The 57374-nt window shown below is 55.1% G+C and carries 54 protein-coding genes and 1 pseudogene (2 of these 55 only partly in view); 27 read left to right on the top strand and 28 right to left on the bottom strand.

All coding sequences use genetic code 11. The features are described 5' to 3' along the window. Together ABTW00_RS09840 and ABTW00_RS09835 are read left to right on the top strand one after the other, a co-directional pair. Window positions 1–1269 carry the 3' portion of a TcfC E-set like domain-containing protein gene (locus ABTW00_RS09840; protein ID WP_433640434.1) on the top strand. The gene continues 1425 nt to the left of window position 1, outside the view, so the window shows 1269 of its 2694 coding nt (coding positions 1426–2694); the start codon falls outside the window, past its left edge; its stop codon occupies window positions 1267–1269. Then, complete coding sequence (locus ABTW00_RS09835) at window positions 1266–2426, top strand: CfaE/CblD family pilus tip adhesin (protein WP_433640432.1); 1161 nt, start codon at window positions 1266–1268, stop codon at window positions 2424–2426. The genes ABTW00_RS09840 and ABTW00_RS09835 overlap by 4 nt, the downstream gene beginning before the upstream one ends. Before the next feature lie 83 nt (window positions 2427–2509). On the opposite strand, the gene fadR is transcribed toward ABTW00_RS09835, so the two are convergent. Then, window positions 2510–3229 carry a fatty acid metabolism transcriptional regulator FadR gene (gene fadR / locus ABTW00_RS09830; RefSeq protein WP_065356782.1) on the bottom strand — a complete coding sequence of 240 codons (720 nt, stop codon included), beginning with the start codon at window positions 3227–3229 and terminating at the stop codon, window positions 2510–2512. Window positions 3230–3440: 211 nt separating this feature from the next. On the opposite strand from fadR, the gene nhaB reads away from it, so the two are divergent. Together nhaB and dsbB are read left to right on the top strand one after the other, a co-directional pair. Next, a complete protein-coding gene (gene nhaB, locus ABTW00_RS09825) occupies window positions 3441–4994 on the top strand; it encodes a Na(+)/H(+) antiporter NhaB (protein WP_065356783.1) in 1554 nt (517 codons plus the stop codon). Between the two features lie 139 nt (window positions 4995–5133). Continuing rightward, a complete protein-coding gene (dsbB, locus tag ABTW00_RS09820) occupies window positions 5134–5664 on the top strand; it encodes a disulfide bond formation protein DsbB (RefSeq protein WP_064544837.1) in 531 nt (176 codons plus the stop codon). 267 nt (window positions 5665–5931) lie between these two features. On the opposite strand, the gene ABTW00_RS09815 is transcribed toward dsbB, so the two are convergent. The 3 genes from ABTW00_RS09815 to ABTW00_RS09805 form a co-directional block, all read right to left on the bottom strand. Further along, a complete protein-coding gene (locus ABTW00_RS09815) occupies window positions 5932–6378 on the bottom strand; it encodes a YcgN family cysteine cluster protein (protein WP_064544835.1) in 447 nt (148 codons plus the stop codon). Window positions 6379–6471: 93 nt separating this feature from the next. Beyond that, window positions 6472–7131 (bottom strand): fumarylacetoacetate hydrolase family protein, encoded by a 660-nt coding sequence (locus tag ABTW00_RS09810; RefSeq protein WP_064544833.1) that lies wholly within the window; start codon window positions 7129–7131, stop codon window positions 6472–6474. Between the two features lie 54 nt (window positions 7132–7185). Then, entirely contained in the window at window positions 7186–7467 is a 282-nt protein-coding gene (locus ABTW00_RS09805) for a YcgL domain-containing protein (protein ID WP_064544831.1), read from the bottom strand. Window positions 7468–7594: 127 nt separating this feature from the next. Between ABTW00_RS09805 and minC the strand changes: the two genes are divergently transcribed. The 3 genes from minC to minE are packed head-to-tail and all read left to right on the top strand — an operon-like array spanning window position 7595 to window position 9411. Then, window positions 7595–8302 (top strand): septum site-determining protein MinC, encoded by a 708-nt coding sequence (minC, locus tag ABTW00_RS09800; protein WP_064544829.1) that lies wholly within the window; start codon window positions 7595–7597, stop codon window positions 8300–8302. Window positions 8303–8325: 23 nt separating this feature from the next. Beyond that, window positions 8326–9138 (top strand): septum site-determining protein MinD, encoded by an 813-nt coding sequence (minD, locus tag ABTW00_RS09795; protein ID WP_064544826.1) that lies wholly within the window; start codon window positions 8326–8328, stop codon window positions 9136–9138. A 3-nt stretch (window positions 9139–9141) separates the two neighbouring features. Further along, on the top strand, window positions 9142–9411 hold the full coding sequence (gene minE, locus ABTW00_RS09790; RefSeq protein ID WP_064544824.1) for a cell division topological specificity factor MinE: 270 nt from the start codon (window positions 9142–9144) through the stop codon (window positions 9409–9411). Window positions 9412–9566: 155 nt separating this feature from the next. Here minE and rnd read toward each other — a convergent pair whose 3' ends face one another. From rnd to ABTW00_RS09765, 5 genes are all read right to left on the bottom strand, one after another. Beyond that, window positions 9567–10682 carry a ribonuclease D gene (gene rnd, locus ABTW00_RS09785; RefSeq protein WP_271447823.1) on the bottom strand — a complete coding sequence of 372 codons (1116 nt, stop codon included), beginning with the start codon at window positions 10680–10682 and terminating at the stop codon, window positions 9567–9569. A gap of 81 nt (window positions 10683–10763) precedes the next feature. Next, on the bottom strand, window positions 10764–12449 hold the full coding sequence (fadD, locus tag ABTW00_RS09780) for a long-chain-fatty-acid--CoA ligase FadD (protein WP_271447820.1): 1686 nt from the start codon (window positions 12447–12449) through the stop codon (window positions 10764–10766). Between the two features lie 207 nt (window positions 12450–12656). After that, window positions 12657–13238, bottom strand: coding sequence for a Slp/YeaY family lipoprotein (locus tag ABTW00_RS09775; RefSeq protein WP_433640426.1), 582 nt, complete (start codon window positions 13236–13238; stop codon window positions 12657–12659). A gap of 37 nt (window positions 13239–13275) precedes the next feature. Then, window positions 13276–13971, bottom strand: coding sequence for a tRNA (adenosine(37)-N6)-threonylcarbamoyltransferase complex dimerization subunit type 1 TsaB (gene tsaB / locus ABTW00_RS09770; RefSeq protein ID WP_065356786.1), 696 nt, complete (start codon window positions 13969–13971; stop codon window positions 13276–13278). A gap of 67 nt (window positions 13972–14038) precedes the next feature. After that, window positions 14039–15949, bottom strand: coding sequence for an ATP-dependent DNA helicase (locus ABTW00_RS09765; RefSeq protein ID WP_433640423.1), 1911 nt, complete (start codon window positions 15947–15949; stop codon window positions 14039–14041). A 128-nt stretch (window positions 15950–16077) separates the two neighbouring features. Between ABTW00_RS09765 and ABTW00_RS09760 the strand changes: the two genes are divergently transcribed. Continuing rightward, window positions 16078–16422: a RidA family protein gene (locus ABTW00_RS09760; RefSeq protein ID WP_064544814.1), complete on the top strand. Its 345-nt coding sequence runs from the start codon at window positions 16078–16080 to the stop codon at window positions 16420–16422. Between the two features lie 81 nt (window positions 16423–16503). Here ABTW00_RS09760 and ABTW00_RS09755 read toward each other — a convergent pair whose 3' ends face one another. The 5 genes from ABTW00_RS09755 to ABTW00_RS09735 are packed head-to-tail and all read right to left on the bottom strand — an operon-like array spanning window position 16504 to window position 21850. Then, window positions 16504–17646, bottom strand: coding sequence for an alginate lyase family protein (locus ABTW00_RS09755; protein WP_064544812.1), 1143 nt, complete (start codon window positions 17644–17646; stop codon window positions 16504–16506). A gap of 7 nt (window positions 17647–17653) precedes the next feature. After that, window positions 17654–18748 carry an ABC transporter ATP-binding protein gene (locus ABTW00_RS09750; RefSeq protein ID WP_065356787.1) on the bottom strand — a complete coding sequence of 365 codons (1095 nt, stop codon included), beginning with the start codon at window positions 18746–18748 and terminating at the stop codon, window positions 17654–17656. Between the two features lie 10 nt (window positions 18749–18758). Continuing rightward, complete coding sequence (locus ABTW00_RS09745; protein ID WP_064544808.1) at window positions 18759–19598, bottom strand: carbohydrate ABC transporter permease; 840 nt, start codon at window positions 19596–19598, stop codon at window positions 18759–18761. Between the two features lie 9 nt (window positions 19599–19607). Next, window positions 19608–20549, bottom strand: a complete 942-nt coding sequence (locus ABTW00_RS09740; RefSeq protein WP_433640420.1) for a carbohydrate ABC transporter permease — start codon at window positions 20547–20549, stop codon at window positions 19608–19610. Window positions 20550–20560: 11 nt separating this feature from the next. Further along, the gene (locus ABTW00_RS09735; protein WP_065356788.1) at window positions 20561–21850 is read right to left on the bottom strand and encodes an ABC transporter substrate-binding protein; all 1290 of its coding nucleotides are present in this window, start codon (window positions 21848–21850) and stop codon (window positions 20561–20563) included. A 515-nt stretch (window positions 21851–22365) separates the two neighbouring features. Here ABTW00_RS09735 and ABTW00_RS09730 point away from each other — a divergent pair. Together ABTW00_RS09730 and ABTW00_RS09725 are read left to right on the top strand one after the other, a co-directional pair. Further along, window positions 22366–23604, top strand: coding sequence for an alginate lyase family protein (locus tag ABTW00_RS09730; protein ID WP_433640417.1), 1239 nt, complete (start codon window positions 22366–22368; stop codon window positions 23602–23604). Next, a complete protein-coding gene (locus tag ABTW00_RS09725) occupies window positions 23604–25601 on the top strand; it encodes a heparinase II/III domain-containing protein (protein ID WP_433640415.1) in 1998 nt (665 codons plus the stop codon). The genes ABTW00_RS09730 and ABTW00_RS09725 overlap by 1 nt, the downstream gene beginning before the upstream one ends. A gap of 30 nt (window positions 25602–25631) precedes the next feature. Here the strand turns inward: ABTW00_RS09725 and ABTW00_RS09720 are convergent, their stop codons facing one another. Continuing rightward, window positions 25632–26354, bottom strand: a complete 723-nt coding sequence (locus tag ABTW00_RS09720) for a phosphodiester glycosidase family protein (RefSeq protein WP_433640413.1) — start codon at window positions 26352–26354, stop codon at window positions 25632–25634. A gap of 3 nt (window positions 26355–26357) precedes the next feature. Further along, window positions 26358–26537, bottom strand: a complete 180-nt coding sequence (locus ABTW00_RS09715) for a YoaH family protein (RefSeq protein ID WP_064544799.1) — start codon at window positions 26535–26537, stop codon at window positions 26358–26360. 91 nt (window positions 26538–26628) lie between these two features. Here ABTW00_RS09715 and pabB point away from each other — a divergent pair, with 91 nt between their 5' ends. The 4 genes from pabB to ABTW00_RS09695 all read left to right on the top strand — a co-directional run bounded on the left by pabB (window position 26629) and on the right by ABTW00_RS09695 (window position 31787). After that, entirely contained in the window at window positions 26629–27984 is a 1356-nt protein-coding gene (pabB, locus tag ABTW00_RS09710) for an aminodeoxychorismate synthase component 1 (protein ID WP_433640411.1), read from the top strand. Between the two features lie 2 nt (window positions 27985–27986). Then, window positions 27987–28565 carry a CoA pyrophosphatase gene (locus ABTW00_RS09705; RefSeq protein WP_064544795.1) on the top strand — a complete coding sequence of 193 codons (579 nt, stop codon included), beginning with the start codon at window positions 27987–27989 and terminating at the stop codon, window positions 28563–28565. 164 nt (window positions 28566–28729) lie between these two features. After that, window positions 28730–30094, top strand: coding sequence for an L-serine ammonia-lyase (gene sdaA / locus ABTW00_RS09700; RefSeq protein ID WP_064544793.1), 1365 nt, complete (start codon window positions 28730–28732; stop codon window positions 30092–30094). A gap of 136 nt (window positions 30095–30230) precedes the next feature. Beyond that, complete coding sequence (locus tag ABTW00_RS09695; RefSeq protein ID WP_433640408.1) at window positions 30231–31787, top strand: EAL domain-containing protein; 1557 nt, start codon at window positions 30231–30233, stop codon at window positions 31785–31787. 34 nt (window positions 31788–31821) lie between these two features. Here ABTW00_RS09695 and yoaE read toward each other — a convergent pair whose 3' ends face one another. Continuing rightward, window positions 31822–33381 (bottom strand): CNNM family cation transport protein YoaE, encoded by a 1560-nt coding sequence (yoaE, locus tag ABTW00_RS09690; RefSeq protein ID WP_433640405.1) that lies wholly within the window; start codon window positions 33379–33381, stop codon window positions 31822–31824. Between the two features lie 455 nt (window positions 33382–33836). Between yoaE and manX the strand changes: the two genes are divergently transcribed. The 5 genes from manX to mntP all read left to right on the top strand — a co-directional run bounded on the left by manX (window position 33837) and on the right by mntP (window position 37996). Then, the gene (gene manX, locus ABTW00_RS09685; protein ID WP_064544788.1) at window positions 33837–34805 is read left to right on the top strand and encodes a PTS mannose transporter subunit IIAB; all 969 of its coding nucleotides are present in this window, start codon (window positions 33837–33839) and stop codon (window positions 34803–34805) included. Between the two features lie 61 nt (window positions 34806–34866). Beyond that, on the top strand, window positions 34867–35667 hold the full coding sequence (gene manY, locus ABTW00_RS09680) for a PTS mannose transporter subunit IIC (RefSeq protein WP_064544786.1): 801 nt from the start codon (window positions 34867–34869) through the stop codon (window positions 35665–35667). Between the two features lie 12 nt (window positions 35668–35679). Beyond that, a complete protein-coding gene (locus tag ABTW00_RS09675) occupies window positions 35680–36531 on the top strand; it encodes a PTS mannose transporter subunit IID (RefSeq protein WP_064544784.1) in 852 nt (283 codons plus the stop codon). 54 nt (window positions 36532–36585) lie between these two features. After that, entirely contained in the window at window positions 36586–37044 is a 459-nt protein-coding gene (locus ABTW00_RS09670; RefSeq protein WP_065356793.1) for a DUF986 family protein, read from the top strand. A 379-nt stretch (window positions 37045–37423) separates the two neighbouring features. Next, the gene (gene mntP, locus ABTW00_RS09665; RefSeq protein ID WP_065356794.1) at window positions 37424–37996 is read left to right on the top strand and encodes a manganese efflux pump MntP; all 573 of its coding nucleotides are present in this window, start codon (window positions 37424–37426) and stop codon (window positions 37994–37996) included. Here the strand turns inward: mntP and rlmA are convergent. From rlmA to mgrB, 5 genes and pseudogenes are all read right to left on the bottom strand, one after another. After that, window positions 37993–38790 carry a 23S rRNA (guanine(745)-N(1))-methyltransferase gene (gene rlmA, locus ABTW00_RS09660; protein ID WP_433640401.1) on the bottom strand — a complete coding sequence of 266 codons (798 nt, stop codon included), beginning with the start codon at window positions 38788–38790 and terminating at the stop codon, window positions 37993–37995. The genes mntP and rlmA overlap by 4 nt on opposite strands. A 172-nt stretch (window positions 38791–38962) precedes the next feature. Further along, window positions 38963–39172: a transcription antiterminator/RNA stability regulator CspE gene (gene cspE, locus ABTW00_RS09655; protein ID WP_001062678.1), complete on the bottom strand. Its 210-nt coding sequence runs from the start codon at window positions 39170–39172 to the stop codon at window positions 38963–38965. A gap of 12 nt (window positions 39173–39184) precedes the next feature. Continuing rightward, window positions 39185–39329, bottom strand: a pseudogene (locus ABTW00_RS09650) (DUF2627 domain-containing protein). A 756-nt stretch (window positions 39330–40085) separates the two neighbouring features. Continuing rightward, window positions 40086–40379 carry a YebO family protein gene (locus ABTW00_RS09645; protein ID WP_064544776.1) on the bottom strand — a complete coding sequence of 98 codons (294 nt, stop codon included), beginning with the start codon at window positions 40377–40379 and terminating at the stop codon, window positions 40086–40088. A 72-nt stretch (window positions 40380–40451) separates the two neighbouring features. Then, a complete protein-coding gene (gene mgrB, locus ABTW00_RS09640) occupies window positions 40452–40595 on the bottom strand; it encodes a PhoP/PhoQ regulator MgrB (protein ID WP_064544774.1) in 144 nt (47 codons plus the stop codon). 168 nt (window positions 40596–40763) lie between these two features. Here mgrB and ABTW00_RS09635 point away from each other — a divergent pair, with 168 nt between their 5' ends. Next, window positions 40764–41003, top strand: coding sequence for a YobH family protein (locus tag ABTW00_RS09635; protein WP_064544772.1), 240 nt, complete (start codon window positions 40764–40766; stop codon window positions 41001–41003). Window positions 41004–41053: 50 nt separating this feature from the next. Here ABTW00_RS09635 and kdgR read toward each other — a convergent pair whose 3' ends face one another. Next, a complete protein-coding gene (gene kdgR / locus ABTW00_RS09630; RefSeq protein ID WP_064544768.1) occupies window positions 41054–41845 on the bottom strand; it encodes a DNA-binding transcriptional regulator KdgR in 792 nt (263 codons plus the stop codon). 176 nt (window positions 41846–42021) lie between these two features. Between kdgR and ABTW00_RS09625 the strand changes: the two genes are divergently transcribed. Further along, entirely contained in the window at window positions 42022–43395 is a 1374-nt protein-coding gene (locus ABTW00_RS09625) for an MFS transporter (RefSeq protein ID WP_064544766.1), read from the top strand. Here ABTW00_RS09625 and ABTW00_RS09620 read toward each other — a convergent pair. Beyond that, window positions 43392–44009, bottom strand: a complete 618-nt coding sequence (locus ABTW00_RS09620; protein WP_433640397.1) for a helix-turn-helix transcriptional regulator — start codon at window positions 44007–44009, stop codon at window positions 43392–43394. The two genes, ABTW00_RS09625 and ABTW00_RS09620, sit on opposite strands and share 4 nt — an antisense overlap. A 614-nt stretch (window positions 44010–44623) precedes the next feature. Between ABTW00_RS09620 and pgaA the strand changes: the two genes are divergently transcribed. From pgaA to pgaD, 4 genes are read left to right on the top strand one after another with little or no spacing between them, the layout of a single operon-like run. After that, window positions 44624–47071, top strand: a complete 2448-nt coding sequence (gene pgaA, locus ABTW00_RS09615; RefSeq protein WP_433640395.1) for a poly-beta-1,6 N-acetyl-D-glucosamine export porin PgaA — start codon at window positions 44624–44626, stop codon at window positions 47069–47071. A gap of 8 nt (window positions 47072–47079) precedes the next feature. Beyond that, window positions 47080–49095, top strand: a complete 2016-nt coding sequence (gene pgaB / locus ABTW00_RS09610; RefSeq protein ID WP_433640393.1) for a poly-beta-1,6-N-acetyl-D-glucosamine N-deacetylase PgaB — start codon at window positions 47080–47082, stop codon at window positions 49093–49095. Then, window positions 49088–50416, top strand: coding sequence for a poly-beta-1,6-N-acetyl-D-glucosamine synthase (gene pgaC, locus ABTW00_RS09605; protein ID WP_433640391.1), 1329 nt, complete (start codon window positions 49088–49090; stop codon window positions 50414–50416). Before pgaB ends, pgaC begins: the two co-directional genes overlap by 8 nt. Further along, window positions 50416–50844: a poly-beta-1,6-N-acetyl-D-glucosamine biosynthesis protein PgaD gene (pgaD, locus tag ABTW00_RS09600; RefSeq protein WP_433640389.1), complete on the top strand. Its 429-nt coding sequence runs from the start codon at window positions 50416–50418 to the stop codon at window positions 50842–50844. The genes pgaC and pgaD overlap by 1 nt, the downstream gene beginning before the upstream one ends. Window positions 50845–50895: 51 nt before the next feature. On the opposite strand, the gene htpX is transcribed toward pgaD, so the two are convergent. From htpX to ABTW00_RS09580, 4 genes are all read right to left on the bottom strand, one after another. Continuing rightward, window positions 50896–51780, bottom strand: a complete 885-nt coding sequence (htpX, locus tag ABTW00_RS09595) for a protease HtpX (protein ID WP_064544759.1) — start codon at window positions 51778–51780, stop codon at window positions 50896–50898. 193 nt (window positions 51781–51973) lie between these two features. After that, entirely contained in the window at window positions 51974–54022 is a 2049-nt protein-coding gene (gene prc / locus ABTW00_RS09590; protein WP_064544757.1) for a carboxy terminal-processing peptidase, read from the bottom strand. Window positions 54023–54041: 19 nt separating this feature from the next. Beyond that, on the bottom strand, window positions 54042–54734 hold the full coding sequence (proQ, locus tag ABTW00_RS09585; RefSeq protein ID WP_064544756.1) for an RNA chaperone ProQ: 693 nt from the start codon (window positions 54732–54734) through the stop codon (window positions 54042–54044). A gap of 97 nt (window positions 54735–54831) precedes the next feature. Continuing rightward, window positions 54832–55329, bottom strand: coding sequence for a GAF domain-containing protein (locus ABTW00_RS09580; RefSeq protein WP_064544754.1), 498 nt, complete (start codon window positions 55327–55329; stop codon window positions 54832–54834). Between the two features lie 143 nt (window positions 55330–55472). Between ABTW00_RS09580 and yebS the strand changes: the two genes are divergently transcribed. Then, window positions 55473–56756: a membrane integrity lipid transport subunit YebS gene (yebS, locus tag ABTW00_RS09575; RefSeq protein WP_065358329.1), complete on the top strand. Its 1284-nt coding sequence runs from the start codon at window positions 55473–55475 to the stop codon at window positions 56754–56756. Then, window positions 56725–57374: the beginning of a PqiB family protein gene (locus ABTW00_RS09570; protein WP_271448056.1), read on the top strand. It continues 1984 nt past the right edge of the window; 650 of the gene's 2634 nt are visible here — the first part of the coding sequence; its start codon is at window positions 56725–56727; the stop codon falls past the right edge of the window. Before yebS ends, ABTW00_RS09570 begins: the two co-directional genes overlap by 32 nt.

The following is a 57374-nucleotide window of genomic DNA, read 5'->3' as shown; positions in this document are numbered from 1 at the left end:
ATCAACGTCAACAGCTCAATGCTGCTGGCAGGCTGGAATATGACCCTCAGCTACATGCGTACGGAAAACCATACCGACGACAGTACCTGGCAGAATAACCGCTCGTTCAGCGACAACGTCCTCACGCAAACCACCGGCCATTCGGTGTCAAAAACATGGCAACTTAGCGCCTCGCGCGCCTGGAGCGTGGGCGATTGGGTGATGAACGGCACTCTTGGCGTGTTTAAGCGTGACGACGACGGCTACGACAGCAGCGACAACGGTATGTATCTCTCATTTGCCGTTAACCAGGCCCCGCGCGCTGATTCACGCTACCGCAGCCAGTCTTCCCGCCTGAACGTGGATTATCGCAACAGCAAAGACGACGACGCCCAAACCACTTACCAGGTCACTCACGACTGGTATTGGGATGAACAGGGCCACAAAGAACTCTCCGTGGCGGCGGGCGGCATCAACAGCGACACGGTAGACGCCTCCATCAGCGGGCGCATAGAGGGTGACTACGGCAACCTGAACGGCACGCTGTCAGACAGCTACGATAACCAGCAAAACGACCACACCACCGCCATCAGCGGGTCGTACAGCTCGTCCTTCGCGCTGGGCCGCCACGGCCTACAGTGGGGCGCTGCGGGTTATGGCGAACCGTCGTCAGCGGTGCTGGTACAGGTGGACGATATTGAAACCGAAGATAACCAGCAGAGCGCGGTGGCGCTCGACGCACGGGCGGGCGGCAGCCGTTCGGTCACGCTCGGCGGCGGCGCTAAGGCGCTGTTCCCGCTGATGTCGTATGAATTAACGGATGTGAGCGTCAACGAAGGCCGCACGGCGCACGAAGGTGCCACCACCACCATCGTAAGCGGCGCGGGTGAAAGCAACGTGATGCTGCTACCAGGCAAAATGCAGGTACACAACGTGGCGGTAGAACAGCGCTTTGGTTATGTCGGCCGCCTGCTGCTGCCGGATGTCGCGCGGCAGAATCTGGTGCAAGGCCTCAACAGCCGGATGCTGCTGCTCAGCCAGGACGGTGGGTTTACCGCTGAAATGGCAAGCCAGGCCAGCGCGCTGTACCTGCTTTCCGGCAGCCGCTTTTACACCTGCCCGCTGGTGGTGAAAAAACAGCGCAACGTGGTGCGCTACGTGGGCGATACCCCCTGCCGGGAGATTAACGAAAGCGACCTGCCGCAGGCGGTGCATGACAATGCGCTGGCGAAACTCAAACGTGACGGCGGAACAAAAACAGCGCTACAACGCGGAGCAGAATTCAGATGAAAAAAATCATCACCGAACGCACTCGGGCATCATTGATTGGGGCCATGCTCACGGCATTCATGCTGATAGCCCCCGTCGCACACGCGGAAAAGCAAGAACCGGGCCCGCGCTCGCTCACCCTCGAACGTACGTTCGATCGAATGAACATGCCTTCGCAGGATATCAGCCTGTGGGCCAGGGAATCTGGCGGCTACGATACGGATCAACGCAGTTTATGGGGGCGCAACAGCTGGGTGTGCAAAAGCAACTCAAGTTCAGAGCATGGCAAATGCAATACCAAGCCGGTCTGGTATGCCAGCGGTACAACCACAATTCCGTTGCTTTTTACCGAAAAACGCAGCGGCATGCGGGTTGAGCTGAATTTAAAGGGGTATCTGGAAAAATATGCCCATGACGGCGCCTGTGACTGGGGCGGACACTACCAGGTTTATGGCGCAGCAGCCGTTAGTTGCAGCGGCATTGATATTTATGCCGAATCCGCACTGACGGTGTACATTCCCGCCAGCGAGTTGAAAAAAATCCCGGTTGGCGGCCTGTGGGAAGCCTCGCTGTATATGAAGCTGATGCAATGGGATCCCCAAAAGTCACTGGGGGACTGGAACGCCTGGATCACCTTAAAGGTTATTGACCCCGATCACGTGGATATCTACTTCCCGGCGTTCGGCACAGCCTCGCCGTTAATGGAACTGAATCTCCAGCCCAAAGGCGCGCCGGACGGCAACGCCTGGGCTTCAGACTATACCCTGCTGGATATGTGCCTGTACGACGGCTACAACGTCAACAGTACCCGCTACGATGTGCTGATTAAAGACGAAGGTGCCCCCGCGCCGGGGCGAAAAAGTGGGGATTTTTCCCTCTACCGGGACGGCGCCACCAAAGGGCCAGAGGTGGACCGCATTGATTTCCATCTGAAAATGAAAAGCCCGCAGAGCGGTTCAATGATTGATGTGGTTAACAACGAAGGCATGACCTGGAACGATATTAATCAGGATTATATTCGCCCGGTGCGCCTGCCTTCTATCACCGCGCCCGTGCTGTGCGCGCCGGCGCCGCTGGCGTTTATCGTGGATAAATTCAACGTGATGGATAAATCGGCCGGGCACTACACCGGCACCGTAACCGTGGTGTTCACGCCGACGCTGCCCACGGTGGACTAAGCGCGTTATTGAACCGCCCGGATAAGGTGCGGCAAAGCTCATACCGGGGGCGAGCCCCCGGTTAATGGCGTCAGACGGTTTGATTAACGCCCGTGAATCGCTAAATCACCCGGCAGATTTTTCTGCATCCGGTGCCAGATCTCGCCGCTTTCGTGCCCGTAGCGGCGCACCGTCTCATAGACCTTCTCGTACTCACCCTTCTCGCACAGCTCAATCAGCTTGTGATAGAAGCCCAAACCCAGCGCTCGCGCTTCCGGGCTGGAGAAATAGTGACGCCCCAGACGGGTGTACAGACCTTTCATACCGTTGAGGATCAGGCCGTAGATAGGGTTGCCGGAGGCGAACGCCAGGCCGCGGAACACGCTGTAGTCCAGCTCGGCAAAAGCGTCGGCATGGTCGGCAACTTCGCGCGTTGTCGCCAGCACTTCCAGCGCTTTTTCCGGGTGCTGACGGAATGCGGTACGGATATAGATAGTGGCAATATTGGTACGCACGGACAGCAGATTATCAATCAGCTGCGGCACGCTGTCATGATCGAGACGCGCAAGCGTTTCCAGGATATTCAGCCCGGACGTCTCCCAGAAATTGTTGACCTTCGTCGGTTTTCCGTGCTGAATCGTCAACCAGCCGTCTCGCGCCAGGCGTTGCAACACTTCACGTAAGGTAGTACGGGTAACCCCAATTAATTCAGAGAGTTCGCGTTCAGCCGGAAGAATCGACCCAGGTGGAAAACGGTTATTCCAGATGCTTTCGACAATATACTCTTCCGCGAAACCCGCCGGGCTTTGCGCCTTAATGACCATAGTAAAAATTCCATTACACAGCGTTGCAATTGGACTCATCATACCAGAGCCAACATTGAGCAGATAGCAGGGCAACGGAATTAAAAAGGGATCGCCGTTTCATTTTTCATATTTCTTTCGCGGGTGGAAAAGGCACTTGTCGGGGGAATTCTGGCGGTATATCTGTTTTAATGGTAAAAAATGACATCTTTTCAGGAGGAAGACGCTTGTCATGGAAATCTCTTACGGCCGCGCTCTGTGGCGCAATTTTCTTGGTCAGTCGCCAGACTGGTACAAATTACTGCTAATTATTTTCTTAGTCATCAACCCGCTGGTCTTTCTGATCAATCCGTTTGTCGCCGGATGGCTGCTGGTGGTGGAGTTTATCTTCACGCTGGCCATGGCGTTGAAATGCTACCCGCTGATTCCCGGCGGGCTGCTGGCCATCGAGGCCGTATTTGTCGGCATGACCTCCGCCGAACACGTGCGCAACGAGGTCGCCGCCAATCTGGAAGTCCTGCTGCTGCTGATTTTTATGGTGGCGGGCATCTACTTTATGAAACAGCTGCTGCTGTTCATCTTTACCCGCCTGCTGCTGACCATTCGTAGCAAACGACTGCTGTCGCTGGCCTTCTGTCTCGCCGCTGCGTTCCTGTCGGCATTTCTCGATGCCTTGACGGTTGTCGCCGTAATCATCAGCGTCGCGGTAGGCTTCTACAGTATCTATCATCGGGTGGTTTCCGCGCGTCCGGACGATGATGACCTGCTGGACGACAGCCATATTGATAAACACTCGCGCGTGGTGCTGGAGCAGTTTCGCGCGTTCCTGCGCAGCCTGATGATGCACGCAGGCGTCGGGACGGCATTAGGCGGCGTCATGACGATGGTCGGCGAGCCGCAGAACCTGATTATCGCCAAGGTCGCGGGCTGGCACTTCGGTGAATTTTTCCTGCGCATGTCGCCGGTCACCGTCCCGGTCTTTTTCTGCGGCCTGGCGACCTGTCTGCTGCTGGAAAAGTTTAAAGCCTTCGGCTACGGCGCCGAGCTGCCCGAACCTGTTCGTCAAATTCTTCATGATTTTGACGAGCGTAGCCGCAAACAGCGCTCGCGCCAGGAGAGCATGCGCCTTATCGTTCAGGGGATTATCGGCGTATGGTTGGTGCTGGCGCTGGCGTTACATCTGGCGGAAGTGGGGCTGATTGGCCTGTCGGTGATTATCTTCGCCACCTCATTTACCGGCATTACCGACGAGCACGCGATCGGTAAAGCGTTTACCGAAGCGCTGCCGTTTACCGCGCTGCTGACGGTATTTTTCGCGGTCGTGGCGGTGATTATCGATCAACATCTGTTTGCGCCGATTATCGACTTCGTGCTGCAAGCGTCACCGCACGCCCAACGTTCGTTGTTTTATCTGTTCAACGGTCTGCTGTCGTCGATTTCCGATAACGTCTTCGTGGGTACCGTGTATATCAACGAAGCCAAAACGGCGCTCGATAACGGCGCCATCGACCTGCGCCAGTTTGAGCTGCTGGCGGTGGCTATCAATACCGGTACTAACCTGCCCTCCGTCGCGACGCCAAACGGACAGGCGGCATTCCTGTTCCTGCTGACTTCCGCGCTTGCGCCGCTCATTCGTCTTTCCTACGGCCGTATGGTGTGGATGGCGTTGCCGTATACGGTTGTGTTAACGCTGGTCGGCCTGCTGTGCGTTGAGTTTACCCTGCAGCCGGTGATTGACTGGATGATGAGTAAGGGAGTATTAGGACTTCCGGTAATAACCCACTAATATAGCGGCGTTTATCAATGCCCGTCGGTTTTACCGCGGGCATTGCACCATCATTTACGAATTATTGCGTATAGCCAGATGGCAGGGCTATCGTTTTCGTTTACACTGCGTTTTCTAAGCACGTTCCAGGGAAATGATTATGTTGCGATATTTAAACCAGAGCTCACGTGGCCGCAGTGCCTGGTTATTACTGGCGTTAACCGCTTTTGCGCTTGAATTAGTGGCATTATGGTTCCAGCATGTAATGCTGTTAAAGCCGTGCGTCCTGTGTATTTACGAGCGCTGCGCGCTGTTTGGCGTAATGGGCGCCGGGATTGTCGGCGCCATCGCACCGAAAAGCCCGCTACGCTACGTGGCGCTGCTGATCTGGCTGTACAGCGCCTTCCGTGGGCTGCAGCTGGCCTGGGAGCACACGATGATTCAGCTGCACCCGTCGCCGTTTATGACCTGTGATTTCATGGCCCGTTTCCCGACCTGGCTGCCGCTCGATAAGTGGCTGCCGCAGGTGTTCGTTGCTTCCGGCGATTGCTCTGTGCGTCAGTGGGAGTTCTTGTCGCTGGAGATGCCGCAGTGGCTGGTGGGCATTTTCGCCGCCTACCTGATCGTCGCGGTTCTGGTGGTGATTGCTCAGCCGCTGAAACCAAAACGCCGCGACCTGTTTGGCCGTTAATCGTCTCTTGCGCCAGCTGCGATATTATCGCGGCTGGCGCCTCTCCTACCACATTCCCGCCAGCGTCCCAATGCCGTAACCGGCGACCAACACCAGCCCCCAGCCGCCCAGATTGATCATTACCGCAAGCACTAAGAGTTTTATTGAATTACGCATGTCTATCCCCACACCGGTGCCGATAATATCTCTATCGGCAGCGTGCAGGAATTAAGCAGTGATTTTATTCAAGGACGCGTAAAAAGAGAGAATGAAATAATAAATCGGACTTTAGTCAGCCCATTCTGGTTTATTTAAGATATGGTCTTGCCAGTCACGCACTTCTGACTCCTTCACCGCAATATGGCGCACGGAAATACGCTCACCGTGCATTGCCGCTTTCGAGCCGGCGATAAGCGGATGCCACTGCGGCAGCGGTTGACCTTCCGCCAGCAGGCGATAGGCGCAGGTGTGCGGCAGCCACTCGAAGGTGGGCAGATTATCGCGGGTAAGCTTGATGCAGTCCGGCTCATAATCGAAACGACGTTCGTAGTTACGACACTGGCAGGTCTTGATATTCAGCTGTTTGCAGGCCACGTTGGTGAAGTAAATTTCGTCGGTGTCTTCATCCATCAGCTTGTGCAGGCAGCACTGACCGCAGCCGTCGCACAGCGACTCCCATTCGGCATCGGTCATGTCGTCAAGGGTCTTGCTCTGCCAGAAAGGTAATTCGCTCATCGGGATGTCCACATCAAAATTCAGGGTGCTTCTTATAACCAGTCTGGCACAGGGATGCAAGTTTTGCCGCCCGATTGGGGCGGCAAGCAGCGATTACAGCACGCGGGTCGTCAGAGAATAGCCGTTAAACAGCACTTCCAGTTCATCACCACCGTGGAGTGGGCCGACACCTTCCGGCGTACCGGTCAGCACCACGTCGCCCGGTTTGAGGGTGAAGAAGCGGCTCATGTAGGCAATCAGCGGCACGATTTTGTGGATCATATCCGCCGTCGTGCCCTGCTGACGCACTTCGCCGTTCACCTTCAGGCCCAGCGAGGTATTTTGCGGGTCGCCTTCGAAGGCTGCAGCCGGGATAAAACCGGAGATCGGGCAGGAATTATCAAAGCCTTTCGCTTTTTCCCAGGGTTGCCCGGCCTTTTTCATTTTACTCTGGACGTCACGCAGCGTGAGGTCCAGCGCGACACCATATCCCGCAATAGCCTGCAGGACGTGATCTTCCGTTGCCTGACGCAGCGTCGCGCCAATCAGCACCGCCAGCTCCACTTCATGGTGCACAGACCCCAGGCCCTGCGGCAGAATCAGCGGCTGGCGTAAGTCGCAGAGTGCGGTTTCTGGCTTAATAAACAGCACGGGCTCTTCCGGCGTCGCGCTGCCCATCTCCTGGATATGCTTTGCATAATTACTGCCAACACAGACAACTTTGCTTACCGGGTAATCCAGCAGCGCACCCTGCCAGTTATGATGTTGATACATACTTTTCCCTTATTTGTTGTGTAACCAGGAACAGACATTAGCCGCAAGCGAAAATTATTCGCCCTTATTTTTGGCGTCGGCCAGATGCTGCTTCAACAGATTTTCAGGCGGCGGTGGCATCTGTAAATAATAGCCCTGATCTTTTAACGCCTGTTTTACCTTTTCCAGATCGGCATTGATAAGCTTCTTGCGGCCGTCCAGCGGCAACAGCATCGCCAGCTGCGGCTGACCGAAGCCCTGCATCAGTTCTTCAGGGACGCGAGAGAAATCGTCTTTTTTTTCGACATACAAATAGGTTTGATCACGTTTAGAACTACGATAAATCACACAAAACATACTTTATACTCGGAATTAGGACTGTGGTTACTTGCTTGAATATATTAGTGACTATAACATGACTGATAGTCTTCGGAATATCGCCGCGCACGAAGCAGCGATAAATAGCAAATTGAGTAAGGCCAGGATGTCAAACACGCCAATCGAACTTAAAGGCAGTAGCTTCACCTTATCGGTGGTCCATTTGCATGATGCAAGACCCGAGGTTATTCGTCAGGCGTTAGAAGACAAGGTCGCCCAGGCTCCGGCTTTTTTCCGTCATGCCCCGGTTGTGGTCAACGTCAGCAACCTTGAAGAGTTTACCCAGTGGCGCGCGATTCAGCAGGCGATTATGGCTGCCGGTCTGCGTATCGTGGGCGTCAGCGGCTGCAAGAATCCGCAGTTCAAAGCGGCTATTGATCAATCGGGCCTTCCTTTACTGACTGAAGGTAAAGAAAAAGTTGTTCGTGCCGCCCCCGTTGAGCCGACCAAGCCCGCTGAACCCGAGCCAATTGTTAGTCCGATCACAAAAACGCGAATGATTGATACGCCAGTACGTTCCGGTCAGCGCATTTATGCACCAAACTGTGATCTGATTGTGACAAGCCACGTTAGTGCAGGCGCTGAGCTGATTGCCGACGGTAACATCCACGTTTACGGCATGATGCGTGGGCGCGTTCTGGCGGGCGCCGGCGGAGACCGGGAAGCACAAGTATTTTGTACCCACCTGGCTGCGGAGCTGGTCTCCATCGCCGGGGAATATTGGCTGAGCGACCAGATCCCAGCCGAATTTTATGGCAAAGCGGCGCGTCTGCGGTTAGACAACAGCGCTTTGACTATTCAACCGTTAAATTAATCCCTTTTTAACAAGGAATTTCTATGGCACGCATTATTGTTGTGACTTCAGGTAAAGGGGGCGTGGGTAAGACCACCTCCAGCGCGGCCATCGCGACTGGTTTGGCGCAGAAGGGAAAGAAAACGGTCGTTATCGATTTTGATATCGGTCTACGTAACCTTGACCTTATCATGGGCTGCGAACGTCGCGTAGTGTATGATTTTGTTAACGTTATTCAGGGCGATGCCACGCTGAACCAAGCATTAATCAAAGATAAACGGACCGAAAATCTCTATATTCTGCCGGCTTCGCAAACGCGTGATAAAGATGCGTTGACCCGCGAAGGCGTCGAGAAAGTCCTCGACGAGCTGAAAAAGATGGAATTCGACTTCGTGGTCTGCGACTCCCCTGCGGGTATCGAGACCGGCGCGCTGATGGCGCTGTACTTCGCTGACGAAGCTATTATCACCACCAACCCGGAAGTCTCCTCGGTACGCGACTCTGACCGTATCCTGGGCATTCTGGCGTCTAAATCTCGTCGCGCAGAAAATGGTGAAGAGCCGATTAAAGAACACCTGCTGCTGACGCGCTACAACCCAGGTCGCGTGAGCAAAGGCGACATGCTGAGCATGGAAGATGTGCTGGAAATCCTGCGCATTAAACTGGTTGGCGTTATCCCGGAAGATCAGTCCGTCCTGCGCGCCTCAAACCAGGGGGAACCGGTTATTCTGGATACCGTGTCCGACGCAGGCAAAGCCTACGCCGACACCGTAGATCGTCTGTTGGGAGAAGAACGTCCTTTCCGCTTCATTGAAGAAGAGAAGAAAGGTTTCCTCAAACGCCTGTTCGGAGGATAAATTATGGCATTACTCGACTTTTTTCTCTCACGGAAAAAGAATACCGCCAACATTGCTAAAGAACGCCTGCAGATCATTGTCGCGGAACGCCGCCGCAGTGATGCAGAACCGCACTATCTGCCGCAGTTAAGGAAGGATATTCTGGAAGTGATTTGCAAGTACGTGCAGATTGACCCAGAAATGGTCACGGTGCAGTTAGAGCAAAAAGACGGGGATATTTCGATTCTGGAACTCAACGTCACGCTACCGGAAGCGGAAGAGTCAAAATCCTGACTTTCGGTGGTGTAAAAAAGGCGCTAGTGATAGCGCTTTTTTTGTGTCCGGAAACCGCGTGTAGGTCTGATAAGCAAAGCGCCATCAGGCAGCGCCTCGCACAATGATTGTATTGCCGGATGGCGACGTTGCCTTATCCGGCCTACAGGCAGGATTTAACGCGGATACTCTGCCAGCAACTTATCCAGCGCGCCGGACAGCAGCTCGCCGCGCCAGCCGGAAATCATTTCCGGTGCGGTGTGACGTGGCTTCAACTGCCAGTGCCAGTTCAACAGCTGGTTAATCTGGCGACGCGAGGCGAGCATCTCGGCGCTGACGTCGTTCGCCTGCCCCACTTCCTGCACCAGCGCCTTAATCTCTTTAAACGCTTTGCGATAGCCCGGCATATCCATCAGGTTCAGCAGCGGCTCCGGTAGCGCGTCATCAGGCAATGCCTGCGCTTTCTCGACCAGGCTAATCAACGTTTTGCCATGGAAACGAATTTCGCTGCCCGATAGCCCCAGGCTATCCAGCTCTCCCAGGCTGCCCGGCATATAGCGCGCTACGCTCCACAGGTGCTCTTCACGTACCACGAAATTCACCGCCAGGTCGCGCTCGCGTGCCTTGCGCAGACGCCAGTCGGCCAGCAGTTGCAGACAGGCCAGCTGGCGGGTACGCAGCTGCCAGGCATTGGTAATATCACGCCACGCTTCGCGCGGGTCGGTCACTTCCTGACGACGCTGCTGCATCAGCTGACATTCATTCAGCGCCCAGGCCAGACGCCCCTTCTGCTCGGTTTCCGCCATCAGCTTGTGGGCGATAGGCAACAGATACCAGACGTCCGCCGCCGCGTAGTCGCACTGACGCGAAGTCAGCGGACGCGCGAGCCAGTCGGTACGCGACTCGCTCTTATCCAGCTCCACGCCAGAATATTCAGCGACCATCGCGGCAAAGCCCCATGACATCGGGCGACCGCAGAAAGCAGCCAACACCTGCGTGTCGATCAGCGGCTGCGGCATGGCGCCGAAAACGTTCATAAAGACTTCTAAATCTTCACTGCCCGCGTGCAGGAACTTGGTGATGTTGCGGTCCTGCAGAATCGCCTGTAGCGGTGACCAGTCGGTGATATCCAGAGGATCGATCAGCGCCGTACGCTCTCCATCGAAAAGCTGAATCAGGCCCAGCTGCGGATAGTAGGTGCGCGTGCGGACAAACTCGGTGTCCAGCGCGACGGCAGTTGTCTGACCAACGCTATCGCACAAGCTGCGAAGCGCGTCATTGGTAGCGATCATCTGATAGTTCAAATCATACTCTCTTATTTTGTGCCAAAAAAAACGCCAGCAGAGCTGGCGTTAGGCATCATGACTCGTGACTTATCCCTTATTGTCCACTTTGGCGCGGGCTTCGTCACGTAATTCTCGTCTTAAAATTTTCCCGACGTTGGACTTCGGTAATTCCTGACGGAATTCAACCAGTTTTGGCACTTTGTATCCGGTAAGCTGACGGCGGCAGAAGGTAATCAGCGCCTCTTCGGTCAGGCTTTCCTCTTTTTTGACGACGAAGATCTTCACGGCTTCACCGCTATTGCCGGACGGTACGCCGACGGCGGCCACTTCCAGTACGCCGGAGTGCTGCATCACTACGTCTTCAATTTCATTCGGGTAGACGTTAAAACCTGACACCAGAATCATATCTTTTTTGCGGTCAACGATGCGCAGGAAGCCTTCCTCATCCATTACCGCGATATCGCCGGTATGCAGCCAGCCGTCTTTGATAATTTCAGCGGTGGCGTCCGGACGCTGCCAGTAACCTTCCATCACCTGCGGGCCCTTCACGCACAGCTCGCCCGGCTGGCCAACGGCGACTTCGTTATCGTCATCGTCCACCAGCTTTACCTCAGTCGAGGGCACCGGCAGACCAATGCTGCCACTGTGGTAGTCGATATCATGCGGGTTGACGCTCACCAGCGGCGCACATTCGGTCAGGCCGTAGCCCTCCAGCAGATACTGCCCGGTCAGTTTAACCCAGCGATCGGCCACAGAATGGTTCACCGGCATTCCCCCACCCGCCGACAGATGCAGCGTGGAGAAATCGAGCTGCTGGAACTCTTTATTGTTCAGCAGCGCATTGAATAGCGTATTCACGCCGGTCATGGCGGTGAACGGGTATTTTGCCAGCTCCTTCACCAGACCCGGAATATCGCGCGGGTTAGTGATCAGAATATTCTGCCCACCCAGTTCGATAAACAGCAGGCAGTTCATGGTCAGCGCAAAGATGTGATACAGCGGCAGCGCGGTGATCACCACCTCTTTCCCTTCGTGCAGCAGAGGCCCGTAGGTCGCTTTCACCTGTTCGAGGTTGGCGAGCATATTGCGATGGGTCAGCATCGCGCCTTTCGCCACGCCGGTCGTACCGCCGGTATATTGCAGGAAGGCCACATCATCCGCCTTCACCACCGGTTTCACATACTGTAAGCGGTAGCCGCTATGCAGCGCGCGACGGAAGGAGATCGCATCCGGCAGATGGTATTTCGGCACCAGACGTTTGATGTATTTGACGACAAAGTTAACCAGCGTCCCTTTGGCGGTCGAAAGCTGATCGCCCATGCGGGTCAAAATCACGTGCTTAACCTGGGTTTTATCAACCACTTTTTCCAGCGTGTGGGCAAAGTTGGAGACGATCACGATCGCCTGCGCGCCGCTGTCGTTCAATTGATGTTCTAGTTCGCGTGGGGTGTACAGCGGGTTGACGTTGACCACTATCATCCCGGCACGCAGGATGCCGAACAGGGCAACCGGATATTGCAGCAGGTTAGGCATCATCAGCGCGACGCGATCGCCCTGCTTCAGCCCCAGCCCTTGTTGGAGGTAAGCGGCAAAGGCGCGGCTGCGCTCCTCGAGCTTACGGAAGGTCATCACTTCGCCCATATTGACGAAGCCGGGCTGATCGGCAAAGCGTGTTGCCGCGTGTTCAAACAGTTCCACCAGGGATTGATAACGGTCAGGATTGATCTCTGCCGGAACATCGGCAGGATAACGGTTGAGCCAAACCTTTTTCAAAGCATCACCTCTAAAATACGTATTCGTCGTCATCGCAACCCCAAATGATAAACTTTCATTAACATTATATTAACTCAGCGTACCAGTTTAAGAATTAATCAGAATTAAGGTTGCGAAGCGCGTCACTCTTTATTTTTTTTATATCCATTACAACGAAGAAACAGCGGACTAGCCGCTGTTTCTTTTTTGTCTGCTTTTGCACAGATCTTATTCAGTTACGACGTTCCGAACTTCCGCAGGGCCGGGGTTATACCATCCCCAACCGCCGTAACCGTAATTCCAGGGGTGCGGGCCAAAGACCCACGGATCGATAGGCTGCGGTGGCATCACCACCTGCTGGGTAACGCGCCAGCGTTTATAGCCGGTGGCCTGAACGTGCAGGAAATTGTACTTCGTGGTACCCACTTTCCCTTCCACGGTGCCGACAATCGGGCCGACCACCGTCACCAGTTGGCCACGGAAATCGACCGGGTCAAGGAAGCCGTTAACATCGGCATAGATACGCCCACGGGAGGCTTCGCCGAGGATCGGACGCGCGCCGCTGTCGAGCGGAACGGTAGCGATTTCCAGACGGGTGTGGCCCTGCTGGTTCTCAATACCTACAACCGTGCCGCCAAAGCGCGATTCCTGGCCGACATACAGCTGCGGTGCCGCCATAACCCGAACCAGATCCTGCTGCGGCGTTGGACTACTGCCCTGAATGGCATCCGGCACGCTGACGCAGCCGCTTAACGCGAATGCGATAAGCCCTGCAATGGCGCCACGAACGACGTTTTTTTGACCTGCCATGATGCTGCTCCTGGACTCACTATTTATCTGCTTAGAGTCATTCGCGACCGGGAAGTTTCTTCCACGCCACTTCATTGCGCAAATAAACCGGCTCCGCTTTCTCAACGGCCACCGTTTTCCCCTGCGCGAGCAGCTGGCAGGCGATTGGCAGCATGTCTTCCGCCTCAGGCAGGCTCACGCCGCCGTCGTTCAGGGTCACGTTCGCGCCCTGCGCCATCTCCGGCCATGCCGCCCAGCCGGTGCCAACGGTCGCCCATTCGCCGCTCAATTCAGCTAAACGCTGCTGTACCGCTTCCGGCTTCAGCACCGCTTCGGTTTCTTCACCGCGCCATACACCTTGTTCGTCACGCTGGTACTCTGCCCAGTAGACCTCGCCCATGCGCGCGTCGATGGCGGCCAGCACGCGAGTTGCGCCCTGCTTACGCCAGGCGCCCTGCGCCATGGTGGCCAGCGTCGATACGCCAATCATCGGCAGCTCAGCGCCGAGCGCCAGCCCCTGCGCAATACCAATACCGATACGCACGCCGGTAAAGCTGCCCGGCCCACGGCCAAACGCCAGCGCGTCGAGATCGGTGAGGCTTACGCCGCTTTCAGTAAGAATATCCTGCACGATGGGCAGGATTCGTTGGGTGTGTTCCCGAGGACAAAGCTCGAAATGAGCACTGGTGCTACCTTCATTCCACAAGGCAGCCGAGCAGGCTTCCGTGGCGGTATCAATAGCCAGAATTCGCATGGTTAGTCGCGCTCTCGCAGTTACGGATCAACAAAATGGCGCGCATCTTACCACACTTTGCGCCGCATTACCGCGTCGATGACAGCGCCAGAAAACGTACGGCTCGTCGAATATCGCGGGTGCGCGGCGCGGGCGGCAGGCTGGCAAGGAAGGTCGCGCCATAGGGGCGCATCACCAGGCGATTATCGCAAATCACCAGCACGCCGCGATCGTCCACGTCGCGAATCAGACGCCCGACGCCCTGCTTGAGGGTAATCACCGCATCCGGAAGCTGGACCTCTTCAAACGGATCGCCGCCGCGCAGGCGGCAGTCTTCCATCCGCGCTTTGAGCAGCGGGTCGTCCGGCGAGGTAAACGGCAGTTTGTCGATGATCACCAGCGAGAGCGCATCACCGCGCACGTCTACCCCTTCCCAGAAGCTACTGGTCGCCACCAGCAGCGCGTTACCGGCGCTAACAAACTGTTGCAGAAGCTGGCCCTTGCTGGTTTCCCCCTGTAACAAGACCGGCAACGTCATCGTTGCGCGGAACTGTTCGGCGAGATCGCGCATCATGGCGTGCGAAGTACAGAGCATAAAGCAGCGGCCATCGTTGGCCTCAATCAGCGGTTTGAGCATCGCCGCCAGATGGCGCGCCGCACCCGGTTGATTCGGCAGCGGCAGATTGCGCGGCACGCATAACAGGGCCTGGCTGGCATAGTCGAACGGGCTGGGTAACAGCAGCGAGCGCGCCGCTTCAATGCCCAGGCGCTCGGTGAAATGGTGCAGATCGTCATTGACCGACAGCGTCGCCGAGGTGAAAACCCAGCTGCCCGGTTTGGCCGCCATCACCTCTTTAAATTTATCGGCCACGGTCAGCGGCGTCAGCGCCAGCGTAAAGTGGCGCGAGTTGCATTCATACCAGTAGCTGTAGCCGGGCTTATTGATCTCTTTTAAGCGTTTCAGACGCGCACGGTACAGCGTGGCGCGCTCGAAGGCGGCGTCGAGCAGCGCAGAACGGCCCAGCGAGAGTTTCGCCACGTCGTAGCACAGTTCGAGCGCGTCATCGAGCAGCAGCAGCGCGCGCTGTACGGCGCTGTCGGCCAGCAGGTCGCGAAGGTTGCCGCGATAGCCAGGGTCGCCGACCTGCAGGCGAAAATCCTGTGTCGCCTGCGCCAGGCGATCGGCGCATTTTTGCAGCTGCTGGGTATCTTTCAGTTCGGTACGGTAGGCAATCACCACATCTTTCGCCAGGTCCAACAGCTGGCGGCTGGAGAGCGACTGACCAAAATATTGGCTGGCGATATCCGGTAGCTGATGGGCTTCATCGAAGATCATCACGTCGGCCTCGGGGATCAACTCGCCAAAACCGCTCTCTTTCACCACCATATCGGCAAGGAACAGATGATGGTTGACCACCACGACATCGGCGTCCATCGCCTTTTTACGCGCCTTCACCACGAAACATTCCTGATACTGCGGGCAGTCGCTGCCCAGGCAGTTATCGTTGGTGCTGGTGACCAGCGGCCAGGCCTGGGAATCCTCGGCAACGCTCACGCAGGTGCTGATGTCGCCATCAACAGTTTGGTTCGCCCAACTGCGCAACAGAATGACGTCGCTCAGGGTGTTCACCGGCAGATCGCCGCCCGCCAGCGTCTGCTGTTCCAGACGCTCCAGGCACAGGTAGTTTGAGCGCCCTTTCAGCAGCGCCAGCTTGCCGGTATAGTCCAGCGCTTTCGAAACGGTGGGTAAATCACGGCTGTAAAGCTGATCCTGTAGTGCCTTCGAACCGGTGGAGATAATCACCTTTTTGCCCGAACGTAGCGCGGGAGCCAGGTAGGCGTATGTTTTACCGGTACCCGTACCGGCCTCAACCACCAGCGGCTGACCTTCGTCAATCGCCTGAGCGACGGCGTGCGCCATCTGACGCTGCGGTTCACGCGGTTTAAAGCCGGTTATCGCCTGCGCAAGCTGGCCGTCTGCTGCAAAATCGTCCGTCACGTTACCCCCTGGAAAAATTCCCAGTGATTATGTCAGGCCAGTCCAGGTTATGCCAGCCTAAGCCGTGACGTCGCGGCGACAATGTGGCAGTCTTAGCGCATCTACGTGATGTTAAAAAGGAAAGGAAAATGACGATTGTCCGTATTGACGCCGAAGCGCGCTGGTCTGATGTTGTGATTCATAACCAGACGCTGTACTACACCGGCGTGCCGGCAAACCTGGATGCCGACGCGTTTGAGCAAACGGCTAACACGCTGGCTCAGATTGACGCGGTGCTGGAAAAGCAAGGCAGCGACAAGTCACGCATCCTCGACGCCACTATTTTCCTCGCCGACGGGGATGATTTCGCGGCGATGAACAAAGCGTGGGATGCCTGGGTCGTGGCGGGCCATGCGCCGGTGCGCTGTACGGTGCAGGCTAAGCTGATGAACCCGAAATATAAAGTTGAGATTAAAATTATCGCTGCAGTATAAGCTCCCGTAGGCCGGATAAGGCGGTACGCCGCTATCCGGCAACGTCCGCCAAGTGGCCTGATGGCGCGACGCTTATCAGGCCTACAGTCCCGGGCACCACATCAGCTGTTCTTTCAGCTGGAGCGTCTCCTGCGGCAGGCACTTCAGCGCTTCACGATAGCTCGCCGCCTGCTTCGGATAACCCCGTATCGATTGCAGCAATACCCGCAGCGCGCTATCCCAGACGATGCCCTGTAAGTCACTGTAGGGCCACAATTCGGGTTCACGGATAAACGGCACCAGATAGTCAATCCCCTGCTTCACCCCGCGTCCGTCACGGATGGTATTCCAGCGATCGAACTCCACGTGTTCGGCGTAGCGGTTAAGCAACAGATGCGCCTCAAGATTAAACAGCGAATAGTGGAACGGAATGGTACGTTCCAGCTCCATCGTCTGCTTGCCGTCCTGGTCAATTTGCGCCGCCATGCGCTGGGTTATCCCCTGCTCAATAATGCGCGCCGCCAGCCCCTTATCGCCGTAGAACAGCGCATTCACCGTGCGCTGCGCGTCGTACCAGGTGCCGTGGTTGTTGTGCCAGACGTATTCAGAGTGACCAATTTCGCTGTAGTACATCCAGTGGTTAAAATCACGGAACCACTGGTGCAGGCCGATAATATCGTCAGTATCCAGCACGCTTGCGCCGTTAATCAGCCCGATCGTATCAACCACCATCCACAGCAGGCGGGTATCGATAAGCCCGGTGCCGCGCCCGGAGACAATTCCCGGAATCGCCTGGCCGTAGTTGAGGTGCGGGTTCATCCGCGTATCGCCATCGAGGAACCAACAGCGAATCTGTTGCGCGGCAGCCTGCGCATACTGGCGCTGGCCGGTGAAGTACCACGCCAGCCCCAGCGTCAGGCAGCGCTCGCACATACGGATAATGCGCGAAGTATCGGTGTCGTTGTTTTCGCACTGCGGGTTGATATGCCCGTCGCGACGAATATAGGGCAGCCCATTGGGCCGCCGTGGATTCGGCCACCAGTAGGTGCCGAGACTGTAGTAATCGTGGGCATCGCCGCTCGCCGGACGCAGCTTTTTATGCACCACGCTTTCTGGCGGCTCGCGCCGCAGCTGATCGGCCTCCGCCACCAGTTTGCTCAGCGCCAGTTGCAGCGGAGAGAACGGCTGCTTCAAACCCGCGCGCGCATTTTCCAGGCAACTTTCATCCAGGGTGTACAGCTTCATTGCCACCTTACTCGCCCTCCAGGCACGCTATGCGTTGGCCGCTTTGCGCATCGAACAGATGCACGCCGGAGAGCTTCGGCTGCAGCCAGATGTTGTCGCCCTCTTTCACCGCCAGGCGCTGCTTAAAGACCGACGTAAAGGCACCGCCGCCGGTATCGCAAAACAGCTGCATATCCGACCCGGTATTCTCCACCGCCGTGACCTTCGCGGCCAGCGCGTCATCCCGCGCTTCGTTCACCACGTTGACCTGTTCGGGGCGAATAGCGTACACCACCTGCTGACCATTTTTCACCTGTAACCCTGCGGGTAACGCCAGCAGCGAGCCATCCTTCAGGCGCAGGCTGGTGGTCGCGCCGTTGATCACGACTTCGCCCGGCAGCTGGTTAATTTCCGGCGAACCGATAAAGCCCGCTACGAACAGGTTCGCCGGCTGGTCATACAGCTCAAGCGGGGTACCCGCCTGCTCGATACGCCCATCGCGCAGCACGACGATCATCTGCCCCATGGTCATCGCCTCGATTTGATCGTGGGTGACGTATACCGAGGTCGTTTTCAGTCGACGATGTAGTTCGCGAATCTCGCCGCGCACCTGGGTACGCAGCTTGGCATCCAGGTTGGAAAGCGGTTCATCAAACAGGAACACCTGCGGCTTACGCACAATCGCGCGCCCCATCGCTACGCGCTGACGCTGGCCGCCGGAGAGATCCTTCGGCAGGCGCTCCAGCAGCGGTTCCAGCCCCAGTAATGCAGCGGCTTCATCCACTTTTTGCTTAATTTCAGTTTTCGGCAAACGCGCCATTTTTAGCGCAAAACCCATGTTTTCGCGTACCGTCATTTGCGGATAGAGCGCATAGCTCTGGAATACCATCGCGATATCACGCAGCTTAGGCTCCACTTCCGTAACGTTGCGCTCATTAATATGCACTTCGCCGCCCGAAATCTCCTCCAATCCGGCAATCATGCGCAGTAGCGTGGATTTACCGCAGCCGCTCGGCCCCACCAGCACGCAGAACTCACCGTCAGGGATAGTCAGCGACACATCTTTAATCACGTGCGCATCGCCATAAGATTTACGCACGCTGTTCAGTACAACGGATCCCATTGGTAGCTCCTTATCCTTTGACCGCGCCGGACATGATCCCGCGGTTGAAATGTTTTTGCAGACCCAGATAAACGATGATGCTTGGCAGCATCGCCAGTAGCGTAATCGCGATGAAAATGTTCGGCGTGATGCTCTCGTCGGTACGCAGCGTGCCGAGGATCACCGGAATCGTGTTCAGGCTGTCCTGGTTGACCACAATCAGCGGCAGCAGGTACTGGTCCCAAATCATAATGAAGCCGAACGTCACCACCGTCCCCAGCGCCGGTTTCACCAGCGGCAGAATCACGTGGAAGAAAATCTGCCATTCGTTAGCGCCGTCAATGCGCGCCGCTTCCTCCAGCTCTTTCGGGATAGCCGACATAAATTCGGTCAGCACGAAGATGGAGAAGGCCCAGCCCACCACCGGCAGAATCATCCCGAGGTAGCTGTTGTAGAGCGAGGCATCGATAAACGGCAGCCGCCAGTTGATGATCATGTACAGCGGAATGGCGATCACCTCTTCCGGCAGCATCATGGTCGAGAGGATCACCAGACTGACCAGCGCCACGCCGCGAAACTTCTTGCGAGCCAGCGCGTAGGCCGCCAGTGCGCTCACCGATACCTGCAAAATGGTGCCGAAGAACACCACCAGGATAGAGTTCAACAGATACTGCCAGACGCCAATGTCCTGCCAGGCAAAGATAAAGTTCTCCAGCGAGAACTGGTTCGGCCACGCCAGCAGTTCGCCCGGTTTAACCGGCGCACCGCTGAACGCGGTGGCCACGATCCCCCAGAACGGCCCGACGAAGACAATCAGCAGCAGCGCGTAGATGCACCAGCGTCCTGCGGTATCCCAACGTTTACTTAACATCACGGCTCCTTAGTAACGTGCGATACGTTTTTTCAGCGTCAGATGGCAGATGGTTAACACCACCGTGAAGGCGAACAGCAGGAACGACACCGCCGAAGCGTAGCCGTAGTCAAACTGTTCGAAGCCCAGCTTATAGATGTGGGTCATGATCATCTCCGTGGCGTTAGACGGCCCGCCGCCGGTCGTGGCATACACTTCGGCAAACACGCGGAAACCACGAATAAAGGAGAGCATCAGCACCACCGACAGCGCCGGAATCATCCCCGGTAGCGTGACGTAGCGCAGTCGGTTCCACCAGTTAGCACCATCCACGTTTGCGGCGTCATACAAGTCACGGCTGATACCGGCCAGGCCGGCGATGAAAATGACCATGTTGTACGGCACCGCTTTCCAGATATGCAGCAGCATGATGACGCCCAGCGCCTGATCGGAGCTGGCGAGGAAACCCTGATCGGCAACGCCGAACCAGCTGAGAATATGGTTCACCACCCCGTTCGGCGTTGGGTTGAACAGAATGCGCCACATTTCGGCGACGATTGCCGCACTGGTGACCGCCGGCAGGAAAATGGCGGTACGAATAAAGCGCAGGTGGCGCGCTGGACCTTCCAGCAGCATGGCCAGGAAAAAGGCCAGTATCGCCGCGGCAAACATCGTCACCAGCACGTACAGCAGCGTGTTAATCACCGCCGCGTGCAGCTCAACGTCGGCAAACGCGCGGGTAAAGTTGGCGAAGCCCACCCACTCGTCCGGCTGATTAAAGTTGACCTTGTAAAAGCTCATCACCAGCCCCTGAATCATCGGGATGAACTTAAACCAGCTGAAGATCACCAGCGCCGGGGCGAGAAATAGCCACGGAATCAGCGCTCGCTTACGTTTTGCCGTCAGCCAGCCGGCGGCGTCAGGCGAAGCGGATTGCTTTAGCGGCGCGGACTTCGTCTCATGCAGCGTCATCACATACTCCTTTACTTAGCCAGCACGTTTTGTTTTGCCAGCTCGGCGTTCACCTTGCCGTCAATCGCCTTCAGCTCGGCGCTGATATCGCTATTGCAGTCGGCAAAGATACGGTTGAAGCCGTCAGCGGCCACCTGACGCACCGGCGTCCAGTTCGGAATTTGTGGCACGTAGCGACCCTGTTCGTTGTATAGTCTGGCAAAGGTTTCCCAGCGATCGTCCTGGTAAACGGCCTTCACATCCACGTTTTTGTTCACCGGCAGACGCACGACTGGAATATGCTGGCTGCCTTTCCCCATGCCGATCTCCTGGCCTTCCGGCGAGATCATGAATTCGATAAATTTGCGCGCGGCCTCTTTCTGCTGGCTGCTCTTCATCATAAAGACGGTGGTCCCTTCTGCGAGGGTTGCTTCGCCTTTCGGGCCGACAACCGGCACGACTTCAAATTTGTCTTTGCCCGGATCTTTATCAAACAGCGCAATATGGTACGGGCCGCTGAAGAACATGCCGCTCTGACCGGAACGGAAGGAAGGAATCACGTCGGCAGTGGTGGCGTTGATCGCCCCCGGCTGCGTGACTTTTTCGCACATCATGGTGCGCATGAAGGTCATTGCCTGCGCCACTTCCGGGGTATTCAGCGAGGCGCTGAAGGTACCGTTGTGTTCCTTAACGAAGTCGCCGCCCGCCTGCCAGATAAAGCTGCTCATAAACCAGCTGGCGTAGCCACGGGTCGTGGAGGCCGGAACGATAAAGCCGTAGGTATCGTTTTTACCGTTGCCGTCAGGGTCCTGCGTGGTAAAGGCTTTGGCCAGCGTTTGAATATCATCCCAGCTTTTTGGCTGCGGCAGGCCCAGCTTTTCGCGCCAGTCCTTACGGACAAACAGGGCGAAGGTTTGCGCCGAGGTTGGGACGCCGTAGTATTTACCATCGATATAGCGGGTACTGTTCCACGCGGTGGGATACAGCTGGTCGCCGCCGTTGATGGTTTTCGGGTCAATCTCATCAGCGATACCCAACTGGATAAACTGCCCCAACGACGCGGCGTCGTTGAAGATCAGGTCAGGCAAGGCGTTACCCGCAGCGGCACGTGCCAGGCGCTGTTCGAAGTCGGTCGTCGCGTTGAAATACTCAATTTTAATGCCCGTTTTTTGCTCGAACGTCTCGGCCTCCTGTTTGTAGATATTCTTCGAGTCGTTACTTGCGCGGATCCAGACGTTAAGCGTGGTGGCGGCATAGCTCTGACCTATGCCAAGCCCCAAAGCGGAGAGAAGTAATAATGAACGTAATTTATTCGCAGACATGATGGCATATCCTTTTATTGTAGGGCACAACGGTAAATAAATTCGCACCGACCGTTTTGAGAGCCAGCCGGCATTAATACAACATAGGTAAAAATTTATTTTCGAATATTAAATAGAAAGATATTTTCTAATACAACGGGGCAAAAAAGAAATCCTATTTCAAAAACGTAAAAAGTGAATCAGATCACACACAGAAGTGACAGAATAAGTGACAAAAATTATTTATCATTTAATATCATCAAGATATGATTTTACAAGCATTGTTTAGAAAATCAAAAAAAGTAGAAAACCAGCCAGAATCGTGATCTTCATTGCATTAAATGCGTCATTTTTCATCCATCACAATAAGCATGATGAATATCACAAAAAAATTCACTTTGTCTTTTACACTGCACGCCATCCTATTTACACAATTATTTTTGTTAATTAAAAACCCTGCCTTTTGCGTATTCTTAAATACGCAATGGGGTAGTTCTCTTGTTATCTTTTCTCATATTTGCAGAAGGGTTATCACTATGAGTTCAATACCACGCCGAGGTATATTAGGCATTGCCTTACTCTGTTCCGGACTCAGCGCTTCGCTGTACGCTGCCGAACCGTATACGCTGGATGCGAAAGATCTGACCTTCAGTCGCCAGCAGATCGCGGCAAAAGATCCGCTCTTTATGCAGGCCGAAAGCGCGTTGCTAAAAAAAGCCGACCTTGCGCTGAAGCACTCGCTGTTTTCGGTGATGGATAAAACACTGGTGGCGGCCAGCGGCAACAAGCACGATTACTACAGTTTCCCGCCCTACTGGTGGCCGAATCCAGACACCAAAGACGGCCTGCCGTACATCCGTAAAGACGGGCAAACCAATCCCGATGCCAACAGCGATGCGACTGATAAAAACCGTCTGGTGAAGATGAGTAACGATGTCTCCACGCTGGCGCTGGCCTGGTATTTCTCACAGGACGACCGCTATGCGCAAAAAGCGGCGCAGCAGATTAAAACCTGGTTCCTCGACCCGAAAACCCGTATGACGCCCAATCTTCAGTATGCCCAGGCGATCCCCGGCATCAATACCGGTCGCGGCATCGGGATTATCGACAGCCGGGCGCTGGTTGATGTGGTTGACACTATTGCCATTCTGCAATCCTCCGGTGCGCTCAGCGACAAAGACGTGGGCGAGTTGAAGCAGTGGTTTGGCGATTTTTATCACTGGATGACCACCAGCCAGAATGGCTTTGAAGAAGAAAACTGGCATAACAACCACGGCACCTACTTTGATATGCAGGCCGCCACTTTCGCGCTGTTCAGCGGAAAAACCGAGGAAGCCAAAAAACGGCTGTACGTGACCCAGCTGCGGCGTATCGCCGGGCAGTTTGACGTGGAAGGCCGCCAGATGGCCGAGCTGGAACGCACCCGCCCGTGGCACTACAGCAACTTCAATCTCGATGCCTATAGCCGTCTTGGCCGCCTGGGTGAAAAGGCCGGCGTCGATATCTGGAACTTTACCCTCGACGATCACAGCCTGCGCAAGGGTTATCACTACATTGCCGGGTTTATCAACAGCGATACCCCATGGCCGTGGAAAGATCTCGACAAAATGGACGATAAAAAAGCGCTGCGCAACATGGCAACCGCCGCGCATGCCTGGCCGGAAGATGCGTTGTTCCGCGAGAAAGCCCTGTGGCTGCGGGCAAAATATCCTGATGACATCACCACGCTCATCGCCCCTCTTAACGTGCCAACAGAGGTCAGGGATAACCGATAATGAAACAATTTTCTGGGCTATGGCCCGATATTGCCAGACGTGCAGCCGGCAATAGCGGCCTGATTGAACGGCTCATCAAGGATGCACAACCGGCGCTGAATGCCGAGGTGCGTATTCCGCAAAGCGGAATTGCCACCTGGAATCTGTACTATTTTTGCCCGCATCATGGGGTGCGGCTTATCTGGCAGCCGGACTCACCGCACCGTCATTGTTGCCCTGTCGATGGTGAAGCCTTCAGCGGCGAGCCGTGGGACGGCGCGTGGTGGCGAGAAATGAATGGGCGTAACGCCAGCGCCTGTCAGCAGCTCGGGCTGCTGTGGCAGCTCACCGGAGAGGAGATGTATCGCGATAAAGTGCGCACGCTGCTGATGGGCTACGCTGACGTGTATCCCGGCTACGAGATACACGGCGGTATTCCCCACAACGGTCCGGGAAAGATGAACGCGCAAACCCTGTGTGAAGCCAACTGTATTCTGGATATGGCGCTGGGTTACGATTTTATTCAGCACAGCCTGACCGACGTCGAGCGGGAACATATCTGCCGCAACCTGCTGCGCTGCGCGGCGACGTTTTTACAGGCGCATCGTAGCCCGCAAATTCATAACCACGAGGTGAAAATCAGCGCCGCGCTGGGCGTGCTGGGTTTTGTGCTGGAAGATGAAGATCTACTGGAGTTCGCCGTCAACGCCCCCTATGGGCTGCGCTGGCAGCTGGAGCACGGCCTGCTGGCGGAAGGGCTGTGGTTCGAAGGCTCGGTACACTATCACTACTATGCATTACAGGGCTTTTTCGCCTTTGAAAAACTGGCGCGGAACACCCGCTGGAGTCTGCTCGACGGCCCGTGGTACCCACAAATGCTCAGCTTCCCGCTCTCGCTGCTGCTGCCGGATGGCACCTTCCCGCGGCTCAACGACTGCATCGCGGGGCAGGAGAAACTGCACCACCGGGATCTCTACGAATTCGCCTGGTTTATCTGGCGCGATCCGCAGTACGCGGCCGTTTTGCACTTCACCCATGCGCAGCCGGACGAGAGGGAAACCCTGCTATGGCGTGACTGCCCGTTGCCAGAAACCACGCCGGACCCGATCCCTCAGCAGTCGCTGTTTGCGCCGGGCGCGGGCCTGACGCTCTGGCGTCGGCCGCAGCAACAGCAGGCGGTGCTGATTAAACACAGCCCGTGGGGCGGCGAGCATGACCATTATGACAGGCTCAGCCTGATGCTGTGGCAGCGTGACGGTTGGCTACTGCCGGATCTCGGCACTACCGGCTACGGTGCCAGAATGCATTACGACTATTACAAGAACAGCGCCACCCATAACACGTTGACGGTGAATCAGACCAATCAACCTCCCGCCAATGCGGCGGTGCTGGGCTGGCACATGGGCGACGATTATCTGTGGCTGGATACGGAAGTGGATTGGGGACAAGAACCGCCGCAGCTTAACACCCATACCCGCGTAGAGTGGGACGTCGAGGCCTGGCGCGAAGTGCGTTTTCGCCGCCGCCTGCTGTGGCTGGACGACGTGCTAATCGACCTTTCCATGGTCGATAACCCACACCGCCAGCAGCTTGACTGGACGCTGCACCTGGCCGCACGGGCGCTCGATCAAAGCGGTACGCCGATGCCCTTCTCGCTCAGCGGCCCGCTGCGGCACATGGCAGAGTCAACCATGACGCCGTTGCATGGCTGTCAGCCGCGCCATTTTGCCCGCGAAGGCGATACCGTGGCGCTATGGCTGGCCGGTGACGGCGAACTGTGGCAGGGGCTGGCGCCGGATAACCCGGCGGTACGCGACCTCAGCTATCTGGTGATGCGCAACCATCTGCCGCAGGCGCGATTTGTCTGTCTGTGGGATCTGGCCACGCAATCGCCGCTTACCGAGGTCAACGTGCACCATACGGCAATCGGCACGCAGCTCTCATTCTGGCGCGGTGAACGTGTCGCCCACGTCACCCTGTACGATGACCCGGCTTTGCCGCCGGATATTCTTTTCTGACCCACCGCCTTCCGGCAACGGAAGGCGCGCTTACCGCTTCTCGACGGTTATCATGCTGACGAAAGGATAGTACTGCCAGGGAATCGAGCCGCCCTGTTGGTACATTTTAGAAATGGTGCCGTCGAGGTAGAGCATCTGCCTCACGTTGAGGCGCGACTGTGCATAACAGGCAAAATCGTAGAAATTGGTTTCCCGCTCGCTCAGCATAAACACCACCTTACCCTCCGAGGTGATGCCGACGCCGTTGCGCAGCTTACGCGAACTGGCCGATGGCTTCAGCCGCCAGTTAATCACGCCGTTTTCGATCAGCATCGGCCCGGACTGGACCGCATAGTCCATTCCTTTGGTGGATTTCAGCTCATTGATGCTGACGATCCCCGCCTGCTGCCCGCGTAGATAAAACACGCCGCCGGGCTTAATAAAAAAATTCCCGCCGCCGGAGGCGCGGTTCACGGCCACCTTCTGCTGGCCTTTTTCGATATACAGCCCCAGCGGCACATGGGCTTTATCGTAAATGCCGCCGTTCATCGCCATCTGCACCCGACCCTCGTCGTTTATGGCGTTCAACAGCCCGCGTAGCGAATCGTAGGCTTTGCCGTTAGGTTGGCGCCAGTACATGGCAATGCGTTCGTGCTGGGCATCGACGGTGTAACTTTGCAGCGTGAGCTGGGGGTCTGTGAGTTGGCACGCATCCTGCGCGACTGCCGCCAGCGGCGCTATCGCCAGCAACAGGGGTATCATCCGAAAGGTCATCGTTTACTCGTCTTCATCCTCAAAACGGGCGACAATACGTTCGCCGGTATGCGTCGCGCGCAGCTCGTCAGCCACCAGCGCAATGGCCTGGCCGCTCGCCATTCCCTGCGACATCAGCTCCTGAATACGCTCGACGGCTTTCTGCTGCTGCTCATGGCTCAGTGAAGGTAATCCTGCAAACATCATTTACTCCTGCTACATTGTGAGCGCTTATTATTTCATGCTGCCCGATTATTAGCCATAGGCAGCGCAGACCCGGCTGGACTGAATAACGATGTTACACCCTTCAATCATGACGCTTCCCTGGCGACAGGACGCGGCGGAATTCTACTTCGCCCCGCTCAGCGCCTCTCCGTGGGCAATGATGCTGCACTCCGGCTACGCCGAGCACCCGCACAGCCGCTACGATATCGTGGTCGCCGAACCGCGTACCACGCTGCTCACCCACGGCGATATCACCACGGTTAGCACACAAGACGACACGATGACATCAACGGACGATCCGTTAGCTCTGCTACAGCAAGCGCTCGATAACAGCGGGTTTTCCCGCCAGCCGCTGGCTGATATACCGTTTACCGGCGGCGCCGTGGGGCTTTTTGGCTACGATCTGGGACGGCGTTTTGAGAGGCTGCCCACGCAGGCGCAGCACGATATTGCGCTGCCGGACATGGCGATAGGAATTTATGACTGGGCGCTGATCGTCGACCACCAGCGTCAGGTCGTCACCTTGCTAAGCTATGGCGACGTGGAAGCTCGTCTGGCATGGCTACAGCAGCAGGTTGCGCCGCCGTCGGCCCCCTTCACCCTCACCTCGGCGTGGCGGTCCAATATGAGCCGCCAGCAGTACGGCGAAAAATTCCGCCATGTGCAGGCCTACCTGCGCAGCGGCGACTGCTATCAGGTGAATCTGGCGCAACGTTTTCAGGCCACCTATCAGGGCGATGAATGGTCGGCGTTTGTCCGGCTGAACCGCGCCAACCGCGCGCCGTTCAGCGCGTTTCTACGCCTGGCTGACGGCGCGATTCTGAGCCTGTCTCCGGAACGTTTTATCCAGCTTCAACAGCAACAGATCCAGACTCGCCCGATCAAAGGCACGCTGCCACGGCTGGAAGATCCGCAGGCAGATGCTGCGCAGGCGTTGAAGCTGGCCAACTCACCGAAAGATCGGGCAGAAAACCTGATGATTGTCGACCTGATGCGCAACGACATTGGCCGCGTGGCAACGCCCGGCAGCGTGCGAGTGCCGGAACTGTTTGTGGTGGAGCCGTTCCCGGCGGTGCATCATCTGGTGAGCACCATTACCGCCGAACTCCCTGCGGCGCTTCACGCCAGCGATCTCCTGCGTGCCGCTTTTCCTGGCGGCTCTATCACCGGCGCGCCGAAAGTCCGCGCCATGGAGATTATCGACGAGCTGGAACCGCATCGTCGCAACGCATGGTGCGGCAGCATCGGCTACCTCAGCGCCTGTGGCAATATGGATACCAGTATCACTATTCGTACCGTCACGGCGACCAACGGCACGCTGTACTGCTCGGCGGGCGGGGGGCTGGTGGCCGATAGCAATGAAGATGCGGAATATCAGGAAACATTTGATAAAGTTAATCGTATCTTACATCAACTGGAGTCCTGAGCATGGCAGACCGTTCGTTGGATCTGGACGATTTTCTCTCCCGCTTTCAGCTACTTCGCCCACAGCCAACCCGCTCGGCGCTCAACGCCCGCCAGGCGGCGGTACTGATACCAATCGTCCGCCGCCCGCAACCTGGGCTGCTACTCACGCAGCGTTCCGCACGTTTGCGCAAACACCCCGGCCAGGTGGCCTTTCCCGGCGGTGCGGTGGACAGCAGCGACGCCTCGCTGATTGCCGCCGCCCTGCGTGAAGCGCAGGAAGAAGTGGCGATTCCCCCCGAGTGCGTCGATATCATCGGCGTGTTGCCGCCGGTTGATAGCGTCACCGGCTTTCAGGTCACGCCGGTCGTCGGCGTGATCCCGCCGAATCTGCATTATCACGCCAGTGAAGATGAAGTGGCGTCGGTGTTTGAAATGCCGCTGGCCGAAGCGCTGCGTCTGGGGCGCTATCATCCTCTTGATATCCACCGCCGCGGTAATTCGCATCGCGTCTGGCTCTCCTGGTATCAGCACTATTTTGTCTGGGGCATGACCGCTGGCATCATTCGTGAGCTGGCGCTACAAGTGGGCCTGAAGCCCTGACTATACTCTTCATGACCGCCGGTTTTCAGTATTAGTAAAATCACGGCTATTCATTAGTTAAATTCATGTGAATAGTTAAGCTGAACGCCGGCTTCCCTCATACACTATGCGCAGTGATTACATCGTTGCCGCAACGGCGCGGCAACCCTGTCAGGAGTGTTAAAGTGATTAGTATATTCGACATGTTCAAGGTGGGGATTGGCCCCTCATCTTCCCATACTGTAGGGCCGATGAAGGCTGGCAAACAGTTCGTCGATGACCTGGTCGAAAAGGGACTGATTGATGACGTGACGCGCGTTGCCGTCGACGTCTACGGTTCCCTTTCCCTCACCGGTAAGGGCCACCATACCGATATCGCCATTATTATGGGGCTGGCGGGCAACCAGCCGGATACCGTGGATATTGATGCGATCCCCGCGTTTATTCGCGACGTCGAAACCCGCGGGCGTCTGCTGCTGGCCAATGGCCGCGTCGAGGTCGATTTCCCGGCGGATGACGGCATGCGTTTTCGCAGCGAGAACCTGTCGCTGCACGAGAACGCCATGCAGATCCACGCGTGGGCGGGCGATACGCTGGTCTACAGCAAAACCTATTACTCTATCGGCGGCGGCTTTATCGTTGATGAAGAACACTTCGGCAAAGAAGCCAGCAACGCGGTAACCGTCCCCTACCCGTTTGCCTCCGCCACCGAAATGCTCGGCTACTGCAAAGAGACCGGCCTGTCGCTGTCCGGCATGGTGATGCAGAACGAGCTGGCGCTGCACAGCAAGCAAGAGATTGAAGACTACTTTGCTAACGTCTGGCAGACCATGCGCGCCTGTATCGACCGCGGCATGAATACCGAAGGCATTCTGCCCGGGCCGCTGCGCGTGCCGCGTCGCGCGTCCGCCCTGCGTCGTATGCTGGTGTCCAGCGACAAGCTCTCTCACGACCCGATGAACGTCGTGGACTGGGTGAACATGTTCGCGCTGGCGGTCAACGAAGAAAACGCTGCCGGCGGCCGCGTAGTGACCGCGCCAACCAACGGCGCCTGCGGCATCGTCCCGGCCGTGCTGGCCTATTACGATCACTTTATCGAGCCGGTCACCCCGGATATCTACATCCGCTACTTCCTGGCCTCCGGAGCGATTGGCGCACTGTATAAAATGAACGCCTCAATTTCCGGCGCGGAAGTCGGCTGTCAGGGCGAAGTGGGCGTTGCGTGCTCAATGGCGGCGGCGGGCCTTGCCGAGCTGCTGGGCGCCAGCCCGGAACAGGTTTGCGTGGCGGCGGAAATTGGTATGGAGCACAATCTGGGGCTGACCTGTGACCCGGTTGCCGGTCAGGTGCAGGTGCCGTGTATCGAACGTAACGCCATCGCGTCGGTGAAAGCCATCAACGCCGCGCGCATGGCCATGCGTCGTACCAGTGAACCGCGCGTGTCGCTCGATAAGGTTATCGAGACGATGTACGAAACCGGTAAAGATATGAACGCGAAATACCGCGAAACCTCCCGCGGCGGCCTGGCCATTAAAGTACAGTGTGACTAATCACACTTTTCACCCACCCCTAATACGGGTGGGTGAATTATTCCCTTCTTTTCCCTCACAATGTTCGCTTGCCACTACACTTGCCTTTACAGCACTGGTATTTTCAATATCACTCTATCCGCACTGAGCATCGGACATGCAAACAGCACAATGGATTATCAGGAAGTATCTCCGTAAGCGAATCGCTGTTTGCGTGATTATCGCGGTGGGTGCCTTTGCATTTACCCTGGGGACGCGATTTATTTCGCAGCGTAGCGTAAATCAGCAACAGATCGATGCGCTGACATCCCATTCCGTCGAACGTCTGAATAAAATATTACGGCCGGTGGAAACGCAGCGTCAGGCAATGCTGGCGCTGGTTGGCCAACCCTGTATGGCCATCCATCTTCCGTTGCGCAAACTGGCGGTTACCCTACAGACGGTACGCTCAATTGCACTCATAAAATCGGGACAGCTGTACTGTTCCAGCGCGCTCGGCGCGCGCGATGTGGCCGTCCATTCCCTGCAGCCGCAGTTGCCGACCCGCCAGCCGCTGCTTGCGCTGACCACCGATCATTCCCTGCTCAAGGGAACGCCGATACTGATTCAATGGTATCCGGCATCTGCCGACGGACAGGACGGCGTGCTGGTGTCGATTAACATTGATCTCATCAGCAATATTATTCTTGAACCCTCCCCACCACTGATTAACCACATCAGTCTCAACGTGGGCGGGCACCATTTTCAGCATGAGGCCGGGATTACCGATGCGCTGGTCAGCGACGGTGACATCGTCTATACCCGCGCCTCGACGGCGTTTCCTTTTAGCGTCACCGCCCACAGCCCCGGCGCCGACCAGTTGGCCTTGCGCAATCTGGTCTCCGAGCTGCCGCTGGCTATCATTATGAGCGTGCTGTTTACCTGGATTGCCTGGCTGGCCACCGCCGGGCGGCTCAGCTTTTCGCGGGAAATCAATATGGGGATCGCAGGCAAGGAGTTCAGTCTGTACTGTCAACCGCAGATGGATGCCCGCATGCAGCGTTGTGTCGGCGTCGAGATCCTGCTGCGGTGGCACAATCCCAGAGTCGGCTGGGTAGAACCGGACGTTTTTATCCCGATTGCGGAAACGCAAAACCTGATTATTCCACTCACTCGCTATGTGATTAGCGAAACGGCGCAAAAACTGCATCTTTTCCCTAAAGACAGCGAATTCCAGATAGGCATTAACGTTGCCGCTCCCCACTTCAAGAACGGTCGTCTGCTGAAGGATCTACATCAACACTGGTTTAGCCGTCAGCCCATTCAGCAGTTAACGGTCGAACTAACCGAGCGCGATGCTCTGCACGATGTGAACTACGAAGTGCGCAGCGACCTGGGGAATCACCAGATCAAGCTGGCGATCGATGACTTTGGTACCGGCAACAGTTCCCTATCCTGGCTCGAGATGCTGCATCCCGATGTACTGAAGATTGATAAATCCTTCACCAGCGCCATTGGCACCGATGCGGTGAATTCAACGGTCACGGACATCATTATCGCGCTGGGGCAACGGCTGAACATCGAACTGATTGCGGAGGGCGTGGAGACCCGCGAGCAGGCGCAGTATTTGCAGCGTCACGGCGTCCACTTGTTACAGGGATATCTGTTTTCAGCGCCGATGCCGCTGGCGGATTTTCCGCAGTGGCTGGCCGAGCAGGAAAGCAGAAAAAACTAGCCCGGCGTCAACGTTGACGCCGGGCTACCGGGTATTACTCTTCTTCGTCGTGCGCGGAAACCAGCTTCACGACGCGCACCTGATCGACGCGATAGCTATTGGCTTCGGTCACGGTGATTTGCAAGGACGGCAGTTCAACCGTCTCCCCTACCGCCGGAATCTGACCGTTTACCGCAATCACCAGCCCCGCAACGGTCGCGTAGTCGTTATCTTCATCGACCAAATTATCGAGATCCAGGGTCTGCTGTAATGCATGCAGGTCCGTGGTGCCTTTCACCAACCAACCTTCACCATCGGCCACGATTTCCGGCGTTTCATCGGCATCCGGGAACTCACCGGCAATGGCTTCCAGCACGTCAAGCGGCGTCACCAGCCCCTGAACCACACCAAACTCGTTGGTCACGATGACGAAACTCCCGCGCGCCCGGCGCAGTACGCCCAGCAGGTTAATCGGGTCGAGAGTATCCGGCACGATAATCGCCGGGGTCGCCGCGGCAATAGCCAACACGTCTTCGCCCGCTTCCAGCGCTACCAGCAGCTCTTTGGCGCGGACAATACCCACAATTTCATCCAGCTCACCGCGGCATACCGGGAAGAGGCTATGCGGCGATGACAGCAGCTGTTCGCGAATTTCATCCGCGCTCAGATCGGCATCAACCCAGCTAATTTCACCGCGCGGCGTCATGATGCTGCGCAGCGAGCGCGAGGCCAGGGTCAGCACGCCGTTAATCATGTAGCGTTCTTCTTCGACAAATGCCCCTTCCGGCACCGGCACGTTCGGCTGGTGTCCTTCTTCCTGAGCGGCGCTCACCGGCTTGCGATTCCCCATCAGGCGCAGAATGGCATCGGCAGTACGCGCACGCAGCGGCAGCGTCGATTGATGACGGATAAAGTTCCGGCGCGCAATCTGGTTAAACAGCTCAATGATGATCGAGAAGCCAATCGCTGCGTACAGGTAGCCTTTCGGAATATGGAAACCGAAACCTTCCGCGACCAGGCTCAGGCCGATCATCAGCAGGAAGCTCAGACAGAGCACCACCACCGTCGGATGCTGGTTGACGAAGTTCGTCAGCGGTTTTGACGCCAGTAACATCACGCCCATAGCAATCACCACCGCGGCCATCATGACCGGCAGATGGTTCACCATTCCGACCGCCGTAATCACCGCATCCAGCGAGAACACGGCATCGAGCACCACAATCTGCATGACCACGACCCAGAAGCTGGAATAGCCTTTGCCGTGGCCCGAATCGTGCTGACGGTTTTCCAGACGCTCGTGCAGCTCCGTGGTCGCTTTAAACAGCAGGAACAGGCCACCCACCAGCATAATCAGGTCTCGCCCGGAGAAGGCCTGCCCCCATACGCTGAACAGCGGCGCGGTCAGGGTCACCATCCACGAAATCACGGAAAGCAGCCCCAAACGCATGACCAGCGCCAGCGACAGACCGATAAGACGGGCTTTATCTCGTTGTTTAGGCGGTAGTTTATCGGCAAGAATCGCGATAAAGACCAGGTTATCAATGCCGAGAACGATTTCCAGAACGACAAGCGTCAACAATCCGGCCCAAATTGACGGGTCCATTAACAGTTCCATAAACCACTCCAACGAGAGACGTGACGAGTCATCGCTATGTCATGTTTAAGCGAGACGATACCGGATGATAGAAAAGCGTGGCGCGAGGGGCCAGGAAGTGTGCCGCAAGAGCGGTTAATTGCGAAAAGGCGTCGGTGACGATCCATACTACGGGCTGATGCCCTATACTCCTGTGTGATTAAACGGATATACAACATAGCAAAAACAAATGACATTTTGGCAGAGATTTACGAGTCTTTGCAAAATGTAAGGTAATTTTTTGCAGCCTGAAATAATTGTCGGCCTTTAACTAAATTACGGATCTTCATCACATTAATTATTCTTTCACTGTCTAAAATAATTCTCGGTAATTATTGGTTTATCTCTCTAACCCTTGTCTGAATCGATTCGGTAACGACATCGGCTCAAAATGTATCAGGTCTACTGATGCACACGATAATAAAAGGAGGTAGCAAGTGACGATTGCTATTGTTATAGGCACACATGGTTGGGCAGCAGAACAACTGCTGAAAACGGCAGAGATGCTGTTGGGTGAGCAGGAGAATGTTGGCTGGATCGATTTCGTGCCTGGCGAGAATGCAGAAACGTTAATCGAAAAATACAACGCGCAGCTGGCAAAGCTTGATACCAGCAAAGGCGTGTTGTTCCTGGTCGACACCTGGGGCGGTAGCCCGTTCAACGCGGCAAGCCGTATCGTTGTCGATAAAGAAAACTATGAAGTGATTGCCGGCGTCAACGTCCCGATGCTGGTCGAAACCTTCATGGCCCGTGACGACAACCCGAGCTTCGACGAACTGGTTGCTCTGGCCGTTGAAACCGGTAGCGAAGGCGTGAAAGCGCTGAAAGCAAAACCGGTTGAAAAAGCCGCTCCGGTCGCGGCCCCTGCCGCACCGAAAGCCGCTGCGCCAGCGAAACCAATGGGCCCGAACGATTACATGGTGATCGGTCTGGCGCGTATCGATGACCGTCTGATTCACGGCCAGGTTGCGACCCGTTGGACCAAAGAGACGAACGTGACCCGCATTATTGTCGTCAGCGATGAAGTCGCTGCTGATACCGTGCGTAAAACGCTGCTCACTCAGGTTGCACCTCCTGGCGTAACGGCACACGTTGTCGATGTCGCCAAAATGATCCGCGTCTACAACAACCCGAAATATGCGGGCGAACGCGTTATGCTGCTGTTCACTAACCCGACAGAAGTGGAACGTGTTGTAGAAGGCGGTGTGAAAATCACCAGCGTCAATATCGGCGGGATGGCTTTCCGTCAGGGTAAAACCCAGGTGAATAACGCCATTTCCGTTGATGAGAAAGATATCGAAGCGTTTAAGAAACTGAACGCACGCGGTATCGAGCTGGAAGCCCGTAAGGTCTCCACCGATCAGAAACTGAAAATGATGGATCTGATTGCCAAAGCGGAAAAATAACCGTTCTGGCCCGTTTTTTAGCTTTCACACTTAAGTCTGTATAAGCAATAGGAGAAGTACAATGGAGATTACCACTCTTCAGATTGTGCTGGTGTTCATCGTCGCATGTATCGCGGGTATGGAGTCGGTACTTGATGAATTTCAGTTCCACCGTCCGCTGGTGGCCTGTACGCTGATCGGTGCCGTTCTCGGGGACATGAAAACCGGTATTATCATCGGTGGTACCCTTGAAATGATCGCACTGGGTTGGATGAACATCGGTGCGGCAGTAGCACCGGATGCTGCCCTGGCCTCAATTATCTCTACCGTTCTGGTTATCGCCGGTCACCAAAGCATCGGCGCGGGTATCGCGCTGGCGATTCCGCTGGCCGCAGCAGGCCAGGTTCTGACCATCATCGTTCGTACTATCACCGTGGCTTTCCAGCACGCGGCGGATAAAGCGGCGGAAAACGGTAACCTGACCGCGCTCTCGTGGCTGCACGTCTCTTCCCTGTTCCTGCAGGCAATGCGTATCGCGATTCCGGCGGTTATCGTCGCTGTTTCTGTCGGTACCAGCGAAGTTCAGGGCATGCTGAACGCGATTCCGGAAGTGGTAACCAGCGGTCTGAACATCGCCGGTGGTATGATCGTCGTAGTAGGTTATGCGATGGTTATCAACATGATGCGCGCAGGCTACCTGATGCCGTTCTTCTACCTCGGTTTCGTCACCGCGGCATTTACTAACTTCAACCTGGTTGCTCTGGGTGTGATTGGCGCAGTAATGGCCATCCTCTACATCCAGCTGAGCCCGAAATATAACCGCGTAGCCGGTGCCCCAGCTCAGGCAGCTGGCAATAACGATCTCGACAACGAACTGGACTAACAGGTGAGCGAAATGGTTGATATGACTAAAACTACCACCGAGAAAAAACTCACTCCGAGTGACATTCGTGGCGTGTTCATTCGTTCTAACCTGTTTCAGGGTTCATGGAACTTCGAACGTATGCAGGCGCTGGGCTTCTGCTTCTCCATGGTTCCGGCGATCAAACGCCTGTACCCAGAGAACAACGATGCGCGTAAACAGGCTATTAAGCGTCACCTGGAATTCTTTAACACCCATCCGTACGTAGCCGCTCCAGTACTGGGCGTTACGCTGGCGATGGAAGAACAGCGCGCTAACGGCGCAGAGATTGACGATGGTGCCATCAACGGTATCAAAGTTGGTCTGATGGGTCCGCTGGCAGGCGTGGGTGACCCGATCTTCTGGGGTACCGTTCGCCCGGTATTCGCTGCACTGGGTGCAGGTATCGCGATGAGCGGCAGCCTGCTGGGTCCTTTGCTGTTCTTTATCCTGTTTAACGCAGTCCGTCTGCTGACCCGTTACTACGGTGTCGCCTACGGCTACCGTAAAGGTATCGATATCGTTAAGGATATGGGCGGCGGCTTCCTGCAGAAACTGACTGAGGGGGCATCCATCCTCGGCCTGTTTGTCATGGGGGCGTTGGTGAATAAGTGGACGCATGTGAACATCCCGCTGGTGGTATCAACCATCACCGGTCAGGATGGTCAGACTCGCGTCACCACCGTGCAGACTATCCTCGACCAGCTGATGCCGGGTCTGGTACCGCTGCTGTTGACCTTCGCCTGTATGTGGCTGCTGCGTAAGAAAGTTAACGCCCTGTGGATTATCGTTGGCTTCTTCGTCATCGGTATCGTGGGCTACGCAATCGGCCTGCTGGGTCTGTAATATCTGCTGTACGCCGGGGGCCTGTGCCCCCGGTTTTTTTTATCTGGAGGCTTAATGACAATAACGGATCTGATACTGGTTCTTTTCATTCTCGCGCTGCTGGCATTCGCCATTTACGACCAGTTCATTATGCCCCGCCGTCATGGCGTTACCCTGCTCTCGGTTCCCCTGCTGCGCCCTGGACGCGTAGACAGCGTTATCTTCGTGGTGCTGATTGTCATTCTGGTTTATAACAATGTCACCCATCACGGCGAAATCATCACCACGTGGTTATTATGCACGCTGGCGCTGATGGGCTTTTATCTCTTCTGGATCCGTAGCCCGAAGATTATTTTCAAAACAGAAGGCTTTTTCTTCGCTAATGCGTGGATCAAATACAGCCGAATCCAGAAAATGAATTTATCCGAGGATGGCGTGCTGGTGATGCAATTAGAGCAGCGCCGTCTTCTTGTTCGGGTCAAAAATATTGACGACCTGGAAAAGATCTACAACCTTCTCATTAATAATCAATAACTTAAAATATAGCCATCACTATAACTGGATTATTTTTACACAGCAGAGTTATAGCGTTGGCTATGTTTATTCCCACAAACCCTACCCTATTTATTAACCTCTTGATTACGCAATAAATCTAAATGAAAATCGTTATCATTAAAAGGCGAAATATACAATACCAAGAGTTGTTTTATATTCTAAAAATATGTTAAGGTTGCGCCCGTCGTTGGGGAGTAGCTGATTTCCACTAGCTGGAAATGTACGTGTCAACATACTCGTTGCAAAACGTGGTGCGTACGGATTACATCAGTAGTCAAGCGAGACCATAGACGCATTTTCTGCTGATTACTGGGGGCAGGAATGTGTCGTATGGAAACTTCCCGGTCTGGACACGCTCATGAATTTAACCGCCACTATCCTCCTTGCCTTAGGTATGTCGATGGATGCATTCGCTGCATCGATTGGTAAAGGCGCCACCCTGCATAAACCCAAATTCTCTGAAGCGCTGCGTACCGGTCTGATCTTTGGCGTCATCGAAATGCTTACCCCGCTGATCGGCTGGGGTCTGGGCATGCTGGCCAGCCAGTTCGTGATGGAATGGAGCCACTGGGTAGCCTTTATTCTGCTGGTGTTTCTCGGCGGGCGTATGATTATCGAGGGCGTGCGCGGTAATGATGACGACGACGAAGAAAAAGAAGCGCCGCGTCGCCATGGCTTCTGGCTGTTGGTCACAACGGCGATTGCCACCAGCCTTGATGCAATGGCCGTCGGTGTTGGTCTGGCATTCCTGAAGGTCAATATTCTGACCACCGCGTTTGCCATCGGCTGCGCCACTTTTATGATGTCAACGCTGGGTATGATGGTCGGCCGCTTTATCGGCCCGCTGCTTGGCAAACGGGCCGAAATTCTGGGCGGGGTCGTGCTTATCGCCATCGGCGCGCAGATCCTCTACGCGCACTACATGGGCTAATCTGCCTCACGGCGCCAGGCGTGAATCGCAAAATCCGTCTGGCAGCCAAACTGCGTCTGCTGCTGCAACGTCTCCCACACTTCCGGCTTCGCCCGCCACGCGAACGGCGTCATCTGCAATAGCGTCACCGCTTCACTGCCGGTCAACTGCATCGGGTATGCCAGCGCGTCGTGGCTCTCGAGCGTAAACCCCTCAATCACTTCCGAATGCGGCGCATGCAGCTGTACTTCGTTGTAGATAAGCGCCTTTAGCTCCACGAGATGACGTGGCCCCGGCGTCACCGTAATCACCCACCCGCCAGGTCTCACGACCCGCTTAAGCTCGGACGGATTGCAGGGCGCATAAATGCGGATCACCGCATCCATACTGCTATCAGCAAAAGGCAGGCGCTGGCTGGAGGCGACGCAAAAATTCACCTGCGGATAGCGCTTAGCGCCAAATCGGACCGCCGTTTTTGACACATCCAGCCCCCAGGTTTCCTGCGTCAGCGCGGCAAACGCATGGGTGTAATAACCTTCCCCACAGCCAATATCCAGCAGCTGTTGCGGGTGAATGGCTTCCAGCTTATCGCTCACCGCATCGCGCAGCGGTTGATAGTGCCCGGCATCCAGAAAAGCGCGGCGAGCCTGCATCATCTCCGCACTATCGCCCGGATCGCGAGAACGCTTGTGCTGCACTGGCAGGAGGTTAACGTAGCCCTCTTTCGCCCGGTCAAACTGATGACGCTGTGGGCAAAGGTAACTATTGCCGCTGCGCGTGAGCGGCGCGTGGCAGAGCGGACAACTGTAGGACATAACAACTCCGGCGAGATAACAAAGGGCGAAAGTGTACCGCTATTCTGGCACGGGCGGAAGGCGACGCGAGGGTTTAAAGCGGATAGAGATAAAAATGATAAAGCCCCGCAAACGCGAGGCTTTATGTCTGATAATGTTGCGCTTGCGCGCCGCAAGATCAGTGGGTATCGAATCAGATAGCGGTTACGTTAACAGCCGCTGGGCCTTTCTGGCCGTCCTGAATTTCGAACTCAACGTTCTGACCTTCAGCCAGAGTTTTGAAGCCGTTACCCTGGATTGCAGAGAAATGTACGAATACATCTTTGCTGCCGTCAGCCGGAGTAATGAAGCCAAAACCTTTAGACTCGTTGAACCACTTAACTTGACCTTTAATCTTTGCCATTTGCAAAATTCCTTAGAGTGTTTTCTGCGCCCGCAGGCGTTTTCATAGATAAAACTGAGACATGACTGCATGAGGCACTAATATAAGGTTCGGCAGAGAAGCGGTATTCAACGTCAACGTGTTTACTCAGAACTTCTTTACTGATAATGCCATACATAAACAGAACTGTACCTCGTTTAACCCAAAACGTGTTATCACATACAACGTAAATAATGGCAAGCCATTTTTAAACGTGACTCGATCGGCCGCACAAATCCCAACAAATCATTTGCTCAAGGGCACATTTATGCCTAAGAGAACGCGCTGCCGGGGGGCTATCCGCATGCCGTAAACGTGACCTAGAGTACGGTAACGTAAGACATTTTTAACATAGACCAACTTTTTTCCTACGTCCAGAATGCCGTTACGATGACCAAAAAATTTATATCTTTAGATTAATTTCGCTATAACGTTTTCACCTGTCATTTTGATGGCCGGTTATAAGTCCATTCTTACCGCATGATGCGCTTCGAAGATGTTCGGATAATTGCTCGCGTTATTTTGCACCAAAATAATGATCGTTTTGTGACATTGCCTCATAACAACGCAATAAAAACGTTTCGCTATTACGGAGTGGATTATGCAACGTTGATTCGCCTGGTTATTAAGCACCACTACAACATTATTACGGGTGATAAAATTGCGAGTAGAAATAATACACATCAATGAGTCATGAATAACAATAACATACTGTTATGTCATCAGCCGGGATGGAAGATTGACGCTGGCGCTGGCTGATGTTTGCGCAATACCATGACGAACGTACGCAATGAGATAAGACTGGCAGAGAAGAAACGGATATGCACCAGGGCAGTGCATGAGCATTCAGTCCGGCAGCCCATCGCAGGCTGCGCGGAGTCATCACCTAAAGTTATTATCGTTCGGCAACCAGGCGAATAAAATCGTCTTTGTCGTCTTCTTTTACGTTTACCGCCTGCGGCGTCTCTTCTTCCTTTTTCTCTGGCTCATTGGCTTCGCATAAACGACGCAGCAGCGCATTTTGACGCTTTTGCTGATCGAGCAGCGATTCAAGGAGTTCGATTTGCTCGTTAGCGCGAGAACTGGCGCGATTCACAAAGAACCACAGAACCAGACCGACTAACAGTAGCAGGAAGGATAACGCCAGAGATGCCAGATTTAATGCCCCAGAACTTACAAGATCACTCATTTCACCACCTCAAAAGGAACGATCTATTCTACCACTCACATCACGGAAGGAAATGCTGCCGGCAAAAATGTTTTACCAGGGTATAAACCGGTTAATGCTACAAACGCCGCTGAAAAACTGAACGTCCTGATCGCACATCACGTTGATCATTTGTGTCCAGAGCAGCAGGCAGGCAGCAATCACGAGTATCAGTAATACCCACCGAAACTTTTTCACTCCACTCTCCGCATGAATTCTTATTCAGATATAACCAGGTTAGCATGCTAACCTTAAACCGCGGCTAACTGTAATGGCATCTCGTGCTTTTAGGAATCATAGACTTGTGTCAATCCGTAATCGCGTTACGGTAGTATTCATGAGAGAAATAATAGAAGAGGAATTATTATGCGCCTGTTAATCAGGATCATCGTTTGCCTGGTCATCATTGCGATAGGAGTACTGTTGAGCGGATATGGCGTACTGGCGGGAAGCCAGAAGACCGCGGGCGGTCTGGGGCTTCAATGTAAGTATTTGACGGCTCAAGGGTTCAGCACCGCATTTTACCTGCACGGTGATAACGGCGTGGTCGGGCGACCAAGTTGCCCGTTGCTGCGCAAAACAGCCAGCGTCGTCGACGAAGGTTAACAACAGACAAAAAAAAGCCCGGTGCATTACCGGGCTTTTTTATTTCGCGATCAGAACGGGTAGTCGTTATAGCCCATCTGCTCGGAAATTTTACGCGCAGCGGTATGCAGCATCTCCACATACTCATGCAGGCGCTCTTCAGAGAAACGCAGCGTAGGGAAAGAGATACTCAAACCGGCGATCACCACGCCAAAACGGTCAAAGACCGGCACGCCGATACAGCGCAACCCTTCTTCCTGCTCTTCGTTATCCTCGCCATAACCCTGCTTACGCACCTGTTCCAGCACGGTGATTAGCTCATCGGTGTTGGCAATCGTGCGCTCGGTGCTGCACTTATACTCAACGCCTTCGAGGATCTGACGAACTTCAGCGGTATCACGCCAGGCCAACAGAACCTTACCAATAGCCGTACTGTACAGCGGGTTACGACGCCCTACGCGGGAGTACATACGCAGGTTATACATGGAGTCAATTTTATGGATGTAGACAATGCTGTCTTCATCAAGCGCACCCAGGTGAATGGTCTCTTTCGTCAGACGAGAGAGTTCACGCATCTGGATGTCCGCGCTGCGGATCAGATCGACGTTTTGCAACGCCCGAGCGCCCAGCTCAAAAAGCTTCAGGGTCAACGAATACTTTTCAGATTCCCCTTCCTGGGCAACATAACCCAAAGACTTCATGGTTTGCAAAAAGCGATAAACGGTGCTTTTCGACATCATGACGCGCTGCGAAAGTTCAGTAATGCCAATTTCGCGTTCTTCGCCAAGCGCCTGCAGGATACCAAATACCTTTAGTACCGAAGAGACAGAATCTGGCTGCTTGTCCAAATCTGCTGCTGACATTTATCACCTCATCGCAACTGTTTTATAAATATTAGAACCGGTTTTTATTATAATTTCGCAAAGCCTCCGTAGCAATGAAACTTCTGTGACCTGGTTACAAATCTTAGACATTCAATTGATTAATCAATGCTAGAATCATTCTCTGGTTAATAATTTCCTCAAAAACAACTTTCCACATGACTAGAAACATGATTGATGGCCTGCCGCTGCCACAACGGTACGGGGCCATTTTGACGATTGTGATCGGCATTACGATGGCCGTTCTCGACGGCGCGATCGCCAACGTTGCATTACCGACTATCGCCAGCGATCTGAATGCGTCACCGGCAGCATCTATTTGGATCGTGAATGCTTATCAGATTGCGATTGTGATCTCCCTGCTCTCTCTCTCTTTCCTTGGCGACATGATTGGCTATCACCGCATCTATAAAGCGGGCCTGGTGGTCTTTACCCTCGCTTCACTGTTCTGCGCCTTCTCAAACTCGCTGGAGATGCTGACCCTGGCGCGCATTCTCCAGGGCTTCGGCGGAGCGGCATTGATGAGCGTGAATACAGCGCTGATTCGTCTTATTTACCCACAACGCCAGCTCGGACGCGGCATGGGCATCAACTCCTTTGTCGTGGCCGTCTCCTCGGCGGCCGGCCCGACTATCGCGGCGGCCATTCTTTCGTTGGCGACCTGGCAGTGGCTCTTTTTTATCAACGTGCCGCTGGGCGTTATCGCCTGGCTGCTGGCCGTACGTTTCCTGCCATCGAACGGCACGCGCAGCCAGTCAACGCGCTTCGATCTACCGAGCGCAGTAATGAATGCCCTGACCTTTGGTCTGCTTATCACAGCGCTGAGCAGCTTTGCTCAAGGAGAGTCTATTAAGCTGGTGCTGGCCGAAGTGGCTGCGCTGCTGGTCATTGGTTTCTTCTTCGTCCGCCGTCAGCTACGCCTGCCGGTACCGCTGCTGCCGGTTGATCTGCTGCGTATTCCGCTGTTTTCGTTATCCATTTGCACCTCCATCTGCTCGTTTTGCGCGCAAATGCTGGCCATGGTTTCACTGCCGTTCTTCCTGCAGACGATGGTTGGCCGTAGCGAAGTTGAAACCGGTCTTCTGCTGACGCCATGGCCGCTGGCAACGATGGTGATGGCGCCGCTGGCAGGCTATCTGATTGAGCGCGTTCACGCCGGTCTACTCGGCGCGCTGGGAATGGGGATAATGGCCTGCGGACTGTTTGCCATGGCGATGCTGCCCGCCTCACCGAGCGATCTGGATATTATCTGGCGAATGCTGCTGTGCGGTGCTGGCTTTGGCCTGTTCCAGTCCCCTAATAACCATACGATTATTGCCTCCGCCCCCCGCAACCGCAGCGGCGGTGCCAGCGGTATGCTCGGCACGGCGCGCCTTCTCGGACAGAGCACCGGCGCGGCATTGGTGGCGCTGATGTTTAATGTCTTCGGCAATGGCGGCACCCACTTGTCTCTACTGCTGGCAGGCACGCTTGCCGTCGTCGCCACGCTATTTAGCGGCCTGCGGGTAACACAGCCGCGCGCGCGCAGTTAAGCACGCTCGCCCGATGATAGCCACCGGTTGTCTAACGCGTGGCTATCATCGGGCAAGTCCAACAGCTTGTTTTTGAAAATAAACAGGCAAGCCTCATTAAAATTCTCCACGCCAAGACGTTCGGACAGCTCGGTTCGTTGGCGATAAAGCCCTCTTACCGACGTATTCAACATCTCGGCCGCTTCTTCCATTGTCATCCCCTTCATAAGCAGATGTAGCATCAGCCGCTCATCGTCGCTGAGCACAAGGTTTTCCAGCCAGGCTGAGGTTAAGCGGCGGCTTTTCATGTTCAACAGCAGCGTAAATAATGCCGTAATATCCGTCGGCTCAAGCAGGTTGCGAAAAAACAACTTCATGTTCAGCATTTCAGCTTCACGATAACGCATATCCAGCAAGATACAGGAGACCGGTTTTTTCGAGCGCGAGGCATCATGTATCAGGTAGTCATAACAATGGAGCGGTGAACGACTATCAATCAATACAGAATATTCGTCGGCACTGCCATCAAATACCTTATGATCAATCGAATCTAGCTGGATAATATCCGGAAACAACAGTTCAATGCCTCTGACGAGGTAGCTGTCTTGCGTTACTAAAAGTATAGATGTTGCCACAAATCATCCCTTATACATTAAAGCAGGAACATCCTTTCAGGAGAAAAGACAACCTCCATTGCATGGCTTATTATAATGGTGACAAACTTTTCTGATTTGATTACCTCTCTGCCCGTCATATCAAGACTCTGCAACAGGCAGGATGACAATGACTATTCGTGATTATAATTAAAAAACAACCACAGAAAAGATCCTGTTTTAGAGATTAAGAGTTTTTGTCATAAAACATCCTAAATATTGTCTGTTTACCCGTCATTTCACGACATAACCCACCTAACGCCACAGCCATCACATAACCGCATGAAATACAACAAAATAGATCATTATCAATAATTTAAAATTAAATCTAATGAACCAAAAAACCCTAATTTTGCAGTTATCTACAGATAATTCCTAAAACATAGCGGCCATTTTCGGTATATTTATCAGCAAACCTATCCGGTGTATATTAGCTTTCATTCGGCTCCATCTGAGGAAATGCTTTATTACCTAAAGGTAAGTTAGACACGTCAAAAGAACAATCTGGTTAGCGCAATTATTACCTTTTCCTGAATCAGGATTGAAAGGCGGCCACTTTTTGTCATGGACACTGGATACAGTTATGGTAAATAGATATGGATAGCTCATCCCACCACAATAAAGCACGCTATTATCGCAACTCGAAATTATCGTTTTCATTTAGCCTGATATTACTGATTCCGGGTCTGGCGTATGGTTCTCAATCCATATATGAACAACAGATTCAGCAAGCCCGTAGCGGTAATTACTCCCCGTTTCTTATCTATGTTGAACGCTATCAGCAGCATAACGCCTTAAATGCCGGACAGGTTGCGGACTGGCTACAGGTGGCATTGTGGGCGGGACGCGATCGCGAGGTTATTCAGATTTGGCAACGCTATCAGGTGTATATGCCAATTCCGGCGCGAGGGGTCGCCGCCGCCGCACAGTCCGCGCGAAATCTACAGCAGTGGCAAACTGCACTATCGCTTTGGCAACAGGCGCTCATGCTGGCGCCCGATGATGATGACTATCGTATCGGTTACATTAAAACACTGGCTGATGCACGTCAGAACTCAGCGGCGTTGAGAGAGGCGCAGCGCCTACTTACTGAGCGACAAACCCCTGAGCATCTGCAAACGCTAGCCTATGTGTATCAACGACAGGGGAAAGACTGGGATCGGTTACTAACCGATACCCTCATGCTCGCCGAATATCCACACGATAGCGCGATGCTCAACGAATGGGTTGCGGCCCTGAGCAGCAACCGGGTTGATACGCCAGCGCAAGCACACGCATCGGCGGCATCGCTCACGGTCGCCGAATCCCGGCAGGTGGATCTCAACGCGGCGGCAGAAATCGTGCGCCTTGCTGACCTACCGACCCGAACGGAACAAGAACGCTTTTTTCTGGCTCAGCAGGCACTCAGCCGCTACGACGTGTTGTTAACGCAATGGAAAGACGCTCCCGATGCACAGCAGGAGGTGATGCGTGCCCGTCTCGACCGACTGGGTGCCTTCTATGCCAACGCCGACTATTCGGCGGTGATTCGTGAATACCAGATGCTACTCGCCGCAAAGCAAACCGTGCCCGACTGGGCTATCGGCTGGGTGATTTCAGCCTATCTGGAACAGGAAAACGTCACCGCCGCCCAGACGCTCCTCGCCGAACACCCGGGCTATATACCGGACGCTGATGATGACCAGAACGAATTATTTTTCGCCCTGCTGGATACAGGCCAGTACCAAGCCGCCAGGCAATACGTTGCCCGGATAATGCAGAATACGCGCTGGGCCCGGTACGATGACGGCGACCCCATTGCCCAGCCTAACGATCGCTGGCTGACCGGACAATCACTCTACGTTCAATACCTCACGCAGAGTAACGCGTTGCCACAAGCGCAGGCGCTCTCTCGCCAGTTATCCGATTCCGCGCCCGGCAATCAAGGCCTGCAAATCGACTACGCCAACGTGCTTCAGGCTCGCGGCCAGCCCAGAGCGGCGGAACGGAAGCTCAAAATGGCGGAGGCGCTGGAACCTTCAAATATCGAACTGGAAATCCAGCAGGCCTACGTTGCGATGGATCTACATGAATGGCATCAGTTGGATCTACTGACTGACGATATCATCGCCCGCAGGCCAAAGGATCGGAGTTCGCAGAAACTGGCCAGGCTGCGCGATATTCAGCATTTTTCTGAGCTGCGCGTTAATGCTGGTAAGGGGCTGTATTCCGACAACCCCATCAGCGGTTCGCACGACCTCTCCTGGGATGCCACGCTCTACTCTCCCCCGCAGGCAGACAACTGGCGTGTATTTGCCGGCACCCGCTTTGCACAGAGCCATTTTGATGAAGGTAGTGGCTCCGCACGCCGTCTCTTTGGCGGTCTGGAGTGGCGACCGCGTGATTTCTGGGGCGAGGCCGAGCTGTCAAGCAACCACTATCACGGTACCAGCAAGCCCGGCGCACGTATCGCCGCAAAATATCAGCCTGTCGATAGCTGGCAGTTTGGCGGCGAACTTGAGCGAATCTCACGCACCACGCCCTTACGGGCGCTGCGCAATGGTATCAGCGCCAACCGCGCAGAAGCTTCCATGCATTGGTATCAGAATGAACGGCGCGACTACCGTCTTAGCGCCGCTGCCAGCGATTTTTCTGACGGCAACCGCCGGCAGGAATACAGCGTAACCGGCCAGGAACGTCTGTGGCAGAGACCGTCGATGACGCTCACTCTTAACCCAGAAATCGCGGCAAGCGCCAACAGCCGCGCGGATACCCCGTATTACAACCCCGCAAGGGATCTCTCGGCATCCGCGTCATTCACCGTCGATCACCAGATGTACCGACACTACGACACTATCTGGAGCCAGCAGATCATCGCAGGCGGCGGCGTCTACTGGCAGAAACAGCGGTCCCCAGGCGCTATCACCCTCTTAGGTTACGGACAACGCGTTCAGTGGAACAACGTCCTCGATACCGGGCTGATGCTGAATTGGGATAAACGCCCTTACGACGGCAAACGCGAAAGTAACCTCGCCGTCACCTTTGATGCAACTTTACGGTTTTAAGGATGATTATGCTGAACACACGTCTCCGTATCAGCCTGGTGATGATAGGCTGGCTGTGCATGAGTGCAGTCGCTTATGCCAAAGCAATCCCTTTCGTTGCCCCGCAGGATCGCCCACAGCTCGCAACCAGCCAACCGTGGCCGAAAAACCACTTCCTGGTGCTGGGTTATCACGACGTTGAAGATGATATCGCCGATCAGCGTTACCTGTCGGTACGCACCAGCGCGCTCAACGAGCAGATAAGCTGGCTGTTGCACAACGGATATCACGCGATCGGCGTACAGGACATTATTGATGCGCATCAATCGCGCAAGACGCTGCCGCCGAAGGCTTTTTTGCTGAGTTTCGACGACGGTTACAGCAGCTTTTATAGCCGCGTTTGGCCGCTGCTAAAAGCATGGAACGTGCCCGCGCTGTGGGCACCGGTCGGCAGTTGGGTGGACACGCCCGCCGGGCAGAAGGTCAATTTTGGCGGCTTGATGACGCCGCGTGAACGCTTTGCCACCTGGCAGATGGTGCGAGAGGTCAGCCGGTCGCCGTTGGTGGAAGTGGGGGCGCATACCTGGGCTTCACACTATGGTATTCCGGCCAACCCACAGGGCAGCCTCGAACCGGCGGTTGCCAATCGGTTCTACGATCGGCAAAGCGGCCGCTATGAAACCGACCAGCAATTCACCCAGCGCATTAGCGAAGACGTGCGCAAAGTGACCGCGAAAATAGGTGAAGTGACGGGGAAAGCACCGCGCGCCTGGGTTTGGCCCTATGGAGAAGCCAACGGTACGACGCTCGCGATCGCCAAAACGCACGGTTATCAATTGGCCTTTACGCTGGACGATGGTCTGGGCGATGCGCGTGACATTGAAAATATTCCTCGTCTGCTCATTTCCGGGAACCCCTCGCTAAAAACCTTCGCCAGCATGGTGACGCAGGCGCAGGAACCGGAAGCCGTGCGCGTGATGCAGGTCGATCTCGATTACCTCTACGATCCGGATGTTGCCCAGCAAACCCGCAACATCGATAAGCTGGTGCAGCGAGTCTATGACATGAAGATCAGCCATGTCTTCCTGCAGGCTTTTTCCGACCCGCAGGGCGATGGCAACATTAAAGCGCTCTATTTCCCCAATCGCTGGCTTCCCGTGCGCGCCGATCTATTTAACTTCGTATCCTGGCAGCTTCAGACCCGTGCCCGGGTTAAGGTTTATGCCTGGATGCCGGTGCTGGCATTCGACCTCGCCCCTTCTCTTCCCCGCGTACAACGCTGGGATCCGCAAACCGGGCGCACGCTGACCGCCACCGAGCCCTATATCAGACTGTCACCGTGGAGCCCGCAGGCGCGGCGTCAGATAACGGATCTCTATGAAGATCTCGCCCGCCACGCGCCATTCAACGGGATTTTATTTCACGATGATGCCGTCCTTAGCGATTTTGAGGACGCAGGCCCGCAGGCCATTAGCGCCTGGCAGCGGTCCGGTTCCCCCTACAGCATCGTCGATATGGCGCAGCACCCAGACGCACGTCAGGCCTGGACACGTTTCAAGAGCCAGGCGCTCGTGACGTTCACCCGTCAATTGAGCCAGGCCACACGGCGAATTCGTGGCCCGCAGGTCAAAACCGCGCGCAATATTTTTGCCCTACCGCTGATAGAACCGGACAGCGAGGCCTGGTTTGCGCAGAATCTGGACGATTTCCTGGGCGCCTATGACTGGACGGTACCGATGGCCATGCCGCTGATGGAATCCGTTGCGCCAGCACAAACCCATGACTGGCTGGCACAGCTGGTACGCACCGTGGCGGCTCGCCCCGGCGCGCTGAACAAAACGATTTTCGAGCTTCAGGCCAAAGACTGGAACCAACGGGCGCAAAATGCCGTCCCTGATGCGCAGTTGGTAGAGTGGATGCAGATTCTCCAACTCAACGGCGTGAAAAACTACGGCTATTACCCCGACGATTTCATCGAAAACCAGCCCGACATCGCTCGTATTCGCCCCGCGTTCTCTTCGTACTGGTACCCAAACAATGACTGATCGCCTTATCGCATTTTGTATTTTAGGACTGGTATTCGGGCTGCCGCTGGGCATCGCGGCCATTTTTACCGGCGAGTTGATTCTCGATTTCGTCTTCTTCTGGCCGCTATTTATGTCCGTGCTGTGGGTCACCGGCGGCCTTTATTTTTGGTTTCAGCTTGAACGTCACTGGCCATGGGCTCCCAACACGCCGCCGCCCGTTTTAAGCGATGAGCCGCTAATATCGATCCTGATTCCCTGTTTTAACGAAGGGAAAAATGCGCGTGAAACGATCGGCGCGGCGCTAGCGCAGCGTTACTCGCATATTGAGGTGATCGCCATCAACGACGGTTCAGCAGATGATACCGCCGAGGTGCTGGAACAGCTCGCACGCGAGCAGTCCCGCCTGAGGGTGATTCATCTGGCAGAAAACCAGGGCAAGGCCGTGGCCTTAAAAGCGGGAGCAGCGGCGGCAAGGGGCGATCTGCTGGTGTGTATCGATGGCGATGCCCTACTCGACAGAGATACAGCGGCCTATCTGGTCGCGCCGCTGATTCAGTATCCACACGTGGGCGCGGTCACCGGCAACCCTCGTATTCGCACACGATCCACGCTGATTGGCCGTATTCAGGTCGGTGAATTTTCCTCCATTATCGGGCTAATCAAACGCACGCAGCGCATTTATGGCCGGGTGTTTACCGTTTCCGGGGTGATAGCCGCCTTCCGTCGGCAGGCGCTGGCCGACGTGGGTTACTGGAGCCCCGATATGATTACCGAGGACATCGATATCAGCTGGAAGCTACAGCTGCACCATTGGGACATCTTCTTCGAGCCACGCGCGCTGTGCTGGATCCTGATGCCTGAAACGCTAAAGGGCTTATGGAAGCAGCGTTTGCGCTGGGCTCAAGGCGGCGCGGAAGTGTTTCTGGTTAACCTACGCACGCTGTTTAGCTGGGAACATCACCGTATGTGGCCCCTGTTTGCAGAATATGCGCTCTCTACGCTCTGGGCTTTTGCTTATGCGGTTACGGTACTGCTGTTTATGCTCAGCTACCTCGCGCCGCTGCCGGAAAACCTGGCCGTGAAAAGCCTGTTCCCCCCGGAATTTACCGGCCTGCTACTGGGCGTAATGTGTCTGGTACAGTTCGCCGTCAGCCTGTTTATTGAACGCCGCTATGAGAAGAGGGTTGCTACTTCGCTGTTCTGGGTGATTTGGTTTCCGATGGTGTACTGGATGATAGGCATGTTCACGACCATCGTCGCCTTCCCGAAAGTCATGCTGAAACGCCAGCGCGCACGCGCGCGTTGGGTGAGTCCCGATCGTGGTAAAGGAAGAATGTGATGAACGAAAATAGCATAATTTTAACCGAACACCGTCTGATGCCCCGCTGCTTTGACGCGGCGTTAACGCTACTTGCGTGGTGTGGTTTCCTGTTTTTTCTCTACGCCAACCTGTTAATGAAGCTGACGGAAGACGGCGGACAGCGCTGGGATACGATGGTCGAGGCGTTCAATACCCTGCTGGTGTACCTGCTGATTGCCGCCATCAACGGCTGGCTGTTGATTCTCTGGTATCAATATAACCGTCGGCGAACGCATGCCCGACGCCATGCCCGGCAGGCATCGCTACAGCGTGATGAACTTGCCCGTAGTTTTAATATCGCGCCACAGATTATTTCGGAGATGAGCCAGTACAACCTGCTAACGGTCTATCACGATAGCATTGGTCGTATTATTGATTTAAAGGCCGCGTCTCACCCTCGCGGCTAAAAAAAAGCCAGCCCGCGGTCTACGGGCTGGCATTCTTTTCGGCAACAACGATTACTTCAGATATTCACCGCTACGCAGCGCTTCAATACGCTTATCCAACGGCGGGTGCGTCATGAACATTTCGCTCAGCGATTTTGACTTACCGTTGATGCAGAACGCCATCATGCTGCTGGCTTCCTGCGGCTCATAGCTGGTTTTCAGACGCTGCAGCGCCGCAATCATCTTCTCACGGCCCACCAGCTTCGCCGAACCGGCATCCGCATGGAATTCACGGTAGCGCGAGAACCACATGGTAATAATGCTCGCCAGAATACCAAACACCAGTTCCAGCACCGTCGCCACCGCAAAGTAAATCAGCGGGTTGCCGTTGCTGCTCTCTTCGCCGTCGTCACGGTTGCCGCCGAGGAAACCAGCCGCAATCTGCGCAATAACGCGTGAGATAAAGATAACGAAGGTGTTCACAATGCCCTGGATCAGCGTCATGGTCACCATATCACCGTTGGCAATGTGGCTGATTTCATGGGCGATGACCGCTTCAGCTTCGTCTCGGCTCATGTTCTGCAGCAGGCCGGTACTCACGGCAACCAACGATGCATCACGACGTGCGCCGGTCGCAAAGGCGTTGATATCCGGCGCGTGGTACAGCGCAACCTGCGGCATAGCAATACCTACCTGCTGCGCCTGACGGGCGACGGTTTCCAACAGCCAGCGTTCCTGCTCGTTACGCGGTTGTTCAATGACCTCACCGCCTACCGATTTCAGCGCCATCCATTTCGACATCATCAATGAAACAATGGAACCGCCGAAACCAAATAGCAGCGCCATAATCAGCAGACCGGTCATGCTGCTCGACTGAATTCCCGTTAGGCTTAGCACCAGCCCAAACACAACCATTACGGCCAGGTTGGTCATCAGGAAAAGCGCGATTCGCATCATAATTTACTTTTAACCTCTTCTTAACAAAACGCACTATGCGATTATCCCTATCGTAGGGCTAATCTGCCGATTTTCAACGATCACGTGAGGCTAAGTCACGAGAAAGACACAACTTTACATTTTGTAGCATCATTGTTGACAAGAACATGAGGGAGATAAAAAAACAGGCACAATTGCTTGTGCCTGTTGGGGGTTACTTGCTTGCCGCCGGTTGTTCAGCGGGCGCGGATTTCTCCAGCTTTGAAAGGTCAACGGCGATATTCACCGTCTCGTCCAGATACGGGTCCGGCTCTTTATAGTCTTTCGGCAGATCGTCCAGTTTCTTGATCGGCGGTTTGCCTTCACGCTTGTAGCGATCGTTCACGCGCGCCAGACGGGTCGCATCATCCTCTTCGTTCTCTTTTTCACGCTGGGCGTAATTGAGAGACACAATACTGCGCTTATCTTTCAACGCATTGAAGTGCGCAATATCTTTGGCGATGTACTGGAACTCCGGATCCTTCGCAATACGATCGGCATGCAGCTTAAGCAGCTGAGGCTCGAACGGCGCCATGTCACCAGACTTCACGTAGGTCGCCGCGTTGATGCTATCCCACGGCAGCGCGTTGTCTTCGAACTTCTCGCCGGTTTCGGTCTCTTCGTTGCCGGTTGGCATCATGATGTCCGGCGTAACGCCTTTACGCTGCGTACTGCCGCCATTAATGCGGTAGAACTTCTGAATGGTGTACTGAACGGAGCCCAGCGCTGGCCATTCAGGGCGCAGCATCTGATCGTAGATACGGTTCAGCGAACGGTACTGCTGTACGGTACCTTTACCGAAGGTCGGTTCGCCAACGATCAGCGCGCGGCCGTAATCCTGCATTGCCGCAGCAAAGATTTCCGACGCGGAGGCGCTGAAGCGGTCAACCAGCACCACCAGCGGCCCTTTGTAGTAAACCACGCCGTCGTTGTCGCTGTCTTCGCGCACCTTGCCGTTGTTATCACGTACCTGCACCACAGGGCCAGACGGAATAAACAGACCGGAAAGCGAGACCGCTTCGGTCAGCGCGCCGCCGCCGTTGCTGCGCAGGTCAATGATAATGCTGCTGACGTTCTGTTTTTCCAGCTTCTGCAGCTGTACCTTCACGTCTTCAGTCAGACCAACGTAGAAGCCCGGAATGTCGAGCACGCCGACCTTATTGTTGCCCGTGCCTTTCACCGACATTTTCACCGCGCGGTCTTCCAGACGGATACGCTCACGAGTCAGCGTCACAATACGGGTTTTTGAACCTTTCCCTGCCGGGAGAATTTCAAGGCGTACCTTGCTGCCCTTCGGCCCTTTGATCAGCGCGACAACGTCATCAAGACGCCAGCCGATCACGTCAACCATGCCCTTCCCGGCCTGGCCTACGCCGACGATACGATCGCCCACGCTAATCGCCTTGCTTTTCGCCGCCGGACCGCCTGCCACCATCGAGTTGATCATGGTGTAGTCATCGTCCATTTGCAGCACCGCGCCAATCCCTTCCAGAGACAGACTCATCTCGGTATTGAACTGTTCGGTGTTGCGCGGTGAAAGATAGTTGGTGTGCGGGTCGATTTCACGGGCGAAGGAGGTCATCGCCAGCGAGAACACATCTTCGCTATTGGTCTGCGCCAGGCGACGGATCGCGAACTTATAGCGACGCGCCAGGGTATCGTGAATTTCTTTATCGTCTTTGCCGGCGAGCTTGAGACTCAGCTGGTCATATTTGACTTTGCCGTCCCACAGCGCGTTCAGCTCGGCTTGATCCTTCGGCCACGGCGCTTTGCTGCGATCGAGGTTAAAGGTGTCATTACCGGTGAAGTCCATCGGGCGCTCAAGCACCTTTAACGCATATTCGTAGCGCTCAAAGCGACGTTTTTGCGCCAGATTGTAGAGGTCATAAAAGACGTCAAGTTTGCCTGAACGAAGCTCGTCGCCAATCTGCCCTTTCTTCGCTGCAAACTGCGCAACGTCGCTGGCCAACAGAACGTTGTGGCTGTAGTCCAGCAGGTTCAGATAGCGGTCAAATATTTTGGCCGAAAAGGCCTGGTCGAGATCGAACTGGCGGTAGTGAGAACGGGTAAAGCGCGAGGTAACGCGCTCGCTTACCGTGGCGTGCTGAGTCTCTTCCTTAAGGATAGGAAGCTGCTCAACACGGGTGATATCTTCCACCGCTAAGGCCTGGCCTGTTATTAATAACAGGCCAGCAAGCGCGGAGAGCCTAAAAAGTTTGTTCATGCCTGGCCCGGCCTCCGTTTCAGAACACCAGGTGTTCTGCGCGTACAATCATTGACATACCAGAAGTAAGCTGAACGCGAACGCCATCCTTGGTGATTTCCAGGATCGTGGCATCCATCGCGTTATTGCCCGCTTTAACTTTCAGGGATTGGCCGACCGTCAGCGTGGACAGATCGGATACCGGCGTCAGTTTTTCTTCACGCACTTCACGGGCCGGTTTAGCGGCCGGTTTCGCGGCAGCAGCGCGCGGCTTACGCTCGGCCCCTTCTTTACGGCGTACCGGAGGACGTGGTTTACGCTCACGGCGTGGCGCATCGCCTTGCTCGCCAGCAGCTGCTGCGGCTTCGCGTTTTTTCGCCTGCTGTTCAGCGCGCTGCGCCTGAACGCGTGCTTTGGCCTCTTCAAGCTGCTGACGCGCATGTGCGACATGCTGCTCGTCCAGCTCACCGCAAGGGTTGCCGTCGAGGTCGACGCGTACTGCACCGGCTTTGATACCGTACAGGTAGCGCCAGCTTGAAGTATAAAGACGTAATGCGGAACGCAGTTGGGTTTTGCTGAGGTTCATCTCCCCTTCAACACGCTCGACGAGATCCTGAAAAATACCGACTTTCAGGGGACGAGCTTCACCTTCCGCGCTAAAGCACTGCGGAAAACGTTCGGCTAAAAATGCGATAACTTCTTTACTGCTATTCAACTTAGGTTGATTTTCCATGAAATTTCCTGATTACAACGGACGTAGCCAACAAGCCGCAGGCATGAACAGGCGACATTATAATGACGTCATCCGTAAATGCTACGTTATCCGTTGATTATCCTGCGACGGGTGCAAAGAATTTTTGGTAATCGGTGGCTTCAAGCACTTTTTGCAGGTGGCCAACCAGTTCACGCAACCCCTGTTCATCCTCTTCGCCAAAGCGCGAGAACACGGTGCTATCGATATCCAGCACGCCAATAACCTGCTGATTCACCACCAGCGGCAATACGATTTCGGCATTACTGGCGGCATCACAGGCAATGTGCCCATCAAAAGCATGAACATCTTCTACGCGCTGAACGCGATTTTCCGCCACTGCGGTCCCGCAAACGCCACGGCCTACCGGGATACGCACGCAGGCAATTTTGCCCTGAAACGGCCCGAGTACCAGCGTATCGCCTTCCAGCAGGTAAAAACCGGCCCAGTTCACGTCAGACAGGCGCTCGTACAGCAGCGCGCTGGTATTGGAGATTACCGCTAAAAAACTTGTTTCACCTGCCATTAACGCCTGAAAATCACGGTTAAGTTCCGCGTAAAATTCTGTTTTGCTCATTATTCAATCACTATTGTTTACGATGTTACTGATTCGTTACCTTGCCTGGGCCCTTATAAAATACGCATTAAGTGCGTTCGGGCTCAAGATGAATCCATACTTAGGTTAAGATAGAGTTATACATTCATTTATCAATGTAATAAATGGCACTGAAAACATCACGTATAACGCCGACGAAAAAAATACGAATTCACACGGTCAGCGAACCTTTGCCGTGGGCACATTACCAACGTTGCCCGCAGTGCGATATGCTTTTTCGGTTACCGGTCGTAAAATCATCGCAAAGCGCCTATTGCCCACGCTGTAACGCCAAAGTACGCGACGGCCGCGACTGGTCATTAACCCGTTTGGGCGCCATGGCGATTGCCATGCTGCTGCTGATGCCCTTCGCCTGGAGCGAACCGCTGTTGCGACTGCACCTGCTCGGCGTCCGTATTGACGCCAACCTGCTGCATGGGATCTGGCAGATGACCGATAGTGGGCACCCCATTACCGCCGCAATGGTATTTTTTTGCACCGTTGCCGCTCCCGCGGTGCTGGTAACCTCCATCGCCTATCTGTGGCTCGGTAATATTCTAGGGATGAATCTTCGCCCTGTCCTGCTGATGCTCGATAAATTAAAAGAGTGGGTCATGCTCGACATCTACCTGGTCGGTATCGCCGTGGCCTCGATTAAGGTCCAGGACTATGCGTTCCTGCAACCGGGCCTGGGGCTGCTGGCCTATATCTCTTTGGTCGTGCTCAGTATCCTGACGCTGATTCATCTGAACGTCGAACAGCTTTGGGAGCGCTTCTATCCTCAGCGCCCCGCTACGCGGCCTGACGGCGCGCTCCAGGTGTGCCTCAGTTGCCACTATACCGGCTATCCCGACGCGCGCGGCCGCTGCCGCCGCTGCCACACTCCGCTTCATCAGCGCGGCAAGCACAGCCTGCAAAAAAGCTGGGCGGCGCTGATCAGCTCCATGGTGTTCCTGCTCCCCGCCAACCTGCTGCCCATCTCCATCATCTATGTCAACGGCGGCCGCCAGGACGATACGATAATGTCCGGCATTCTGTCGCTGGCCAATAGCAACGTGGCGGTGGCGGCGGTGGTCTTTTTTGCCAGTATCCTGGTGCCTTTTACCAAGATTATCGTGATGCTGACGTTGCTTATCAGCATCCGCTTTAAGTGCGAACAAGGGCTGCGCACGCGCATCCTGCTGCTGCGTTTTGTTACCTGGATTGGCCGCTGGTCAATGCTTGACCTGTTTGTTATTTCGTTAACCATGTCGCTCATCAATCGCGACCAACTACTCGCCTTTACGATGGGTCCCGCTGCGTTTTATTTTGGCGCTGCGGTAATATTAACTATTCTTGCTGTTGAATGGCTGGACAGCCGCTTACTTTGGGACGCACATGAGTCAGGAAACGCCCGCTTCACAGACTGAAGCGCGAATTAAAACAAAACGTCGCATATCACCGTTCTGGCTATTGCCGGTCATCGCGCTGATGATTGCCGGCTGGCTTATCTGGAATAGCTACGAAGATCGGGGCTCCACCATTACCATCGACTTTATGTCGGCGGATGGTATTGTCCCTGGCCGCACGCCGGTCCGCTTCCAGGGCGTTGAGGTAGGTACGGTGCAAGATATCCGCCTGGCCCGCGACCGCAGCAAAATTGAAGTTCGCGCCAGCATCAAAAGCGACATGGACGACGCGCTGCGTGAAGAGACCCAATTCTGGCTGGTGACGCCAAAAGCCTCTCTCGCCGGGGTATCCGGATTGGATGCGCTGGTCGGCGGTAACTATATCGGCATGATGCCCGGTAAAGGCGAGCCGCGGGATCATTTCACCGCGCTTGATACACAGCCGAAATACCGCCTGAACAACGGCGAGCTAATGATCCACCTGCATTCGCCGGACCTCGGTTCGCTCAACAGCGGGTCATTGGTCTACTTCCGCAAAATTCCGGTTGGCCGTGTCTACGACTACACGATCAACCCCAACAATCAGGGCGTCACCATCGACGTGCTGATTGAGCGTCGTTTTACCAATCTGGTGAAAAA

Origin of the sequence: Kluyvera georgiana (assembly GCF_050990895.1) — a bacterium.
GTDB lineage: Bacteria > Pseudomonadota > Gammaproteobacteria > Enterobacterales > Enterobacteriaceae > Kluyvera > Kluyvera georgiana.
This window is presented reverse-complemented; position numbering and strand designations above follow the sequence as displayed.

What these genes read in the sequence shown, in the direction of transcription:
- pabB (WP_433640411.1), top strand. Translation starts at nt 26,629, where the DNA reads ATGTTACACCCTTCAATCATGACGCTTCCCTGGCGACAGGACGCGGCG.
- yebS (WP_065358329.1), top strand. Translation starts at nt 55,473, where the DNA reads ATGGCACTGAAAACATCACGTATAACGCCGACGAAAAAAATACGAATT.
- ABTW00_RS09715 (WP_064544799.1), bottom strand. Translation starts at nt 26,537, where the DNA reads ATGTTTGCAGGATTACCTTCACTGAGCCATGAGCAGCAGCAGAAAGCC.
- ABTW00_RS09815 (WP_064544835.1), bottom strand. Translation starts at nt 6,378, where the DNA reads ATGAGCGAATTACCTTTCTGGCAGAGCAAGACCCTTGACGACATGACC.
- ABTW00_RS09775 (WP_433640426.1), bottom strand. Translation starts at nt 13,238, where the DNA reads ATGGCAGGTCAAAAAAACGTCGTTCGTGGCGCCATTGCAGGGCTTATC.
- ABTW00_RS09675 (WP_064544784.1), top strand. Translation starts at nt 35,680, where the DNA reads ATGGTTGATATGACTAAAACTACCACCGAGAAAAAACTCACTCCGAGT.
- ABTW00_RS09625 (WP_064544766.1), top strand. Translation starts at nt 42,022, where the DNA reads ATGACTAGAAACATGATTGATGGCCTGCCGCTGCCACAACGGTACGGG.
- ABTW00_RS09835 (WP_433640432.1), top strand. Translation starts at nt 1,266, where the DNA reads ATGAAAAAAATCATCACCGAACGCACTCGGGCATCATTGATTGGGGCC.
- minE (WP_064544824.1), top strand. Translation starts at nt 9,142, where the DNA reads ATGGCATTACTCGACTTTTTTCTCTCACGGAAAAAGAATACCGCCAAC.
- dsbB (WP_064544837.1), top strand. Translation starts at nt 5,134, where the DNA reads ATGTTGCGATATTTAAACCAGAGCTCACGTGGCCGCAGTGCCTGGTTA.
- nhaB (WP_065356783.1), top strand. Translation starts at nt 3,441, where the DNA reads ATGGAAATCTCTTACGGCCGCGCTCTGTGGCGCAATTTTCTTGGTCAG.
- prc (WP_064544757.1), bottom strand. Translation starts at nt 54,022, where the DNA reads ATGAACAAACTTTTTAGGCTCTCCGCGCTTGCTGGCCTGTTATTAATA.
- ABTW00_RS09670 (WP_065356793.1), top strand. Translation starts at nt 36,586, where the DNA reads ATGACAATAACGGATCTGATACTGGTTCTTTTCATTCTCGCGCTGCTG.
- ABTW00_RS09580 (WP_064544754.1), bottom strand. Translation starts at nt 55,329, where the DNA reads ATGAGCAAAACAGAATTTTACGCGGAACTTAACCGTGATTTTCAGGCG.
- rnd (WP_271447823.1), bottom strand. Translation starts at nt 10,682, where the DNA reads ATGATCGCTACCAATGACGCGCTTCGCAGCTTGTGCGATAGCGTTGGT.
- ABTW00_RS09705 (WP_064544795.1), top strand. Translation starts at nt 27,987, where the DNA reads ATGGCAGACCGTTCGTTGGATCTGGACGATTTTCTCTCCCGCTTTCAG.
- pgaC (WP_433640391.1), top strand. Translation starts at nt 49,088, where the DNA reads ATGACTGATCGCCTTATCGCATTTTGTATTTTAGGACTGGTATTCGGG.
- tsaB (WP_065356786.1), bottom strand. Translation starts at nt 13,971, where the DNA reads ATGCGAATTCTGGCTATTGATACCGCCACGGAAGCCTGCTCGGCTGCC.
- ABTW00_RS09740 (WP_433640420.1), bottom strand. Translation starts at nt 20,549, where the DNA reads ATGACGCTGCATGAGACGAAGTCCGCGCCGCTAAAGCAATCCGCTTCG.
- mntP (WP_065356794.1), top strand. Translation starts at nt 37,424, where the DNA reads ATGAATTTAACCGCCACTATCCTCCTTGCCTTAGGTATGTCGATGGAT.
- ABTW00_RS09760 (WP_064544814.1), top strand. Translation starts at nt 16,078, where the DNA reads ATGACGATTGTCCGTATTGACGCCGAAGCGCGCTGGTCTGATGTTGTG.
- ABTW00_RS09730 (WP_433640417.1), top strand. Translation starts at nt 22,366, where the DNA reads ATGAGTTCAATACCACGCCGAGGTATATTAGGCATTGCCTTACTCTGT.
- fadR (WP_065356782.1), bottom strand. Translation starts at nt 3,229, where the DNA reads ATGGTCATTAAGGCGCAAAGCCCGGCGGGTTTCGCGGAAGAGTATATT.
- yoaE (WP_433640405.1), bottom strand. Translation starts at nt 33,381, where the DNA reads ATGGAACTGTTAATGGACCCGTCAATTTGGGCCGGATTGTTGACGCTT.
- pgaD (WP_433640389.1), top strand. Translation starts at nt 50,416, where the DNA reads ATGAACGAAAATAGCATAATTTTAACCGAACACCGTCTGATGCCCCGC.
- ABTW00_RS09635 (WP_064544772.1), top strand. Translation starts at nt 40,764, where the DNA reads ATGCGCCTGTTAATCAGGATCATCGTTTGCCTGGTCATCATTGCGATA.
- rlmA (WP_433640401.1), bottom strand. Translation starts at nt 38,790, where the DNA reads ATGTCCTACAGTTGTCCGCTCTGCCACGCGCCGCTCACGCGCAGCGGC.
- minD (WP_064544826.1), top strand. Translation starts at nt 8,326, where the DNA reads ATGGCACGCATTATTGTTGTGACTTCAGGTAAAGGGGGCGTGGGTAAG.
- ABTW00_RS09750 (WP_065356787.1), bottom strand. Translation starts at nt 18,748, where the DNA reads ATGGGATCCGTTGTACTGAACAGCGTGCGTAAATCTTATGGCGATGCG.
- htpX (WP_064544759.1), bottom strand. Translation starts at nt 51,780, where the DNA reads ATGATGCGAATCGCGCTTTTCCTGATGACCAACCTGGCCGTAATGGTT.
- manY (WP_064544786.1), top strand. Translation starts at nt 34,867, where the DNA reads ATGGAGATTACCACTCTTCAGATTGTGCTGGTGTTCATCGTCGCATGT.
- ABTW00_RS09745 (WP_064544808.1), bottom strand. Translation starts at nt 19,598, where the DNA reads ATGTTAAGTAAACGTTGGGATACCGCAGGACGCTGGTGCATCTACGCG.
- ABTW00_RS09755 (WP_064544812.1), bottom strand. Translation starts at nt 17,646, where the DNA reads ATGAAGCTGTACACCCTGGATGAAAGTTGCCTGGAAAATGCGCGCGCG.
- proQ (WP_064544756.1), bottom strand. Translation starts at nt 54,734, where the DNA reads ATGGAAAATCAACCTAAGTTGAATAGCAGTAAAGAAGTTATCGCATTT.
- pgaB (WP_433640393.1), top strand. Translation starts at nt 47,080, where the DNA reads ATGCTGAACACACGTCTCCGTATCAGCCTGGTGATGATAGGCTGGCTG.
- cspE (WP_001062678.1), bottom strand. Translation starts at nt 39,172, where the DNA reads ATGGCAAAGATTAAAGGTCAAGTTAAGTGGTTCAACGAGTCTAAAGGT.
- ABTW00_RS09720 (WP_433640413.1), bottom strand. Translation starts at nt 26,354, where the DNA reads ATGACCTTTCGGATGATACCCCTGTTGCTGGCGATAGCGCCGCTGGCG.
- ABTW00_RS09725 (WP_433640415.1), top strand. Translation starts at nt 23,604, where the DNA reads ATGAAACAATTTTCTGGGCTATGGCCCGATATTGCCAGACGTGCAGCC.
- ABTW00_RS09805 (WP_064544831.1), bottom strand. Translation starts at nt 7,467, where the DNA reads ATGTTTTGTGTGATTTATCGTAGTTCTAAACGTGATCAAACCTATTTG.
- pgaA (WP_433640395.1), top strand. Translation starts at nt 44,624, where the DNA reads ATGGATAGCTCATCCCACCACAATAAAGCACGCTATTATCGCAACTCG.
- minC (WP_064544829.1), top strand. Translation starts at nt 7,595, where the DNA reads ATGTCAAACACGCCAATCGAACTTAAAGGCAGTAGCTTCACCTTATCG.
- ABTW00_RS09735 (WP_065356788.1), bottom strand. Translation starts at nt 21,850, where the DNA reads ATGTCTGCGAATAAATTACGTTCATTATTACTTCTCTCCGCTTTGGGG.
- ABTW00_RS09645 (WP_064544776.1), bottom strand. Translation starts at nt 40,379, where the DNA reads ATGAGTGATCTTGTAAGTTCTGGGGCATTAAATCTGGCATCTCTGGCG.
- kdgR (WP_064544768.1), bottom strand. Translation starts at nt 41,845, where the DNA reads ATGTCAGCAGCAGATTTGGACAAGCAGCCAGATTCTGTCTCTTCGGTA.
- ABTW00_RS09810 (WP_064544833.1), bottom strand. Translation starts at nt 7,131, where the DNA reads ATGTATCAACATCATAACTGGCAGGGTGCGCTGCTGGATTACCCGGTA.
- ABTW00_RS09695 (WP_433640408.1), top strand. Translation starts at nt 30,231, where the DNA reads ATGCAAACAGCACAATGGATTATCAGGAAGTATCTCCGTAAGCGAATC.